Annotated in this window: 49 protein-coding genes (1 of these 49 running past the window's edge); 29 read left to right on the top strand and 20 right to left on the bottom strand. The window is 41.6% G+C overall.

Annotation, left to right across the window (positions count from 1 at the left end; translation table 11 throughout):
- The first annotated feature begins 378 nt into the window (after nucleotides 1-378).
- The 4 genes from BM161_RS07215 (at nucleotide 379) to BM161_RS07230 (ending at nucleotide 6,768) form a co-directional block, all read left to right on the top strand.
- Nucleotides 379-1,785 carry an ATP-dependent 6-phosphofructokinase gene (locus tag BM161_RS07215; RefSeq protein WP_074931336.1) on the top strand — a complete coding sequence of 469 codons (1,407 nt, stop codon included), beginning with the start codon at nucleotides 379-381 and terminating at the stop codon, nucleotides 1,783-1,785.
- Between the two features lie 312 nt (nucleotides 1,786-2,097).
- Complete coding sequence (locus BM161_RS07220; protein WP_074931337.1) at nucleotides 2,098-3,195, top strand: family 8 glycosyl hydrolase; 1,098 nt, start codon at nucleotides 2,098-2,100, stop codon at nucleotides 3,193-3,195.
- 88 nt (nucleotides 3,196-3,283) lie between these two features.
- Nucleotides 3,284-6,142, top strand: coding sequence for a glycosyl hydrolase 115 family protein (locus tag BM161_RS07225; RefSeq protein WP_074931338.1), 2,859 nt, complete (start codon nucleotides 3,284-3,286; stop codon nucleotides 6,140-6,142).
- 29 nt (nucleotides 6,143-6,171) lie between these two features.
- Nucleotides 6,172-6,768, top strand: a complete 597-nt coding sequence (locus BM161_RS07230; protein WP_074931339.1) for a J domain-containing protein — start codon at nucleotides 6,172-6,174, stop codon at nucleotides 6,766-6,768.
- An 85-nt stretch (nucleotides 6,769-6,853) separates the two neighbouring features.
- On the opposite strand, the gene tyrS is transcribed toward BM161_RS07230, so the two are convergent.
- Complete coding sequence (gene tyrS, locus BM161_RS07235) at nucleotides 6,854-8,086, bottom strand: tyrosine--tRNA ligase (RefSeq protein ID WP_074931340.1); 1,233 nt, start codon at nucleotides 8,084-8,086, stop codon at nucleotides 6,854-6,856.
- A gap of 259 nt (nucleotides 8,087-8,345) precedes the next feature.
- A complete protein-coding gene (gene infA / locus BM161_RS07240) occupies nucleotides 8,346-8,564 on the bottom strand; it encodes a translation initiation factor IF-1 (protein ID WP_074931341.1) in 219 nt (72 codons plus the stop codon).
- A 138-nt stretch (nucleotides 8,565-8,702) separates the two neighbouring features.
- Here infA and BM161_RS07245 point away from each other — a divergent pair, with 138 nt between their 5' ends.
- Nucleotides 8,703-9,059 (top strand): TraR/DksA family transcriptional regulator, encoded by a 357-nt coding sequence (locus tag BM161_RS07245; RefSeq protein WP_074931342.1) that lies wholly within the window; start codon nucleotides 8,703-8,705, stop codon nucleotides 9,057-9,059.
- A gap of 95 nt (nucleotides 9,060-9,154) precedes the next feature.
- Here the strand turns inward: BM161_RS07245 and BM161_RS07250 are convergent, their stop codons facing one another.
- On the bottom strand, nucleotides 9,155-10,036 hold the full coding sequence (locus BM161_RS07250) for a histidinol-phosphatase (protein ID WP_074931343.1): 882 nt from the start codon (nucleotides 10,034-10,036) through the stop codon (nucleotides 9,155-9,157).
- A 1-nt stretch (nucleotide 10,037) separates the two neighbouring features.
- Nucleotides 10,038-11,288 (bottom strand): response regulator, encoded by a 1,251-nt coding sequence (locus tag BM161_RS07255; protein ID WP_074931344.1) that lies wholly within the window; start codon nucleotides 11,286-11,288, stop codon nucleotides 10,038-10,040.
- A gap of 317 nt (nucleotides 11,289-11,605) precedes the next feature.
- On the opposite strand from BM161_RS07255, the gene groL reads away from it, so the two are divergent.
- Complete coding sequence (gene groL, locus BM161_RS07260; RefSeq protein WP_074931345.1) at nucleotides 11,606-13,231, top strand: chaperonin GroEL; 1,626 nt, start codon at nucleotides 11,606-11,608, stop codon at nucleotides 13,229-13,231.
- Nucleotides 13,232-13,261: 30 nt separating this feature from the next.
- On the opposite strand, the gene BM161_RS07265 is transcribed toward groL, so the two are convergent.
- The 7 genes from BM161_RS07265 to hisG form a co-directional block, all read right to left on the bottom strand.
- Nucleotides 13,262-13,960 carry a hypothetical protein gene (locus BM161_RS07265; RefSeq protein WP_074931346.1) on the bottom strand — a complete coding sequence of 233 codons (699 nt, stop codon included), beginning with the start codon at nucleotides 13,958-13,960 and terminating at the stop codon, nucleotides 13,262-13,264.
- Between the two features lie 8 nt (nucleotides 13,961-13,968).
- Complete coding sequence (locus tag BM161_RS07270; RefSeq protein WP_074931347.1) at nucleotides 13,969-15,156, bottom strand: DUF8086 family protein; 1,188 nt, start codon at nucleotides 15,154-15,156, stop codon at nucleotides 13,969-13,971.
- Nucleotides 15,153-16,016 carry a hypothetical protein gene (locus BM161_RS14250; protein ID WP_143090516.1) on the bottom strand — a complete coding sequence of 288 codons (864 nt, stop codon included), beginning with the start codon at nucleotides 16,014-16,016 and terminating at the stop codon, nucleotides 15,153-15,155. The genes BM161_RS07270 and BM161_RS14250 overlap by 4 nt, the downstream gene beginning before the upstream one ends.
- A 71-nt stretch (nucleotides 16,017-16,087) precedes the next feature.
- Nucleotides 16,088-16,537 carry a ribonuclease HI gene (gene rnhA / locus BM161_RS07280; RefSeq protein WP_074931349.1) on the bottom strand — a complete coding sequence of 150 codons (450 nt, stop codon included), beginning with the start codon at nucleotides 16,535-16,537 and terminating at the stop codon, nucleotides 16,088-16,090.
- Nucleotides 16,537-17,232, bottom strand: a complete 696-nt coding sequence (locus BM161_RS07285; protein WP_074931350.1) for an SGNH/GDSL hydrolase family protein — start codon at nucleotides 17,230-17,232, stop codon at nucleotides 16,537-16,539. The genes rnhA and BM161_RS07285 overlap by 1 nt, the downstream gene beginning before the upstream one ends.
- A 64-nt stretch (nucleotides 17,233-17,296) precedes the next feature.
- Entirely contained in the window at nucleotides 17,297-17,911 is a 615-nt protein-coding gene (hisB, locus tag BM161_RS07290) for an imidazoleglycerol-phosphate dehydratase HisB (RefSeq protein ID WP_074931351.1), read from the bottom strand.
- A gap of 42 nt (nucleotides 17,912-17,953) precedes the next feature.
- A complete protein-coding gene (gene hisG, locus BM161_RS07295) occupies nucleotides 17,954-18,826 on the bottom strand; it encodes an ATP phosphoribosyltransferase (RefSeq protein WP_074931352.1) in 873 nt (290 codons plus the stop codon).
- A gap of 152 nt (nucleotides 18,827-18,978) precedes the next feature.
- Here hisG and BM161_RS07300 point away from each other — a divergent pair, with 152 nt between their 5' ends.
- Both BM161_RS07300 and BM161_RS07305 read left to right on the top strand, forming a co-directional pair.
- Nucleotides 18,979-20,412 (top strand): HD domain-containing phosphohydrolase, encoded by a 1,434-nt coding sequence (locus BM161_RS07300; RefSeq protein ID WP_074931353.1) that lies wholly within the window; start codon nucleotides 18,979-18,981, stop codon nucleotides 20,410-20,412.
- Nucleotides 20,409-20,900: a DUF456 domain-containing protein gene (locus BM161_RS07305; protein WP_083425713.1), complete on the top strand. Its 492-nt coding sequence runs from the start codon at nucleotides 20,409-20,411 to the stop codon at nucleotides 20,898-20,900. Before BM161_RS07300 ends, BM161_RS07305 begins: the two co-directional genes overlap by 4 nt.
- Nucleotides 20,901-20,984: 84 nt before the next feature.
- Here the strand turns inward: BM161_RS07305 and BM161_RS07310 are convergent, their stop codons facing one another.
- A complete protein-coding gene (locus BM161_RS07310; protein WP_074642029.1) occupies nucleotides 20,985-21,143 on the bottom strand; it encodes a rubredoxin in 159 nt (52 codons plus the stop codon).
- A 200-nt stretch (nucleotides 21,144-21,343) separates the two neighbouring features.
- Between BM161_RS07310 and BM161_RS07315 the strand changes: the two genes are divergently transcribed.
- On the top strand, nucleotides 21,344-22,987 hold the full coding sequence (locus tag BM161_RS07315) for a class I adenylate-forming enzyme family protein (protein ID WP_074931354.1): 1,644 nt from the start codon (nucleotides 21,344-21,346) through the stop codon (nucleotides 22,985-22,987).
- Nucleotides 22,988-23,163: 176 nt separating this feature from the next.
- Entirely contained in the window at nucleotides 23,164-24,546 is a 1,383-nt protein-coding gene (locus BM161_RS07320; RefSeq protein ID WP_074931355.1) for a TrpB-like pyridoxal phosphate-dependent enzyme, read from the top strand.
- Here BM161_RS07320 and BM161_RS07325 read toward each other — a convergent pair.
- Both BM161_RS07325 and BM161_RS07330 read right to left on the bottom strand, forming a co-directional pair.
- On the bottom strand, nucleotides 24,543-24,986 hold the full coding sequence (locus BM161_RS07325; RefSeq protein ID WP_074931356.1) for a type II toxin-antitoxin system VapC family toxin: 444 nt from the start codon (nucleotides 24,984-24,986) through the stop codon (nucleotides 24,543-24,545). The genes BM161_RS07320 and BM161_RS07325 overlap by 4 nt on opposite strands.
- Nucleotides 24,983-25,291: a type II toxin-antitoxin system Phd/YefM family antitoxin gene (locus BM161_RS07330; protein ID WP_074931357.1), complete on the bottom strand. Its 309-nt coding sequence runs from the start codon at nucleotides 25,289-25,291 to the stop codon at nucleotides 24,983-24,985. The genes BM161_RS07325 and BM161_RS07330 overlap by 4 nt, the downstream gene beginning before the upstream one ends.
- A gap of 192 nt (nucleotides 25,292-25,483) precedes the next feature.
- On the opposite strand from BM161_RS07330, the gene iorA reads away from it, so the two are divergent.
- The 5 genes from iorA (at nucleotide 25,484) to BM161_RS07355 (ending at nucleotide 31,263) form a co-directional block, all read left to right on the top strand.
- A complete protein-coding gene (gene iorA / locus BM161_RS07335; RefSeq protein WP_074931358.1) occupies nucleotides 25,484-27,226 on the top strand; it encodes an indolepyruvate ferredoxin oxidoreductase subunit alpha in 1,743 nt (580 codons plus the stop codon).
- A gap of 1 nt (nucleotide 27,227) precedes the next feature.
- Nucleotides 27,228-27,797 (top strand): indolepyruvate oxidoreductase subunit beta, encoded by a 570-nt coding sequence (locus BM161_RS07340; RefSeq protein WP_074931359.1) that lies wholly within the window; start codon nucleotides 27,228-27,230, stop codon nucleotides 27,795-27,797.
- A gap of 103 nt (nucleotides 27,798-27,900) precedes the next feature.
- Entirely contained in the window at nucleotides 27,901-29,151 is a 1,251-nt protein-coding gene (locus tag BM161_RS07345; protein WP_074931360.1) for a SpoIIE family protein phosphatase, read from the top strand.
- A 320-nt stretch (nucleotides 29,152-29,471) separates the two neighbouring features.
- Complete coding sequence (locus tag BM161_RS07350) at nucleotides 29,472-30,782, top strand: phenylacetate--CoA ligase family protein (protein WP_074931361.1); 1,311 nt, start codon at nucleotides 29,472-29,474, stop codon at nucleotides 30,780-30,782.
- Between the two features lie 49 nt (nucleotides 30,783-30,831).
- Complete coding sequence (locus tag BM161_RS07355; RefSeq protein WP_074931362.1) at nucleotides 30,832-31,263, top strand: amino acid-binding protein; 432 nt, start codon at nucleotides 30,832-30,834, stop codon at nucleotides 31,261-31,263.
- 4 nt (nucleotides 31,264-31,267) lie between these two features.
- On the opposite strand, the gene BM161_RS07360 is transcribed toward BM161_RS07355, so the two are convergent.
- Nucleotides 31,268-32,380, bottom strand: coding sequence for a DUF362 domain-containing protein (locus BM161_RS07360; protein WP_074931363.1), 1,113 nt, complete (start codon nucleotides 32,378-32,380; stop codon nucleotides 31,268-31,270).
- A gap of 145 nt (nucleotides 32,381-32,525) precedes the next feature.
- Here BM161_RS07360 and fabF point away from each other — a divergent pair, with 145 nt between their 5' ends.
- The 4 genes from fabF to fabV all read left to right on the top strand — a co-directional run bounded on the left by fabF (nucleotide 32,526) and on the right by fabV (nucleotide 38,696).
- Nucleotides 32,526-33,782, top strand: coding sequence for a beta-ketoacyl-ACP synthase II (fabF, locus tag BM161_RS07365; RefSeq protein WP_074931364.1), 1,257 nt, complete (start codon nucleotides 32,526-32,528; stop codon nucleotides 33,780-33,782).
- Between the two features lie 127 nt (nucleotides 33,783-33,909).
- Nucleotides 33,910-34,656, top strand: coding sequence for a hypothetical protein (locus BM161_RS07370; RefSeq protein ID WP_074931365.1), 747 nt, complete (start codon nucleotides 33,910-33,912; stop codon nucleotides 34,654-34,656).
- Nucleotides 34,657-34,671: 15 nt separating this feature from the next.
- Nucleotides 34,672-37,329, top strand: a complete 2,658-nt coding sequence (locus tag BM161_RS07375) for a hypothetical protein (RefSeq protein ID WP_074931366.1) — start codon at nucleotides 34,672-34,674, stop codon at nucleotides 37,327-37,329.
- Nucleotides 37,330-37,442: 113 nt separating this feature from the next.
- Nucleotides 37,443-38,696, top strand: coding sequence for an enoyl-ACP reductase FabV (fabV, locus tag BM161_RS07380; protein ID WP_074931367.1), 1,254 nt, complete (start codon nucleotides 37,443-37,445; stop codon nucleotides 38,694-38,696).
- 117 nt (nucleotides 38,697-38,813) lie between these two features.
- Here fabV and BM161_RS07385 read toward each other — a convergent pair whose 3' ends face one another.
- Entirely contained in the window at nucleotides 38,814-40,664 is a 1,851-nt protein-coding gene (locus BM161_RS07385) for a family 16 glycosylhydrolase (protein ID WP_074931368.1), read from the bottom strand.
- A 176-nt stretch (nucleotides 40,665-40,840) separates the two neighbouring features.
- On the opposite strand from BM161_RS07385, the gene pyrB reads away from it, so the two are divergent.
- The 5 genes from pyrB to gdhA all read left to right on the top strand — a co-directional run bounded on the left by pyrB (nucleotide 40,841) and on the right by gdhA (nucleotide 46,119).
- The gene (gene pyrB / locus BM161_RS07390) at nucleotides 40,841-41,767 is read left to right on the top strand and encodes an aspartate carbamoyltransferase (protein ID WP_074931369.1); all 927 of its coding nucleotides are present in this window, start codon (nucleotides 40,841-40,843) and stop codon (nucleotides 41,765-41,767) included.
- A 9-nt stretch (nucleotides 41,768-41,776) separates the two neighbouring features.
- The gene (locus BM161_RS07395) at nucleotides 41,777-42,214 is read left to right on the top strand and encodes an aspartate carbamoyltransferase regulatory subunit (RefSeq protein ID WP_074931370.1); all 438 of its coding nucleotides are present in this window, start codon (nucleotides 41,777-41,779) and stop codon (nucleotides 42,212-42,214) included.
- An 11-nt stretch (nucleotides 42,215-42,225) separates the two neighbouring features.
- Nucleotides 42,226-43,749 carry a dihydroorotase gene (locus BM161_RS07400; protein WP_074931371.1) on the top strand — a complete coding sequence of 508 codons (1,524 nt, stop codon included), beginning with the start codon at nucleotides 42,226-42,228 and terminating at the stop codon, nucleotides 43,747-43,749.
- 1 nt (nucleotide 43,750) lies between these two features.
- Nucleotides 43,751-44,587: a sugar phosphate isomerase/epimerase family protein gene (locus tag BM161_RS07405; RefSeq protein WP_074931372.1), complete on the top strand. Its 837-nt coding sequence runs from the start codon at nucleotides 43,751-43,753 to the stop codon at nucleotides 44,585-44,587.
- Nucleotides 44,588-44,760: 173 nt separating this feature from the next.
- A complete protein-coding gene (gene gdhA / locus BM161_RS07410) occupies nucleotides 44,761-46,119 on the top strand; it encodes an NADP-specific glutamate dehydrogenase (protein ID WP_074931373.1) in 1,359 nt (452 codons plus the stop codon).
- 156 nt (nucleotides 46,120-46,275) lie between these two features.
- Here the strand turns inward: gdhA and BM161_RS07415 are convergent, their stop codons facing one another.
- Nucleotides 46,276-47,277 (bottom strand): glycosyltransferase family 2 protein, encoded by a 1,002-nt coding sequence (locus BM161_RS07415; protein WP_074931374.1) that lies wholly within the window; start codon nucleotides 47,275-47,277, stop codon nucleotides 46,276-46,278.
- Nucleotides 47,278-47,299: 22 nt separating this feature from the next.
- Here BM161_RS07415 and BM161_RS07420 point away from each other — a divergent pair, with 22 nt between their 5' ends.
- Both BM161_RS07420 and BM161_RS07425 read left to right on the top strand, forming a co-directional pair.
- Nucleotides 47,300-48,397, top strand: a complete 1,098-nt coding sequence (locus BM161_RS07420; RefSeq protein ID WP_074931375.1) for a glycosyltransferase family 4 protein — start codon at nucleotides 47,300-47,302, stop codon at nucleotides 48,395-48,397.
- Nucleotides 48,398-48,410: 13 nt separating this feature from the next.
- Nucleotides 48,411-49,544, top strand: coding sequence for a glycosyltransferase family 1 protein (locus tag BM161_RS07425; protein ID WP_074931376.1), 1,134 nt, complete (start codon nucleotides 48,411-48,413; stop codon nucleotides 49,542-49,544).
- Here the strand turns inward: BM161_RS07425 and BM161_RS07430 are convergent.
- Together BM161_RS07430 and BM161_RS07435 are read right to left on the bottom strand one after the other, a co-directional pair.
- Nucleotides 49,541-50,266 (bottom strand): septal ring lytic transglycosylase RlpA family protein, encoded by a 726-nt coding sequence (locus BM161_RS07430; RefSeq protein ID WP_074931377.1) that lies wholly within the window; start codon nucleotides 50,264-50,266, stop codon nucleotides 49,541-49,543. The genes BM161_RS07425 and BM161_RS07430 overlap by 4 nt on opposite strands.
- A gap of 32 nt (nucleotides 50,267-50,298) precedes the next feature.
- Nucleotides 50,299-51,000, bottom strand: a complete 702-nt coding sequence (locus BM161_RS07435) for a GTP pyrophosphokinase (RefSeq protein ID WP_083425716.1) — start codon at nucleotides 50,998-51,000, stop codon at nucleotides 50,299-50,301.
- 141 nt (nucleotides 51,001-51,141) lie between these two features.
- Here BM161_RS07435 and BM161_RS07440 point away from each other — a divergent pair, with 141 nt between their 5' ends.
- Complete coding sequence (locus tag BM161_RS07440; RefSeq protein ID WP_074931378.1) at nucleotides 51,142-52,554, top strand: MATE family efflux transporter; 1,413 nt, start codon at nucleotides 51,142-51,144, stop codon at nucleotides 52,552-52,554.
- Nucleotides 52,551-53,726 (top strand): SLC13 family permease, encoded by a 1,176-nt coding sequence (locus BM161_RS07445; protein WP_074931379.1) that lies wholly within the window; start codon nucleotides 52,551-52,553, stop codon nucleotides 53,724-53,726. Before BM161_RS07440 ends, BM161_RS07445 begins: the two co-directional genes overlap by 4 nt.
- On the opposite strand, the gene BM161_RS07450 is transcribed toward BM161_RS07445, so the two are convergent.
- Entirely contained in the window at nucleotides 53,719-57,294 is a 3,576-nt protein-coding gene (locus BM161_RS07450) for a glycoside hydrolase family 2 TIM barrel-domain containing protein (RefSeq protein WP_074931380.1), read from the bottom strand. The two genes, BM161_RS07445 and BM161_RS07450, sit on opposite strands and share 8 nt — an antisense overlap.
- A gap of 111 nt (nucleotides 57,295-57,405) precedes the next feature.
- Between BM161_RS07450 and BM161_RS07455 the strand changes: the two genes are divergently transcribed.
- A protein-coding gene (locus BM161_RS07455) for a pyridoxamine 5'-phosphate oxidase family protein (protein WP_074931381.1) crosses the window boundary here: on the top strand, nucleotides 57,406-57,671 show its 5' portion. The gene runs 133 nt beyond the window's last position; the window shows 266 of its 399 coding nt (coding positions 1-266); its start codon is at nucleotides 57,406-57,408; its stop codon lies off the right edge, out of view.

Genomic DNA, 57,671 nt, shown 5'->3' on the forward strand with positions numbered 1-57,671 from the left:
CAAAATTGAAAATAAATAAAAACTGCAGGCTGATTTACAAGAAGAATATAAATTATAAGTCATAATTTTATTTTCTGAGCCTGTAAAATTAAAAATATAAAAAAATTACAGGCTGAACTACAGAAAATCTATTAGTTATAAAACAAAATCCTATATATTAAGCCTGCAAAATCATTCAAATTGCAAATCTGCAGGCTATAAAAACTGATCATGTGCAGCGCGCCAAGCCGCTCTATAAATCGAGCGAGCAGTTATGCAGGACGAAACTAAACGACAGTCCCGATGGACTGTCGTTTTTAACGGAACTTTAATCAAGGGCCTATTGTAAATTTATGATATTCATTATATTCTATAATATCTATTCTTTTGAGGTGTGTTATGTCTGAAGAAAAATTCGATTTCACAATTGATAATCTGGGACCTTGTACTATTCCGTCTCCGATTAAGCTTTCTACTGTTCACGGTGACTACACTGCTAACTATGTAAGCGACGATTCTTATGTTATTTCTAACGTAAACGTTTTCGATAAAACTAAGCCGGTTGTGCTTGATTCATCTAATCTTATGGAGAAGGCTGGTCCTCGTGAGAAGATTTATTTTGATCCTACTCACGCTAAGGCTGGTATCTGTACTTGTGGTGGTCTCTGCCCTGGTTTGAATGACGTTATCCGTGCTATTGTTCGCTGTTTGAACACACGCTATGGCGTTAAGACTATTAAGGGATATCAGTACGGTTTCCGCGGATTCTTCCCTGAGAGCGGATATGAACCACTTGAGCTTGATAGATATCTGATTGATGAAATCCACAAGATTGGTGGTACATACCTCGGAACTAGCCGCGGTGGCGGTCAGCGTGTAAGCGAAATCGTAGATTGTATTGAACGCGACGGTATCAATATGCTTTTCATCCTTGGTGGTGATGGTACTCAGCGCGGTTCTTATGATATTGCATGCGAAGTTGAAAAACGTGGTCTTAAGTGCGCTGTTGTTGGTGTTCCTAAGACTGTTGATAATGACCTTATGTTTATTGACCGTTCATTCGGTTTTGAAACTGCTGTTCAGCGCGCTAAGGAAACTGTTGCTGCTGTTCATATGGAAGCAGCTTCTCAGATTAACGGTATTGGTCTTGTAAAGCTTATGGGACGCGAGGCTGGTTTTATTGCCGCTGCTGCAGCTCTCTCTAGCCACGAGACTAACTTCTGTCTTATTCCTGAAGTTCCTTTTGAAATGGAAGGTGAGCATGGCTTCCTCGCTTGTCTTGAGCGCCGTCTTGCTAAGCGTGGTCACGCAGTAATCGTAGTTTCTGAAGGTGCCGGTCAGGATCTTCTCCAGGCTACTGGTGCTACAGATGCTTCTGGAAACAAGAAGCTTTCTGACATTGGTGTATTTTTGAAGAGCGAAATTGAAAAATACTTCAAAGCTAAGAATATCGAAATCAACCTTAAGTATATCGATCCTTCATATCAGGTTCGTGCTTCTGTTACTACTGCAAGTGATTCTATTTACTGTGAGCGTCTTGGTAACAATGCTGTTCACGCTGCTATGGCTGGAAAAACAAAGTGTGTAATTGGTCTTGTTCATGATAAGTTCGTACACCTTCCAATTAAGGCTGTAACTGCTCATCGTAACGCTGTTGATCCAGAAGGATCTCTCTGGCGCGATACTCTGGATGCTACTGGTCAGCCAATTCTTATGGTTAATGATAAGGATAAGGCCCTCGAAAAGATGGCTGCTGCTGTTGCTGGAGCTAAGAGCAAACCTAGTGAGCAGAAGAAAGGTAAATAAAGCCTAAAATAGCAGAACCGTTAAAAAGCAGGCTGCGACAGCGGGCTGCTTTAGGTTCTACCAGAAAATGGCTCAGAGGCGAGACTATGCGAGCCGACTTTATAAAGACCTCGATATATTCGGGGTCTTTTTTTTGTGGCTAAGCGCCAAATACGTCAAGAGGCACTTTTCTTCTGTCTCCGCTCACGCATCTCAGATTTTTCAAATCACCGTTTTTTTACCTTTCTTCTGTTTACTGGGCTTGTTCTGCCTGGCCGATAATAAGAACTTTCCTTTATCGTTAAAATTCCAATACGGTGATATTCTTATTATATGAAAAGTATATTGGAAGAGTTCGGCTATTCTAAATTTGAAGTAGAAAATCGTGTAATCGAATGCTGGAATAATATTTTTGACCAGAAAAATCCGAATCATTTTTATTTCGAAGCAGAAGACGAAACCGGTTATATGGAAGATACCGGTAATGATGATGCCCGTACAGAGGGTATGTCTTATGGCATGATGATGGCTGTTCAGATGAACCGTAAGGATATTTTTGACCGTATCTGGAAGTGGTCTAAAAGATATATGTTTATGGAAGACGGTCCGAATGCCGGATATTTCTGCTGGTCTAATAAGCCTGACGGAACTAAAAATGCTGATGGTCCGGCCCCTGATGGAGAAGAGTATTTTGCTATGGCTCTTTTCTTTGCTGCACGTCGCTGGGGTAATGGAGAAGGTATTTTCAATTACACAGAACAGGGCCGTGAGATTCTTCGTATTGCAATTCACAGTGAGAACAAGATGTGGTTTGAAGAAAATCATCATATCCGCTTTGTTCCTAACTGTCCTTTTACTGACCCTTCTTATCATCTTCCACACTTTTATGAACTCTTTGCTGAATATGCAGATCCTGCTGATAAGGAATACTGGAAGGCCGCTGCTAAGGCCAGCCGTAAATATCTTGTAAAAGCGTGTCATCCGGAGACAGGACTTGCTGCTGAGTATGCTAATGATGAGGGAGAGCCTCTTCCTCCGAAATTTCATGGAACATTCTTCAGTGATTCTTACCGTGTTGCTGCCAATATTGGTCTTGATGCGCTTTGGTTTGGTGGAAATGCAGGGCTCTCTAAGATTGCGGCAAATATAATTAATTTCTTTGATGGTAAGGAAGCTGATGATCTTAAGGATTATCTGATTGATGGTACTGAATTAAAGAAAAATGCAAGACACCCTATCGGTTTGATTGCTACTGTGGCCGAGGCTGCGGCGGCGGTTAAGAGTGATGATAAAGAGGCTCGTGCTGCTGCAGAGCGCGCTGTGCGCCGATTCTGGGATACTCCAATGAGAACCGGCCGCCGCCGCTACTACGATAATTGTTTGTATTTCTTTGCGATTTTAGCGCTAAGTGGACACTATGTAGTATACTAGTGTGCAACGCTGTGATATAATAGTGTCAGTTTCTAGTAACTACGGTGGTTGAGCTTGTCGAAACCACCTTTTTTTATCGAGGTTTTCTATGTTCAAAATTGATGGAAAGAATGTTTTTGTTTTTGATGAGAGTGAATTTTCCGGCGTAAAAAAAATTGCTGATAAGGTTAGCCTTGATGTAGAGAGGGTGACGGGGAAGAAGCCTGCTGTTAGTACGGTGGTTTCGACAGGCTCAACCACCGTATATTTTGTGACTCTCGGCCGGGCGCCTCTCGCAGAAAAGCTTGCTTCAGAGAATGGACTGACAGCTGAAGTTTCTAAAATCACCGGCAAACGCGAATGTTACGTGTTCGCTGTCCGTTCAGACAAAGTCATCATAATCGGAAGCGACAAACGCGGTACAATTTACGGACTCTTCCATCTTTCTGAATTAATGGGAGTTTCTCCTCTTGTAGACTGGGCCGGAGTTCTTCCTGCTCACCGCGATGTAGTTGAGCTTGAAGAAGGCGTAACAGTTTCCAAAGAGCCTTCTGTAAAGTTCCGTGGTTTCTTTATCAATGACGAATGGCCTGCTTACGGCAATTTTACAAATCATAACTTTGGCGGCTTTAATGCCAAAATGTATGAGCATATTTTTGAGCTGCTTCTCCGTCTTAAAGGAAATTATCTCTGGCCTGCAATGTGGTCTGCTCAGTTCAGTTTAGACGGCCCAGGTCTTGCTAACGCTGAGCTTGCTGATGAGATGGGCGTTATTATGGGGGCCAGCCATCACGAGCCATGCTGTCGTAACGGTGAGGAATACCGCTATGTTCGCGGCCCTGGTTCTATTTACGGTGATGCCTGGAACTTCTGGAAAAACCGCGAAGGAATTACAAAGTTCTGGGAAGACGGCTTAAAGCGCAACGGTAAGTTTGAAAACGTAATTACTGTTGGTATGCGTGGAGAGGCTGATACAGCCATTATGCAGAATGCGACTCTTGCAGACAATATTAATCTTCTTCGTGATGTTATTAAAACACAAAACCGCCTTATTCGCGAAAATGTGAATGAAGATGTTATGAAGGTGCCTCGTATGCTTGCTCTTTATAAAGAGGTTGAGCCATATTTCTATGGTGATAAGCACACTAAGGGCCTTATGGATGATCCTGAGCTTGAGGGCGTAACTCTTATGCTTTGTGATGATAACCACGGAAACCTCCGCACTGTTCCTACAGAGCACATGAGAGCTCATAAGGGTGGCTATGGTATGTATTATCATTTTGATTACCATGGATCTCCTTACAGCTATGAATGGTTCAATACAAACTATCTTCCAAAGGTAAAAGAGCAGATGTCTGCTGCCTACGAGTTTGGAATCCGTGAGCTTTGGATTGTAAATATGGGTGATGTTCTTACAAATGAGTTCCCTCTTTCATATTTCTTAAATCTTGCTTACGACTACGATACTTACAGTAATCCTAATTTTACTACAGCTGAATATACAAAGCGCTGGGCTGCTGCACAGTTCAATTATTTTAATGATGACCAGAAAGCAGAGGTTGCAGATATTCTTATTAAGGCTACTAAGATTGCAAATATGCGTCGTACCGAATGCATTCAGCCGGATACTTATGCAGCCGAAAACTTTGGTGAAGGCGACAAAATGCTTGCTGCTGCCAACGATTTGATTGCACGTACAGAAGCTTTGCTTAAGGCTGTTCCAGCAGAACAGGAAGCTGGTTTTTATAGTCAGGTTTATCTTCCTGTTTGTGGTGATATGAATGTACTTCGTATGCAGCTTTACAGCGGCAAGAATCGTTTCTTTGCAGAACGTAATGCCCTTGTTGCAAATAATTATGCAGATAAAATGAAGGAATGCTATGCCTATGATAAGGCTATTGTTGATGCCTGTGATAAGGTAGGAGGCGGCCGCTTCTTTGGAATGGGCTGGTCTGAGCATTTCGGTTTCCGTAACTGGTGTGAAGCTAATAACCAGTATCCGGTTTATATGTATGTTGAACCTACACGAAAAAAGCGTGCTGTAGTATGGGTGGAAGGCAGTTCATTCTATACAACAGGTCAGGATTGGACTATACGAGACCTTCGTCTTACATCTTTCAGAAACCCTGATGTGAATGAAGCTTGTGTAAAGATTGCCTGCTGTAATGCTGAAGGCGTTGAACTTAATACTTCTACAGAATGTAACTGGCTGTCGTTTACAGTTGAACATGATGTTGAAAAACTGACAGCAGACGGTAAGAGTGGACTTAACACAATCAAAATTAAAATTGACCGCGAAAAACTTGCCGCTTCTGTTGATAAAAAAGCAGTAGTTAAAATAGAAGGAAATGATGGTCATGGAGCACGCATTCTTGTAAATATACATGTGGATGCAGAAACACCAGACACTAATTTCCCAGCCGGAACTTTTGTCCAGACAGATGATTACATCAGCATTGAAGCACCTCATTTTGTTCGTTCTGCTGGTTTTGATGTTCTTGATGGTTATGGAAAAACTCTGGGTGCTGTAAAGGCAAAAGATGTTACTACAAGCTTTGCACCAGGGGCTTCTGATGCACCGTTTGTTGAATATGCTTTTGCTTTGGATAAGGATTTTGTAGAAAAGACTGGCGGAGTTATGGCTTTCGATTTTTATCTGAATCCATCTAACCCGGCTTATAAAGATAATAAACTTCAGTTTGTTGCAGAGGTAAATGGTAAAAAGCTTTTGAAGGACCTTGTTGATTCTGAAAAGTTTGCGGTTGGTGACAATCAGGAGCCTTGGAGCACAGATGTAACAAATCATATCCGTATTGCAACTGTTTATGCAGATTGCCATGCAGGTTTGAACTCGCTTAAGGTGAGCCCGGTAACTCCAAATATTGTTCTTGAAAAGATTGTTATTCATGAAGCAAATAAGGAAATGCCTTACAGTTATCTTGGTGCACCGGAAACTTTTTGCTTGTAACCCTTTAAGATTTTTATTATTTTATTAGTATGAGTAACTATTACGAAATATTGGGCGTTTCTAAGACTGCTACTGCAGATGAAATTAAAAAGGCTTACAGAACTCTGGCCTTTAAATATCATCCGGACAGAAATCCTGGAGACGCCGCTGCTGAAGAAAAATTCAAGCAGATTAGTGCCGCTTATGATGTACTTAGTGATGAATCAAAACGCCGTAATTATGATTTAGGCGGCTATTCTGATAATTACTCATACAGTTCACAGTCTGCTAATTCACAGCAGCAGTATCAGAGACAGTACCAGTATACTTATCAGAATCCTTTTGGTGAGGATAATTTCTGGGAATGGTTTAATGGTGCACAGTGGCGCAGTAGAAATCAGCAGGCACAGAATTCAAACAATAATTATTCACAGTATCATTATACACAGGATGAAGAGCCACAGACACGAGGTTCATATTTCTCTACCTTCGTACTCAAGGTTCTTCAGACTCTTGTGGGCCTGATGTTCTTCAGATTCTCATGGTTTATTATTCCGTTCGGACCGATTATTTGTATTGGTGTGATTGCGAGTGGCGTAAGCGGAATAGTAAAATCTTTGAAGGGATTGTTTAAGCCATCTAGATAAAATGGATTGCTTCGCTGCGCTCGCAATGACGTTGCACGTGTCATTGCGAGGCTGAAAGCCGAAGCAATCTATTTTCTAAAAAGAACTAAATCATTCCGATAAAGTACTTCTTCTTTCCGCGGCGGAAAATCAGAATCTTTCCTTCAAGTGCCATATCTTTAGTGATAACCTTTGTTTCATCATTTACAGTTTCACCGTTGATAGAAATAGCATTGTTCTTAATGAACTCGCGGGCTTCTCGCTTTGAGCTTGCCATGCCGTTGTTTACGAGCACGTCTACGAGTGGAAGTTCTTCCTTGAACTCAAAGTTTGGAACTCCCTTAAGTCCCATCAGAATATCATTTACAGAAAGGCCTTTGAACTCGCCTTTGAAGAGTTTTTCAGAAACCATAACGGCATTGTCTGCTTCTTCTTTTCCGTGGAGGTCTTTAACAACTTCCCATGCAAGAGTTTTCTGAGCAATACGTGTTTCTGGAGCAGCCTGCTGCTGAGCGTAAACTTCTTCAATCTGTTCCTTTGAAAGGAATGTGAATACCTTGAGGTAGTCGAGAACCAGGTTATCATCTGCATTGATGAGGTACTGGTAGATTGCGTATGGAGAAGTTTTATCCTTGTTAAGCCAGAGAGCGTTTCCTTCAGACTTACCGAACTTCTTTCCAGTTGCGTCGAGGATAAGTGGCATTGTGAAAGCGTAAGCCTGTCCGTCGAGCATTTTGCGGATGAGGTCTACACCAGTTGTGATGTTTCCCCACTGGTCTGAACCTGCAACCTGCATGATACATTTTTTGTCCTGGAAGAGGTGAACAAAGTCAAAACCCTGGAGGAGCATGTATGAGAACTCTGCAAAGGTAATACCTGTTTCAAGACGACGGCGGATGATATCCTTGTCGAGCATGTAATTCAAGCTGATGTATTTACCAATGTCGCGGAGTGTGTCGAGGAATGAGCGGTCTTTCCACCAGTCGTAGTTGTCTACGAGTTCTGCTGTTGGAACCAGGCGTTTAATCTGCTCACGGATTCCACCGATATTTGCGTTTACAGCTTCTTCTGAAATAATTTCGCGTTCTGCTGTTGGGCGTGGGTCACCAATGCGGCCTGTTGCACCACCGCACAAAAGAACCGGGTGATGTCCTGCATTAGCGAGGCGCTTTGCCATACAAAGAGATGAGTAGTGGCCGAGGTGAAGGGAATCGGCAGTTGGGTCAGTTCCCCAGTAAAAAGCGAATGGAGCTCCGTCCAAAACTTTCTGCAAATCAGCTTCTTCGCCTGCAACGTCTTTGATAAGACCTCGCCATTTCAAGTCTTCGAAAAGTGTCATTTTCATTTCTCCTATAATTTTTTCTAAAAACAAAAAAGGCTTTCCTTTTACGGAAAGCCTTGTAATTACCTTAATCAGTAAAACACAATCACACTAGCGTGCGGTTTCCGTACAAGCAGAGAGAAAATCATAGCTATAATAAAGGTAAGCCAACGTAGAGGAATTGATTTTCTGTGCCCAACGGACAATGTGTTTCATAGTGTGTAAACCTTATCAGATATTATTTTATCTGTCAATAAAGGCCGGTAGGGCCTGCACATTAGCGCTCGCGGAATACGATGCGTCCCTTGTTCAAATCATACGGAGAAAGTTCAACTTTTACGCTGTCGCCTGGTACGATTCTGATGTAATGCTTTCTCATTTTTCCAGAAAGATGTGCGAGAATTACGTGTCCGCCTTCAAGTTCTACGCGGAATGTTGTGTTTGGAAGTGCTTCTTTTACTACACCCTGCACTTCAATAGCTTCTTCTTTTGCCATATTTTTCCTTATAAAAAATCATTTATTTTGCAAAAAGTGTTTGTCTTTTTACCGATTTGCATTTATATTAGTTATTATATACAAAACAGCATAACTTGACAACACAAGTAAAAAATGGTTTTGGGAGGATTTATAAATATGGACAAAGCTTTTCTTAAAAAAATGAAGGAATATTTACTTGAACAGAGAAAAACTCTTCTTGCTTCATTGGCAGATCAGAGTGAAGATATGCGTGGCCTTATTAAAACCGTTGAGTCTGGAGACGAAGCAGATGTTGCTGCTGATGTAATTGATAGAACTCTTTTGACTGCTCTTGGAACACAGGATGCAAATAGACTTCAGCAGATTGATAGTGCACTCGACAGAATTAATCAGGGAACATACGGACGCTGTGTAAAGTGTGGTAAAGAAATTCCTCAGGAAAGACTTGAAGTTCTTCCTTATGCGCTTATGTGCATCAGCTGTGCAAGTGCTCAGGAGAGAAAGAACAGATAAGCCTAAAATCGAAAATCCGTTAAAAAACGGGCTGCGACAGCGGGCCGTTTTAGGATTATCGAAAGAACGGCTCAGAGGCAAGCTGTGCTTGCCGACTACAGTTTTACTATGATATTTTCAGGATATACCAGCTCGGTATATCCTGTTTTTTTTGCTATTTCTGCGGCGCGGTCAAAGGCGCAATCCAGGCCGTCTGTAGTGTGAGCATCAGAATTAATACATACAGGAACTCCATAATTGTGAAGGAGCTCCAGAAACTGCTGAGAAGGGTAGGTATCGTCCATTGCACCACGGGCAATAGCACCTGTGTTTATTTCTGTAATAACTCCGGCATTAGCAATTACCTTTGCAGTAGCCCTCAATTCATCTTTATACCAGCTTTCATTTTCATCAAAAATCTTTAGTTCGCCGTTTCGTTTACGCAATAAATCCGGGTGAGCAAGAATATCAAAATTGCCTTTAAGAAGCATTGTGCGCTCCGCTTCAAAATAATCACAGACTGCCTTTTTGCCATCTATTTCACCGTTTGGTTTTGAATACAGTTTAATCAGATTTTCTTTAATGACTTCGGCATGGTGATCTACTGTGTAAAAGCCTTTATCTGTTGTTACAAAGTGAACGGCACCAATCAGATAATCTGGAGAAAACTCTGCATAAGAAGTTTTGTCTGGGATGGCAGTTCCATACTCCGGAGAATCAAAATAATCAGCTTCAAAGCCAAGATATATCTGCAGCTGGCCGGCATATTTTTCTTTAAGGCGGCGGATTTCTTCTGTGTAGCTTTTTATATCAGAAGAAGGAATGTGCCATACGTTATCGAAGGGCTTGTAGAACTCTGGATTCATAGGGTGAATACAGTGACCCGAAAAGCCGAGAACGGTAAAGCCTTTGTCGATTGCTGCAAGAACCATTTCTTCTGCAGTATTTTTTCCGTCACAGAATTTTGAGTGAGTATGAAAGTTTGCTTTTGTTGACATTTTATTCCCTTGTTTTAAGAACAGAAAGACATTTCTGTACAAGGAAGTTTGGTTTCTGAGGTTTTACAAGATAACTTGCAGCGCCTGCACTCAATACCTTTACAACAATATCTTTCTGAAGACTTGGTGAATAGATTACGATTGGTGGTGTATGAGGCATGCTGTGGAGTCTCTGAAGGAGTGAGAGACCTGTCTGATCACTCAATAATACATCGAGGATGATTAAATCAAATTTACCATCTTCGTAATCCTGCAAAAACTGCTGGCCTTTTGTATAAGTAGAACAAGAGGCACCGCTCTGTTCAAAATAATTCTTTGTAAGTTCAAGGCTCGCTTCATCACTGTCTATAATTGCAATTGTAAGAACTGTACCGGTGTTCTTTGGAACAGGAGAGTCTTCAAGAGTATCTGATGAAAAGCGGGTTGCAATAGAAGCCGAATCCTCTTCTTCGTAAGAAGGTGTAAGAAAGCGGTTTGTAATAAGATCTGAAATATCAGATGTAATAGAAGTATCTACAAGATCATTAAGAACGCGGGAAAGATTTGAAGTCATTTCAATTCCTGAGTAATTTGAGTGACCGTTAAGCATTTCACGTACAAAGTTACTGAGAGAAAGAATCTTTACGTTCTTTGCATGAATCTTCTGGCAGGCAAGTACGTTATCAATAAGGAATTCAAGATTGTAGCCGTCTACAAAGGTAAGCTCAAGGTTTGTGAGCATGATTACTACCTTTGGATTTTCAATCTTTTCGCGTGCAATCATTTCTGAAAGCTTAAACTGAAGAAGTGCAATTTTTTCGCGATTAAGGCCGAGTGCAAGTTCAATAAAGATGATGTTGTTGTTGCGGTGAAGGTCAAGAATACACGGTGTTGTATCCATTGAAAGAGGAACACGAACAACGAGTCCGATAGACTTAAAGAACATATCGAACTGAACTGGCTTTTCAAAGTATTTTATTACGCCATATTTTGCGTAGGCTGCAATAGTTGAGCGGTCCTGCTTTGGACCAGTAATGATTACAGGAATATCGGCGCAGTTTGTGTCGCGCATCTTTTTCTCAAGGAATTCCATTTCCATGGTGTTATCATATTCCATATCAAGAATGATAAGATTTGGAAGTGAAGTAATTACCTTAGTGTAGATATCGCGGTTTTCCTGTGTTGTTATTACTTCAATCTGGTCTTCTGAAAGCTTCTGCTTCAGAAAATCTCTAAACAACGGATGACTGTCTGCAATCAATACCTTTTTCATTCTTATATAATATCATATAAATTTACAATCGAAAAGATAAAAAATCGAGTTCGTTAAGTTGAAGGGCTCCCGCTGAAAAATCCCATAGGCTGCTGGCGAGCTAGTTTTTTGTGTAAACAATCCTGCGGTTTTTTCTTCGAAAAAATCCTCGGATTGTTTGCTATGGCTAAACGCCAAAACTCCTCGATGCAGCCTATGGTCTTTTTCTGCTCCGCCATTCAACTTAAAAAATACGAATTTTCTTGCCGATTGGCTGAAATTTCTATATTTTATTATATAAGATTAAATTTTAAACTATAAAAAGAGGTATATAGAAAATGGCAAAACAGTTATTGTTTAGTGAAGATGCTAGAAAAAAGCTTTTGAGTGGCGTTGAGCAGATTTCGAAGGCTGTAAAGACAACTCTCGGACCTTGTGGACGTATGGTTATGATGGACAAGAAATATGGTTCACCAGTAATCACAAAGGACGGTGTTTCTGTAGCAAAGGAAATTGAACTCCAGGATCCATATGAGAACATGGGAGCTCAGTTCGTACGCGAAGTAGCAAGCAAAACTAACGATGATGCCGGTGATGGTACAACTACTGCAACTGTACTTTCTTACGCACTTGTACGCGAAGGAATTAAATCTGTAGCCGCTGGTATGAGACCAATCGAAATTAAGCGCGGTATGGATAAGGCTGTTAAACTTGCAGTTGAAGAAATCAAAAAGAATGCAAAGCCTGTAAAGGGCGCTGATGATATTACAAACATCGCAACAATTTCTGCTAACAACGATCCAGAAATTGGTAAGATGCTTGCTGACGCTATCGAAAAGGTAGGAAAAGACGGTGTTATCACTGTAGAAGAATCAAAGAACATGGAAATGACTGTTGATACTGTAGAAGGTATGCAGTTTGACCGCGGATACATTTCTTCTTACTTTGTAACAGACCGCGAGCGCATGGAAGCTGATTTTGATGACGCTTACGTTTTGATTTACGACAAGAAGATTTCTGCAATGAAGGATCTTCTTCCAATTCTTGAAAAGGTAGCAAATGCTGGTAAGGCTCTCGTAATCATCTGTGAAGATGTTGAAGGTGAAGCTCTTACAACTCTCGTTTTGAACACAATCCGTGGAACAATCAAAGTTTGTGCTGTTAAGGCTCCTGGCTTTGGTGACCGCAGAAAGGATATGCTCCAGGATATCGCTATTTTGACAGGCGGTACTGTAGTTTCTGAAGAAGTTGGACTTAAGCTTGAGACTTGTGGAACAGAAGTTCTTGGTAAGGCTAAGTCTATTAAGATTGACAAGGACAACACAACAATCGTTGGTGGTGCCGGAGCTTCTAAGGCTATCAAAGACCGCGTTGCAGAAATCAAGACTGCCATTGAAAAGTCTACATCATCTTATGACAAGGAACAGCTCCAGAAGAGACTTGCTAAGCTCGCTGGTGGTGTTGCTGTAATCAACGTTGGTGCTAACACAGAAACTGAAATGAAAGAAATGAAGTTCCGTGTTGAAGATACAATCGCTGCTACACGTGCCGCTCTTGAAGAAGGTATTGTATCTGGTGGTGGACTTGCACTCATCGAAGCTTCTAAGGCTTTGAACGAAATCCCAGCTGACCTTACAGAAGATGAAAAGGTTGGATTTAAGATTGTACGCCGCGCTCTCGAAGAGCCAATGCGCCAGATTGCAGAAAATGCAGGTCTTGACGGAAGCGTAATTGCTGAACGCGCTAAATCAGAAAAGAAGGGTGTTGGATATAACGCTCGTACTGGTGAATGGGTAAATATGCTTGAGGCCGGAATTATCGACCCAGCTAAGGTTACTTGTTCAGCTTTGAAGAACGCAGCATCTGTAGCAGGAACTCTCCTCACAACAGAATGTGCAATTACAGACATCCCAGAGCCAAAGGCACCAGCTGCCCCAGCTCCAGACATGGGCGGAATGTACTAGTAGCTCAGAGGCAGGCTGTGCTTGCCGACTCTATCTGCAGATTTTAATACCTGCCGAAATAATCATGCCCTGGGCGTTCTTGTCGCTGATGAGGCCGCCCACAGGTGCATAAACATTAATTGTTGGCCCCGCTCTAAGCTGCGGGGTCAAATTATATAACCAGCTTCCACCTGCGGTTGCATAAAGCCATCGCATTTTTCCCCAGAAATATTCATTGATTTTAGAAACATCTTCCCCGGCAGAGCCAGTCCATCCTGAATCATTTTCTTTTACACCAGGTGAAAGAAGTCCAAAACGCATATAAACACCAAGACCGGCAGAAAGCTGGAAACGGCTTTTTTCACGATAGATTGAGAACACGGCTGGAATATTAAGCATGAAGTTTAAGGTTGTTGTTGTTCGGTTTTCAATTTCTGCAGGAAGAGCTTTATCTTCATAATAAAGATGATTCATCATAAAAAAGCTTACAACCGGTTGAATTGCAATTTTAGAATCATCTGGCCAGAGAAAACCAAGTGAAATAGGGTATACAATTGGAGAAGGAGCACTGACGAGGTAACTTTCAGTGTTGAGATAAAGTCCCGGCTCAAACTGCATTACAAAGTCGGCAGTCTGTTTTTTGGGACTTTGAACAGCTTCTTCGGTTACTTGTTCAGTGGAATCAAGTTCCTGGGCAAAAAGTGTAGTGAGACAGAAAAGTGATGTGAAAATCAAAAGAAGTTTTTTCACTGCTTCTCCTAAATCAGTCTGCTGTAGAGAGTTCTTTCAAGGTTTACCTGAAGGAAGCCTGCACGGCCTGTTTTGTAGAATGAAGATTCTTCCCATGCGGCATAGAGAGTTGTGCCGGAAATAACAAAATCAGAATAAACAAAACCTACAGGAAGCTTTGGAAGTCTTATTGCAACAGTTTTACCGCTTCTAAGAATGTGTTTTCCAGGAAGTGCACCCTCAAGGAAAAGAGTTCCATCTTCAAATAAAGCGGCACTCCAGCTTGCAGAAAGAATAGCTTTTGCATTCAGTTCTTTTTCGGTGCTGTTAGGAACACTGTTTTCAAATACGCGTGGAGAGCTTCCGCCGGCATTTTTTACTTCAATACTGAAAGGAAGTTTATCATCAAAACCTGCGAGCAGTTTTTTAATGCGATCCGGAGCATTTGTATAATTGTAATGCAAACGACAACTGCGGAAATATTCTGCATCGCATTCCTGAATATCAATTTTTCCTTCTGCTGTAGAAGGCGAAAGGGCGAGTAAAGGAATGAGCGGCTTAAAGGTAATGTATGAAAACTCATTTTTGGTTTCAGAGATAGTCTTTATGCTGCAGCACCATTCAAGGCCGTTCCAGTAAAAATCAGTTACTTCGGAATTAGTTTTGTCTGTAATATTATTGCAGTTTAAAATAGGGTAAGAGATTTTTGCAGTTGGATCGAACTGAAGCAGGAAAAGATGTGCAGCGCCGTCATTTTTATAATCAGATGCAAGAATTGTATCGTTGAAGAAGGCGCTTTTATAAACAGAGTAAACCGGAATGTTATTAAGGAAAACAAGGTTACCGGCAGTGCGGTCAGTAAAAAGAGATGTGTCTAGTGAAAGATAAATCATATCATCATTAAAAGAAAGGATTCCTAGTCTGTTTACAACAGCGTAAGCCTTTGAATCTGAGAACTGTGTACAAGGTTCATTGTTAGCAGAAGAAATTCTAACAGTTTCTGTCCAAGGCTTTGGAACCTGGAGAGGAGAATTCTGCGGTTTATCTATCTGATGATAATTTGTGTTCGAAAAATAATACCAGTTATGGTTTGATTTAGTGATTTCTACAGAAATTGCATTTGGAACTGGAAGCTGAGCCTGTTCTTTCTTACAACTGAATAATACAAGAGGTGCGAAAAAGAGTAATGATGTAAATGCCAGTTTAAAATATTTCATATGTCTCCAATGTATATCGGTAGATAAATATACTCAAGTGATATATTTTTTGAACTTTTGTAAGTTACAAAAAGTCCCACTTTTTTAGCATCTGATATAAGAATAGGACTGTTTTTTAGAACTGTAAACTGTTTTTTTTGTAGGAAACGCTTGTTTTCTGGAACAAAAGAAGAAAAAAATACAGAATTCTCCTGTGAAAGGCCGGTTGTGGTTTGAATATATTCAGCTTCAAGCGCGGCAGCCCCTGTCAGATTCAGCAGGGAAGATTTGAAATTGTGAGAAGAGATTTCATCCAGAATTGAGGATTGGGAGAGAAGCCAGGGATTATAAAACAGTTTTGTGTCGGATATGAGTTTTTCTTCTATTGATTTCTGGGCTTTTTTCCAGTTGAAGGTGCTGATCAGATATTCTATGTCTACAGGCGGAAGGCATTGTTCTTTACCTTCGTTGAACAGTTTTTGCATTGTGTCTGCAAGAAAGCCCTGTTCCCAGGTTATTTTTTGATTTTCTGCGGTTGGGTAAAGGTAGCCGGCAGGCAAGAAATAGCTGCATTCATTCTGGTCTTCCAGGAGGGTGATGGGATAGGCGGAAACGCAGAGGGGGCGATTCGTTTTTATGGGGACGGCGACAGTTGTCGCGGTGGTATAAAAATAATACAGGGCTTCGGCACTGGTAACTTTTACAAGCCATCGGGAAAGGGGCGGATAGGCAGCGGAGCGTGAGTCCTCTGGCGGCCAAGTGGGGAGTTCAAGGGCTAAGTTTTCTTCTGGCGGGCAGGTAGTATTGGAACTGCAGGCTGTGAAGGGAAGAACGATAAGGCTTGAAATCAATATAAATGATGATAAAAATAAAAATCTCATACTATATAAATAGTATGAGATTTAATATTTCAGGAAGTTTTTACAGAATTTTTTTTTGATTTTTTTTATGATTATTCGAATTTTGCGATTTCTGCCTGGCAAAGCTGGTCGCAGATTTCGTTGTATTCAATTCCTGCATGGCCTTTTACCCAGTTCCAGGTAACGTTGAGACCTGCGTTGAGGCTGTCTAACTGTACCCAGAGATCCTGATTTTTTACAGGCTTTTTATCTGCAGTTTTCCAGCCCTTTGATTTCCAGCTTTTAATCCAGGTGGTAATGCCGTTTTTTACGTACTGACTGTCGATGTTTACAGTAACGTGGCATTCTCCAAAGGAAGGAGTGTTGTGAACAACTGTGAGGGCTGTAATAGCGGCCATAAGTTCCATGCGGTTATTGGTTGTAAGTTTTTCGCCGCCGGAGAGCTGTTTTGCAACTCCGTCTGCAATTACAACAATTCCCCAGCCGCCTGGACCAGGGTTTCCGTGGCAGCCGCCATCTGTATAAATAGTTATTTCTTTCATTAAAATTCTCTTTTGATATTTGATAAGAACTCAACCCAGGCCTTGGAAAGCTGTTCGTAGCCTTTTTCGTTCGGATGGATTCCGTCGTAGCACATAAGCTCTTTATGGTCTTCGAAAATTGTCCATGGATCAAGGAACTGAACATTGTTCTTTTTTACAAAGTCTGCTTGTGCGTTTTTATAAACCAACTGATTTTTGCCGAGAGTTTCTGAGGTTCCGCCAAGGAAGTTAGAAATAGCAGCTTCATCCTGACCTTTGATGATGGTTTTGTACCAGTCATCGCAAACGTATGGAATGAGGCCCATCATAAGAGGTGTTGTTTTATTGGCGCGGCAGAGTTCTACCATCTGGGTGAGGTTTGCAAGATACTGATCAAGCGGAACCTTGGGCTGAATCTCTGCAGCAGGCGGCAACTGTGCGTCTGGCTTAAAAATATTCCAGTCGTAATCGCAGTCGTTCGATCCGAATTCAATTACACAGAAGTCGGCCGCCCCGTCCTTTTCAAAAAACTTCTGAAGTTTGATCAGGCCTTTGCTGGTGATGTTTCCGTAGATTGCACGGTTGTCCAGTTCAAAGCCAAGCTTTTTCTGGGCAAGTGTGAGGGAATCGTTCTCGGTTACATCAAAAAGCTTGTTGGAACCGGGAATGGTGATTACGCCTTTGAGAATTGAATCGCCGAAGACGACTAATTTCATGTGGACCTCCTGAAGGTGGTTTCGATACACGCCGCTTTGCGGCGTACTCAACCACCGTGAAGTGTTAAACAATAACGCCTTTTGTGCTTGGGACGGTGCCGCCACGGCGAGCGTCAATTTCTGTGGCGCTGCGAATGGCGCGGCTTACGGCCTTAAAGCAGGCTTCGATTTTGTGGTGATCGCTGCGTCCGCGGATAACATCTATGTGTAAGTTGCAGAGTGCGGCATTTGCAAAGCCCTGCCAGAAGTCTTCAAAGCAGTCTGTCTGGAAAGAGCCTTCTTTGCCGGCCTGTACGCTTACAAGTGGCATTCCTGTGAGCTGTGAGTTACATACGAGATAAGGACGTCCGCCAAAGTCTACTGCGGCCTGAGCGAGAGTTTCGTCCATTGGGTAAATAAAGAAACCGCTGCGGAAAATACCGGCACAGTCGCCGAGTGCCTTTTTGAAGCATTCGCCGAGTACGATTCCAGTATCTTCGATTGTGTGGTGCTGGTCTACGTTGAGGTCGCCCTTGATTGTTCCGCTCAGGTCAAAAAGTCCGTGCTTACAGAAGCTGCGGAGCATATGATCGAAAAATCCGATTGGGTTTTCAACATCATACTTACCTGTACCGTCGAGGTTGAGGGTGAGTTCAATTTGTGTTTCACCAGTTACACGTTTTACTGTTGCGGTTCTCATTTACATCTCCTGAAAGGTGGTTTCGACAGGCTCAACCGCCGGTTACAGCATTACCTTTCTAAGTTCATATTCTACGATATCTGTTGCGCCGAGACTCTGGAGCTTTGGCAGAAGAGTTGGTACTTCAGACTTTTTAACTGCAATTTTGATTGCGTAACCGTTGCCGCCGAAAAGTGGGGAAACGGTTGGGCTCTTCATGCTTGGGATTCCCTTGATGAGAGTGTCGAACTTGTCTTCTGCGCAGTTCATTTCGAGCATTACGCGGTTACGTGCGTTCAAAACTGTTTCGAAGAGCATTTTGAGCTCCATGATTTTCTGCTTCTTTGCAGGATCTTCCATAGCAGCCTTGCTTGCATACATTCTTGTAGAAGATTCCATAAGAGTGTCTACAATCTTGAGGCGGTTTGCTTTGAGTGAAGAACCTGTTGAAGTGTTGTCGATAAGAATCTGTGCGATTGAATCATCTGTGTCCTGAACGAAACCTTCTGAAGTTCCCCATGTGCGGAAGATTGTTCCGTTGATTTTTTTGTTCTCAACCCATTTGCGGCTCAAAACCTGATATTCTGTTGCGATTGTAACTTGACCAGAAAGAAGCTTGTCGAAATCGCGTGCTTCTGGAATTGCGGCAACAATGCGTACAGGGTCAAAGCCCAGATCCATAATTTCTACAACGTCGTTTTCTACCTGATTTTCATAAACCCAGTCTTTTCCAGAAAATCCAACATCTGCCTTGTTTTTTGCAAGAAGAAGGCTTGTAATCTGTGGTTTTACTACCTGGAATGCGAGGTCTTCCTGATTTGTTGTCGGGAAGTATGTGCGGTCAGGAAGATGGATTGAAATACCTACGTCGCTTAAAAGTTCATAAACTGACTCGTAGATGCGGCCTTTAGCCAATAAGATTTTTAGTTTGTCCATTTTCCATTCTCCTGTGTATGATACGTTAATAATTTTAGCATCACCACTTTTTTTTAGTATTGTTTAAGTATATAGAAGTATTTGTGTTAATTCAAGAATCCGAAAGGGGGCGCAAATTTGCTAAATCAATACCCTCATGCTATACTTTTTGTATGCCAAATACTAGCGAAGACTCTTTTTTTACAGAAAACATTGTTAATATCAATAAAAAAATCTACACAATTCTTTTTTGCGCCGTTATAGTTCCAATTTCATTTATTGCTCTTACACGTGCAGGAGTATGGTATGTACCAACCCCTTATGCGCTGATGATTTTGATTTACACTATAGCAATGGCCTTCCTTTGCTTTATTCTAAATAGAAGTTGGAACCGAACACTCCAGTATGTTTCTATGTATCTGGGGCTTATTGCTATTTCGGGCTTTGTGTTCCTGCTCGGAATGAAGGGCGTAATTGTTCTTACTATTTCCTGGGCTTTTGCACCTTTTATCAGCTGTCTGTATTACAACCGCCGTCTCACAAGAATTACTACTATTATCAATTTTATTCTTACTATTATTGCATACTGGCTTCGTTCTTTTGCAGTGACTCTTGTTCTCAGTGGTGTAAAAAGTCAGATGCGCTGGTTTATAGAAAATGTTCCAGGTGTAATTGTTGAATTCATCTTTGTATTTCTTGTTACAGACTTTCTTTCAAAGAGAACTTATGAAACCTTCCGCCGTCTTGTGTCTCTCAATTCAGATAAGGATGGTGCGTATAAACGCTTAAATGAAAAAACTCTTGAACAGTTTAATACAAATAAAGAGCTTCAGGAAAAGAACGAATACATTGAAAGACTGAACAAGGAACTTAATACCCGTAATGAAAGTCTCAGCGAAAATCAGCATAAGATTATTGAATTCGTTGTTGGTAGTTTTAGTGCTTTTGATATATTCGGAGTTACTCATAACTATCATACCGGAAAATACATGCAGGTAATCTGTAAGCAGCTTCGTGAAGATGGATATTATGTTGAAGAACTTTCAGACAAGAAAATTGAAGCTTTTATGCTTGCAGCCCTTCTGCACGACGTAGGAAAAATCCGTATTCCTCAACGCATTGTAAACAAGGTTGGAAAATATACAAAAGAAGAATTTGAAATTATGAAAACCCATCCTATGGAAGGCAGAAAACTTCTTGAAGGAATGCCTCTTATTGATGATGGCACCTTTAATGTTACTGCAAAGGAAATGGCTCTTTATCATCATGAAAGATGGGATGGAAGCGGTTACCCTTATGGAGTTTCCGGAGAAGGAATTCCTCTGTGTGCCCGCATTCTTGGGGCAGCCGATGTTCTTGATGCTTTGACAAGCCCTCGTCTTTATAAAGAACCTTTATCTGTTGAAGAAGCAGTTAAGGTTTTTGAAGAAGAAAAAGGAAAATCTTTTGAGCCTTGTATTGCAGAAGCTGTTGTAGAACTTAAAGATGAGATTATCAAAATTGACCGTGACTTTAAGACTCATGAAGGTGCAAAATTTGATGATGAACTTGCACGCTGGAAAAAATATTATCCAGAGCTGAAGAACTTTGGAAAGGCTGGAAAATGAGTACAGGAATTAGTTTGATTTTATGTGTTGTGGCAGCTGTTCTGCTGGTGGTTGGTTTTATAGGAACTTTTGTACCGGTATTGCCGGGCGCTCCGCTTGCCTGGGCCGGTCTGCTTGCAGCTTATTTTTCTGAATATAATTCAATTTCAATTTTATGCCTGGTGATTACCGGTGTTGTGGCAGTTGTAGTTTCTATTGTAGATAATTTCTTTCCTGTTACAATGACCAAGAAATTTGGCGGTAGTAAGTATGCTACAACAGGTGCAACAATCGGTTTGATTATAGGATTTTTCACAGGCCCTTGGGGAATCATTCTTGGACCTTTCTTTGGTGCTCTTGTTGGTGAATGGATTAATAAGGAAGGTAAGGGTGAAGGTGTGTTTAAGGCAGCCTTTGGAGCTTTTATGGGCTTTCTCTTAGGAACGGGCCTTAAGATGATTACCGTTCTCTCCTTTATCTGGATTTTTGTAATCAGCTTCTTCCGCTAGTATTTACCGCGCGGAGACAAAAAAAGAGCGTTTCTTTCGAAACGCTCTTCCCCCTAATTTTATATAAATCCGTAAGATTTATTTCTATTCAATAATGAACTTGTCTTTTCCTGCTCCGCATTCAGGACACTTGTAATCAGCTGGTACATCTGCCCATGCTGTTCCTGGTGCTACATTGTTTTTTGGATCTCCTTCGTCTTTATCGTAAACGTGTCCGCAGTTATCGCATTGCATTCTTTCCATAAACGTCACCTCATTTAACAAGTTTTGTATTCTTAAATTATAACACTGAATTTCTAAAAGTAAAGGGAAAAAATTGCGAAAGAATGTAATAAATCTTTCTTCTTTAAAAAATAACTCTCAGGCAATAATATTTTGTACTTTAATTTTTCAACTTTATCCTTTATAATTTTCTTTACTATTTATTAAGAGGTAAAAAAGCTATGCCAATCACTAAATATCTTGAAAGCAACGCAGAAAAATATGCAAATGACTGCGCGCTTGTTGAATTAAACCCGGAAGTAAAAGACACCCGCCGCATGACCTGGAAGGAATTTGACCTTACCCAGCCGGAGCCTAATCTTCCTTACCGCCGCGAAATCAGTTGGCGCATTTTTAACGAAAAGGCTAACCGTTGTGCTCACTATCTTTTGGAGCGTGGTGTTCGCAAAGGGGACAAAGTAGGTATTCTTCTTATGAACTGCCTTGAATGGCTTCCTATCTACTTTGGTATTTTGAAGACCGGCGCCCTTGCTGTTCCACTCAACTTCCGCTACGCATCTGATGAAATTGATTATTGTTTGAACCTGGCTGATATTTCGGTTCTTTTCTTTGGCCCTGAGTTTATCGGTCGTCTCGAAACAATTTCAGAAAAAATTATGAACCGCCGTCTTCTAATTTACGTTGGCGAAGGTCTTACTCCAACTTTCTCTGAAAACTATATTTCTTCTGTAATGAACTATTCTTCTGAAAATCTGGACATTGAACTTACAGATGATGATGAAGCTGCAATCTATTTCAGTTCGGGAACAACAGGTTTCCCTAAGGCTATTCTTCATAAGCATCGTGCTCTTATGCACTCTGCCGCAGTTGAGCAGCAGCATCACGGTCAGAAAAAGGATGATGTATTCCTTTGTATTCCACCTCTTTACCACACAGGTGCAAAGATGCACTGGTTTGGTTCTTTGATTTCTGGAAGCAAGGCAGTACTTCTTCGTGGAACAAAGCCGGATGTAATTCTCAAGGCTGTTTCTGATGAACTTTGTACTATTGTATGGCTTCTTGTTCCTTGGGCTCAGGATATTCTCGACAGCCTTGACCGAGGTGACCTTAAGATTTCTGACTTCCATCTTGATCAGTGGCGCCTTATGCACATTGGTGCTCAGCCTGTTCCAAAGAAGCTTATTGAAGACTGGAAAAAATATTTCCCACATCATGATTATGATACAAACTACGGACTTTCAGAAAGTATCGGACCTGGTTGTGTTCACCTCGGTGTTGGTAACGACAACAAAATTGGTGCAATCGGAATTCCTGGTTATGGCTGGAAGGTTAAGATTGTTGATGAAAACCGCAAGGAAGTTAAGCAGGGTGATGTAGGTGAACTTGCCGTGTACGGACCTGGCGTTATGGTTTGCTACTACAAGAATCCTGAGGCTACTGCTGAAGTTATGGATGACGAAGGCTGGCTTTACACTGGGGACATGGCAATGATGGATCCTGACGGATTTATCTACCTCGTAGATCGCAAAAAGGACGTTATCATTACTGGTGGTGAAAACCTTTATCCTGTTCAGATTGAAGACTTCCTCCACAAGATGGAAGCAGTCAAAGATGTTGCGGTTATTGGTCTTGCTGATAAGCGCCTTGGTGAAATTGCTGCTGCAATCATTGAGATTAAGCAGGGCTACACTTGTACTGAAGAAGACGTAAACAACTTCTGTATGGAGCTTCCAAAGTACAAGAGACCTCGCAAGATTATTTTTGCACCGGTTCCACGTAACCCAACAGGAAAAATCGAAAAGCCAAAGCTGCGCGAAATGTACCGCACAGAAGACCCATTCAAGGTTATGCAGGCTGATTCTTAGTAAGAAAACTTATAAAAACAGGGCGGCTTTGTGCCGCCTTTTGTATTTTAAACTGGTGATATTCAAAAAATATTGACAGAAAAAACTTCCTGTTATATATTACAAATTGTTATTTGTTTCTCTAAAAAGAAACATTTTCATTTTTCTCAACAATTTGTGCCAATGGAGGTTATATTATGGCAAAGGAAATTCCTTACAAAATTTATCTTGAAGAATCGGAGATGCCTAAAGCCTGGTATAACGTCCGTGCTGATATGAAAAAGAAGCCGGCTCCGCTTTTGAATCCGCAGACTCACAAGCCTTGTACTGCAGAAGAACTTGAACAGGTTTTCTGTAAGGAGCTGGTGGCCCAGGAACTCAACGAAACTGACGCTTATATCGAAATCCCGGAAGAAATCAGAAACTTCTATAAAATGTACCGTCCTGCACCGCTTGTTCGTGCTTACTGTCTGGAAAAGAAGCTTGGAACTCCGGCTCACATTTACTACAAGTTTGAAGGCAATAATACTTCGGGCAGCCATAAACTGAACTCTGCCATTGCCCAGGCTTATTACGCAAAAAAACAGGGCCTCAAGGGTGTGACAACCGAGACCGGTGCCGGCCAGTGGGGAACAGCCCTTTCTATGGCAAGCTCTTACTTTGGCCTGGACTGCGTTGTTTATATGGTAAAGTGCTCGTATGAGCAGAAGCCTTTCCGCCGCGAAGTAATCCGCACTTATGGGGCAAACGTAACTCCATCTCCTTCTATGAATACTGAGGTTGGTCGCCGCATAAATGCCGAGTTCCCGGGAACTAACGGTTCACTCGGTTGTGCAATTTCCGAGGCTGTTGAACATGCAATGACCCACGAAGGTTACCGCTATGTGCTTGGTTCTGTTTTGAACCAGGTTCTCCTGCACCAGAGTGTGATTGGTCTTGAAACAAAAACAGCCCTCGATAAATACGGAGTAAAGGCTGATATCATTATTGGTTGTGCGGGCGGTGGAAGTAACCTTGGCGGTTTGATTTCTCCATTCGCAGGAGAGATGCTCCGTGGTGAGGCTGACTACAAAATTATCGCCGTTGAGCCTGCTTCGTGTCCTAGTCTGACCCGCGGTGTTTACGCTTATGACTATTGTGATACCGGAAAGGTTTGCCCTCTTCAGAAAATGTATACTTTAGGAAGCGGCTTTATGCCTTCTGCAAGTCACGCCGGCGGTCTTCGCTACCACGGAATGAGCAGTATTGTAAGTGAACTTTATGACCAGGGTCTTATGGAAGCCCGCTCTGTAGAACAAACTTCGGTTTTCCAGGCCGCAGAAGATTTTGCCCGCATTGAAGGTATTTTGCCGGCTCCGGAAAGCAGCCATGCAATCCGCGTTGCAATTGACGAAGCAATGAAGTGTAAGGAGACCGGTGAGGCAAAGAACATTGTCTTTGGTCTTACAGGCACCGGCTACTTTGATATGTATGCTTACAAGGCCTTCAACGACGGCGAAATGGGAGACTACATTCCAAGTGATGCAGAAATCAAAAAAGCCACAGATATGATTCCTCGTTTCCCTGGAAATGAATTCTAAGCTTCAAACCAGTTTTCAATCAGCAGGTCGCTGACCTGCTGAATTGCTGAGAAGTGCTTAGTGTTGCGGGTTACCAGAACCATGTGGTTTGCAAGTGCGATGGCGGCAATCATGCTGTCTTCTTTTTGAGTTGGGGCGCCTGTTTTTTCGAGTTTTGCCCTCAAGTCAGCCTGAATTGCAGCGGCCTTTTCCGTAAAATTCTTAATCTTGAAATTTTCATGAACATCATCATTAATGAATTTATCAAGATATTTTTTATTCATTCCTTCTGGCAGCCTGTATAAACCGTAAAGAATTTCCTGCCAGACAGGGGCGCAGATTGCGCAATCAGAATTATGCTCTGCAATTTTAGAAATCACATTAAAATCTGGCTCCGGTTTTATAATTTCCGAAACTATATTTGAGTCTAAAAGATAATGAGCTTCTTCTTCATAATTCATTCGTCGTCAAACACTCCGTCAAAAACATGACTCTCATAGGAGTCGGGCGTATGATCCCTCACATCAAAAATCTTATCGATATCCTCGTTGGTAAACATGCCGGCGGTTTTTCTGCGGAATTCCTCTGCAGCTTCAAGAATCGTGCGTTTTGGTTTACTGGCAAGCAGTTTGTTGTAATCATCAAAAGAAAGAATAACGCCAACGGTTTTGTTTCTGCGAGAGATAAAAACCGGGCCAGATTCTTCTGCCTGGTGCATAAAAAGCGGCAGTTTATTTTTTGCTTCGTACATAGGAACTGTGTTCATAGGAGCCTCCTTTGTTAAAGCAATTATATTATCAGATAGCTATTAAATCAAGTTTATATAGCTATATTTTGATAGATCCCGAATCAAGTTCGGGATGACGGGATAGGTAAGTGGATGGATGACTATTTACCATTCTTTAAAATCGCTGTAAAATTATAGTCTCACTAAAATATTTATTTTGTAGGAATAAAAATGAAACAACTGATGTTAGGAAATGCCGCAGCTGCGCGTGGTTTGTTTGAAGCGGGCTGTGAGTTTATTTCGAGTTATCCGGGAACTCCTAGTACGGAGATTACTGAGGAAGCTGCAAAGTTTAAGGAAATTTATTGTGAATGGGCGCCTAATGAAAAGGTTGCCATGGAGTCGGCTTTTGGTGCCTGCCTTGCAGGACGCCGTTCTTTCTGTGGTATGAAGCACGTTGGTTTGAACGTTGCTGCCGACCCACTTTATACAATGAGTTATACAGGTGTAAATGCCGGTATGGTAATTGGTGTAGCTGATGATCCTGGAATGCATTCAAGTCAGAACGAGCAGGACAGCCGCCACCATGCAATTGCTGCTAAGGTTCCTATGCTTGAGCCTAGTGATGCTGATGAGGCCCGCGAGTTTGCGAAGATTGCTTATGAAATCAGTGAAAAATTTGATACTCCTGTTTTGTACAAGATGTGTACCCGCGTTGCTCACAGCCAGAGCATAACTGAAACTGCTGAACGCCAGGTGCCGGCTCACAAGGCTTATGAAAAGACAGTCAGCAAGTACGTAATGGCTCCTGCAAATGCTATTCGCCGCCATCCTTTTGTTGAACAGAGAATGGCTGATCTTGCTAAGTGGAGTGAGACTTCTGGAATTAACCGTATGGAGGTGGGGTCGACAGGCTCAACCACCGGAATCATCACTTCTTCTACAAGCTATCAGTATGTGAAAGAAGTTCTTGGCGACAGCGTGAATATTTTGAAGCTTGGAATGGTAAATCCTCTTCCTGGAGACATGATCCGCAAGTTTGCTGATGGTCTTGAAAAGCTGATTGTTGTTGAAGAACTTGATCCTATTATCGAAACTTTTGTACGTGGTCTTGGACTTTCAGTTGAGATTCACGGAAAAGATATGTTCCCGATTTGCGGCGAGTTCAGTCAGAATCTTGTGGCTGCTGCATTTGGAAAAGAAGTTCCACAGGGCACAAAACTTGATACAGCAATTCCTGTTCGCCCTCCTATTATGTGTGCAGGTTGTCCACACCGCGGTATGTTCTACGCTTTGAACAAACTTAAGGTAACTGTATTTGGTGATATCGGATGTTATACACTTGGTAGCGTTGCTCCTCTTTCTGCTATGGACGTAACTCTTTGTATGGGCGCATCTTTCAGCGGACTTCATGGCTGGAACAAGGCCGGTGGAGCAGAGAATGAAAAGAAGTCTGTTGCTGTAATTGGTGACTCAACATTCATGCATTCAGGTATGACAGGTCTTGCAACAATTGCTTACAATCAGTCTAATTCAACTGTAATTGTTCTTGATAACTCAATCACAGGTATGACAGGACATCAGCAGAATCCTACAACAGGAAAGAACCTTTATGGTGACCCTGCCGGTCGTGTAGACCTCGAAGCATTGGCTAAGGCTATGGGAATTAATAGAGTTCGCGTAGTAGATCCATATAACATTTCAGAATGTGAAGCAGCTGTAAAAGAAGAACTTGAAGCTAATGAGCCAAGCCTTATCATCAGCCGCCGTCCATGTGCATTGCTCAAAGAAGTTAAACATAATCCACCGCTCAAGGTTGATGAAACAAAATGTAAGAGCTGCAAAATGTGTATGAAGATTGGATGTCCTGCCATCGCAATGAAGAACGGCAAGGCAAAGATTGATACAACATTGTGTGTTGGCTGTGGCGTTTGTTCACAGATGTGTAAGTTCGATGCATTGAAGGCGGAATAGTATGGTAAAAAATATAATGATTGTTGGTGTAGGCGGACAGGGCGCTTTGCTTGCATCTAAGACTTTGGGACAGGTTCTGCTTGATGCGGGATATGATGTAAAGGTTAGCGAGGTTCACGGAATGAGCCAGCGCGGCGGTTCGGTTGTTACTTATGTTCGTTACGGCGACAAGGTTTATTCGCCTATCGTTGATAAGGGTGAGGCTGATTTTATTGTTTCTTTTGAACTGCTTGAGGCTGCGCGCTACACTGAATATCTTCGCAAGGGCGGACAGATTGTTGTAAATACTCAGAAGATTGACCCGATGCCAGTTATTACCGGAGCGGCTGAATATCCTGAGGATCTGGTTGGTACTATGAAGGCTGCGGGACTTAATGTTGATGCTCTGGACTGTCTTACTCTTGCTGAGCAGGCTGGTACTGCTAAGTCTGTAAACATTGTTCTGATGGGACTGCTTTCTAAATATATGGACTTCCCTGAGGATGCATGGCTTGCGGCTATTGAAAAGCTTGTTAAGCCTCAGTTCCTTGAGATGAACAAAAAGGCGTTTAAGCTGGGACGCGGCGAGTAAGAAGATTCCGGCCCTTCGACTCCGCTCAGGGACCGCCGCATAAAATAAAATCATTGCGAAAAAAAAGAACTGTGCTATAATTTTATCATAGGGGAAATCTCTGATGGAAGAAGAAATTATAGACAGTTCTTTTTTTTCTGAGGATTTAGAAGAAAAAAGTTCAGTAGACGTAAAAAAAACAGGTTTTGAAAACAGTTTCAATGAAAGACAGGTTGGTTCAATTACAATGGCGATTGAGCCTGTAAGCAGCAGAGCGAGTCTTGATACGGTGCTTGAGATGTTCGAGGAGCAGCCGGATCTCACTGCGGTGCCAATTGAAAGAAATGATTGGGTTATTGGCGTTGTAGAGCGTGATGTAATTGAAAAAAACAAGGCAGCTGGATTTAAGCTTTTTGCCTCGAAAACCTGCGGCGATTATGTAAAGGAATGTCCATTCACTCTTAACTGCAGCGACTTTATTGAAACGGTTGCTGCTAAAGTAAATGATACTGCGATTAAGGTAGAAATCAAACATCTTATTGTTCTTCTCAATAACAGAAGTTTTTACGGAATTGTTTCAATTGCTAAGATGAACGCAAAGCTGGAAGAACTCCGTGCTAAGGATATGGAGAAGGCTGCTGCAATTCAGCAGAACATGCTTAAAAAGAATTCAAATACAAAGAAATTTCCATTTGATGTATGTATATGGAATAAAATGGCGAATGCTGTTGGTGGTGACTATTATGTTGCTCAGGAGCTTTGTGAGGGCCGCTATCTGATTGGAAGCTTTGATGTTTCGGGTAAGAATGTTTCTGCGGCCTTGCTTACTGTTACTCTTGGTTCTATCTTTTCTATGCTTGCAATGCAGGACTGTTCAAAACTCAATGCGAGTCAGCTTGTAATTATGCTTGATAACTTCCTTAAGGAAATTGTTCCTGTTGGAAACTTTATTACGGGTGCTGTCTGCTGTGTTGATTATAAAGCTAAGACTGTAAGTGTATTCAACTGTGGTCATACAAATGTTTTTGCTTATTTAAAAGATGAAGCCGGCAAAGGTCGTGTTGCTACTCTTGCACCAACTCTTCCTCCTTTTGGAATGGGCGCGGTTGCAGAAACAATTACCGGTGAAAAGAAGGGCGCTTACAAAATGCCTTTGAAGAACGGGCTTCAGATTGATTTGTATTCTGATGGTTTTACAGATATGCAGAGTGATGACGGCGAACGTTTTGATGAAGCTCGAACTAAGGCTTTCTTTGGCGAGCTCTTTAAGACCGACGTTTACTCCGCAGAAAAAACAATCGAAAAGACAGTAACCGACTGGATCCAGCATGCGCTCCTTCCAGATGATATTACGGTTATGAACATTAGATTCTAATAAATTTTCATTATAATCTTTACAAGCGGCTCTAAGAGTGGTAATATTCAGTATATGTTAAGAATTACAGGCCTGCTTAAGAGCCGCTTCTTTTCCTTTAATTTCTTTTTCGCCTAAGGGCGAACTTCTCTACTTTTTTGTGCAATGCGCACCATGTGCCGTGCACGGTAATTAATCAATTGCAGAATGAATATAAATATCGATTGCTTCGGGCTTCGCCCTCGCAATGACGAGAGTGAGGCTTTGCTCTTGCAATGACCGTCATTGCGAGGAGTGTAGCGACGAAGCAATCCATATAAATAATGTAGACGAGGAACAATATGAATTTAAAATATTATCAGAAAGAATCAGAATGTATGCCGCTTGAGGAGCTTCGTAAGCTTCAGGGCGAGAGACTGGCTAAGAATTTCCGCCATGTTTATGAGAATGTTGAATATTACAGAAAACGCTGCGAAGAAGCTGGTGTTACTCCAGATGATATTAAGGGACTTGATGACCTTGATAAGATTCCTTTCACCTGTAAGGATGACCTTCGCCAGACATACCCATACGGACTTTTTGCTGTTCCTATGAGCAAGGTTGTTCGTATCCATGCATCTTCTGGAACTACAGGTAAGCAGATTGTTGTAGGTTATACAAAAGAAGATTTGGATATCTGGGATGACTGTACAGCTCGTCAGCTTGTGGCTATCGGCTGTGATGAGAATGACATTGCACAGAATGCTTACGGCTATGGACTTTTCACTGGTGGATTTGGTGTTCACGGTGGAGCAACAAAACTTGGTATTCAGGTTATTCCAATTTCATCTGGTAACACACAGCGCCAGATTACCTTCATGCAGGATTTGAAGTCTACAATTTTGTTCTGTACACCTTCTTACGCTGCTTACCTTGGTGAAACTCTTAAGGATATGGGGCTTACTCCGGCTGATATTCATCTTAAAGCTGGAATTTTTGGTGCAGAGCCTTGGACTGAAGAAATGCGCCGCGACATTGAAAAATCACTTGGCATTAAGGCTTATGATATTTATGGTCTTACAGAAGTTATGGGACCTGGCGTTGCTTATGAATGTGCTGAGCAGGCTGGTATGCACGTAAACGAAGACCACTTCATCATTGAAACAATTGATCCAAAAACTGGAAAGCGTCTCCCGGATGGAGAGAAGGGTGAACTTGTATTCACTGCAATCACAAAGCAGGCATTCCCACTGATGCGCTTCCGCACAAAGGATATCGGTGTTCTCAACCGCACTCCTTGTGCATGCGGTCGTACTTTTGTGCGCATGAGTAAGCCAATGGGACGTACAGATGATATGCTTATTATCCGTGGTGTTAACGTATTCCCAAGCCAGATTGAGGGTGTTCTTATGCAGAACGGTTACCCTGCAAACTACGAGATTCACGTTGGCCGCGAGAACAACACAGATACATTCGAGATTCTGGTTGAGATGGTACCTGAGAAGTTCAGTGATGTGGTTTCTGAAGTAAGCAAGCAGGAGAAGCAGCTTGAGAGTGCACTGTTGAGTGTTCTTCAGATTAAGGCTAAGGTTACTTTGGTGGCACCTAAGAGCATTGCACGTTCAGAAGGAAAAGCTAAGCGTGTAATTGATACAAGAAAGTTGCACGACTAAGCGGTAGTTTCGACAAGCTCAACCACCGTATTTAAGGAGAAAAAAAATTATGACAATTAATCAGATTTCAATTTTTATCGAGAACAGAAAAAATGCTTTGGCAGAATTTACTAACGTTCTGGCAACTCATAATATTAATATGCGTGCGATGAGCCTTGCTGATACAAGCGACTTTGGTATTGCAAGAATTATCGTTGATGATGCAGCTTCGGTGCAGGGGGCTCTTGAACGCTCTCACTACATCGTAAAGGTAACACCTGTAATTGCGATTGAGATTCCGGATGAGGCTGGAAGCTTGAATAAGATTCTTAAGATTCTTGCTGATAACGGACGCAATGTTGAGTATATGTATGGCTTTACTGGTCGTAAGTCGGGCTCGGCTTATATGATTATCCGCTGTACTGATGTTGCTGAAACTGAAAAGGTTTGTGAGAAAAACGGCATTCGTATGGTTGCACAGGATGAGCTGGTAAACTTGTAGAGTTCTAGAACCTGCGTAAAACAATTGCAGAGGCCGGGCAGATTTCGTGGCAGCAGAAGCAATGCAGACATTTTTGTTTGTCGTTCAGCTGGGCGGTTCCGTCCGGCCCGTTCATTTTAACAATGTGTGCCGGGCAGATCTGTTCGCAGCGGCGGCACTTCTGACACTTTCTGGCAACAAATTGCGGCGTTTTAGTGAGCAGCTTTTTAGCCAGAAAGTTTATAATTCCCGGCATCTTTTTCTGCAGTGACTGAGAGTCCCGCACAATTCTAAAGGTGGTACAACGGCACGAATCTTCCGCCGCGCCGCTCGTTGTAAACTCCGCCGGATCCTTCCCCCAGATGCCGCGCTCTAACGCGTCCTGTAAATTCAATATATTGTGCGGATTATATCCCACGAGTTCCGAACACTTCCAGTCGAGGGCCAGAATATTGTCCGAGGCGGCCAGAAACCCTAACTTAATCGGGTCCCCGCTGCCCGGGCCGCCGGGGCCGTCCATTCCCACAATAGCGTCCATAATTGCGTACTGAGGTTTTGCGGCAACTACAAGGTCTGTGAGGAAGGCTGCAAAATCTTCCTTCTTTGCGAAGCGGTAATGACAGCCGGCTTTTTCAAGACCAATCATCAGTCCAAAAAGATTTTTCATTGCACCGGTGTAGGTCATAAGCTGGTGGCTTTTTAGTTTTGCAATGGAAACTACAATATCAGCTTCAAGAAACTGCTTTGCAAAATCTATTGTTTTTACGATTTTTCCTTCGGGGCAGGCAACAGTAGTCGGCTCCTTAAAATCTGCCCACTCGCCGCCGTTGTTTATAACCTGGTCATACATTCCGGTTGCTTTAGCGGCTAAAGTTGAGTTTGCAATGGCAGGTGACTCTCCGGCAATTACGCGTGCTGCACCGAGTTCCTTAAAAGCCTTAACCGCAGCTCCCACTACAACCGGGTGTGTACATACTGCGAGGTCGGGAGATTTTGGATAGAGAATATTCGGCTTGAGAAGAACGTTTTTGTCGCGGACATCTGGTGGCGGAACAAGATCAAACATTACATGAATGCATTCGAGAACCTTTTCAAAATCATATTCCGCACATCTCTGCAGTGCAACTGTCGTGGTCATGTATTTAATTATAAAACCGTAAATGTAATAATGCAATGTCAACGTGAACGTATAACATTTTGTTAGTCCGCATTTTGTGCCTGCAATGACATAAAGGGGAAAATTATGGTATAATCATTTATCTTTTTTATTATTGAGGTTGAAAATGGCACAACGCAGAGTTGTTGTAACAGGATTGGGTTGCGTTTCTTCAGTTGGAAACGATGTTAAAACTGCCTGGGAAAACGTTAAAAACGGTAAAAGTGGAATCACAAAAATCACACTTTTCGACGCTTCTCAACACCAGGTTCAGATTGCAGGCGAAGTTAAAGATTTTGATATAAACAATTACGGTGTAGACCGCAAGCTGGCTCGCAAAATGAGCCGTATGAGCAAGTTCCTTCTTGGAGCAAGTATCGAAGCAGCAAACGACGCAGGTCTTACTCCAGAAAATCTTAAAGATGAAAAAGCAGGAATTGTAACAGGCGTTGGAATTGGTCTTTCTGATGACCTTGAAACTGCTTATAAAAAATATCTTGATCCTGCAAGTGGTGTAAACCGCATTCCACCGCTCACAGCTCCTTTTGTTTTGAATAACGAAGCTTCTGCTGGCGTTGCAATGCACTTCCAGATTTTCGGACCTTCATGGACTCTTTCTACTGCATGTGCTTCAGGAACCGATTCTCTTGGTCTTTCTCTTGATATGATTCGCAGCGGCCGCCTCGACGTTTGTTTTGCCGGCGGTGTTGATGCAAATATTACTGGTTTTAATATCGGATGTTATCAGGCACTTTCGGCTTTGACTAACAAGTTTAACGACACTCCGGAAAAGGCAAGCCGTCCGTTCGATAAGAACCGCAGCGGCTTTGTAATGGCTGAAGGTTCAGCAGTTTTAATTCTTGAAGAGTATGAGCATGCTAAGGCTCGCGGTGCAAAGATTTATGCTGAAGTTGCTGGCTACGGTGCTTCTTCTGATGCTTACCATATTACCGCTCCTCGCGAGGATGGAAGCGGTGGTGCTCTTGCAATGAAGCGTGCTTTTGAAGATGCCGGCATGAAGCCATCTGATATTCAGTACTACAACGCACACGGAACTTCAACAAGTGCAAATGATACTGCTGAAACTGCTATGATTAAGAGCGTGTTCGGCGAAGATGCTAAGAAGCTTCACATCTCTTCTACTAAGAGTGAAATTGGTCACATGGTTGGTTCTGCAGGTTCTATTGAAGCAATTATGTGTATCAAGGCAATGGAAGATAATTTTGTTCCGCCTACAATCAACCTGGATGAGCCAGACTTAGAGCATGGTTGCGACCTGGACTACACTCCTAACAAAGGTGTGTCTTGCCAGATTAATGCAGCTGCCAGTTGTTCTCTCGGATTTGGCGGACATAACGGCTGTATTATTCTGAAAAAAATATAAAAAAAGCCCGGGTCACTCCCGAACATGACTGTAAAAGTCGTGCTCGGGAGTGACAAAAAATTATTTGACTTCTATCCAAAATATAAGACAATTATTAATACAAATATATTTTCGGATGGAGGTCAAAATGAAAGTATTTTCCAAGTTAAATCTACTTTTTATTTTCATTCTTTTTTCTTTCTTATTAATTTCTTGTAATGCAAATTCCAGATATAGTGTCGGCGATATTGTTCTGGATGACGGCACTGTTTTAGCTCCTTCGGATTTTGATGCTTATAAAGGTAATTCAAAACCGATGGCCGTAATTTTTTCTACAAGCGGCGGACATGAGGAAAAATCTTTCAGAGTATTAGGAGTTGGATTAAATCCTTCTGAGCCGCTTAAATTTACTCCTAAAACTTCAAAAGGATATATCACAAATATTCTTGCGAATCAAACTATTGTTGTTGCCCAGGAATATAGTATAGCTGAAGGCCAGTATAATAACGGCGGCTTTTTTGGTTTGATAGATGGTCGAAAATCCTGGAAGAATATTGGTCTTTATGATGATAATGCAAAAAAATCCTTTGCTGATTATCCGGCTTATGACTATGCAGTAAATTACGGAATAAATAATAATCTTAAAAAATACAAAAATGGCTGGTATCTTCCAACCGCTTGTGAAGCTTATGAACTTGCAGAAACTCTTGAGACTGTTCAGCCTTCAGTAAAAAAATGTGGAGCGGCAGAGTTGAAGTCAATTATCTGGACTTCTTCACAAAACTATGGCGCACAGGAAAATGAGTTTGTAGTTGATTTGCATGATGCAAGCGTGGACGTCGGGTTCAAAGAAATGGAATACCCTGTCTATAGTATTTATTGCTTTGCGGATTAAGGGAGGAGGAAGCTTATGAGAAAGCACTGTTTGTTTCTTTTCTTTGTGTCAGTTTTATTTTTTAGTTGTGATTTATGGGTTGGATTACCTGATCGTGATGATGATGTCTCTGCTCTTGCCTCTGTTAAAAGTATCCGTTCAATAATGAACCGTTCTGATGTAGAGAGAATGATGTTTATGGGCGGCTCAATGTTGTATAGCTCTAAAGATTCTAATGCAAATCAACTTGCAAAGGGTGTTATAGTTTCCGTTCGCATTGGTGAGGTTGAAAAGTATGATCTTGGAAATGGGGAATATGGATATAGAAATTCAAAACTCAACTACGAACTTGGTTTTATAGAGATAGATTCAATCTCCATATCAGGAATTACATTCAGCTATTACAAGTTTCCTGCTAATGGATCTGGTCATTATGTTTCTGCTGGTGTATTTACCCTTGAAGCTGGTGATACAGCAGATTTGAATGGAGATGGTTTTGCCGATATTAAATATTCAAAACCAGATGCGGGTCGTAATGGATATAAGGAAAATATGTGGCTTACTTTTTTAAGTGATGTTGAAAGAGCAAACTCTTCTACAATGTTCTCTGTTATCCCAATTCAGTATTCCAGAGGTGTATATCCAAATGGACTTCTTGGTATAAATCCAGATGGTCAGTTTATTATTAATAAGTATGACGTAGGTACTAACAACCGTTCGTTAGTATCAGATATTTCGTATGGAGATTATGTCCTTGATACAGAGGAGAATACTATAGCTAGATTTATTGGAGGAAATAGAAGTTCTCGTTCTGCAGCCCGAAGTATTATAGATGGTGAGTTGGAAGAAGTGGAACAGATTTCTTCTAATTCTACACCAGAGGAATTCGAATTTAAGGCAAATGAATTTACTGATGAGTTTAATATTAATACTCTGCTTTCTGTTATGCCTTCAAGTATTGTAAAGGAAAACTATTCTGGACGCAGTATTGCTGAAAATGTTGATTATTTGAATCGCTTGATTCGTGAATCATCTTTCCTTGAAAGGCTTGTAGCTGATAATTCTGGCCAGGCTGTAGATGAAATTCGTAATGAATTACTAGGAGCACCAATTGCGGGTGAGGTTGAAAGAGTTCTTTTTTGTCGGCATGCCTTGGCTCTTGTTTACCCAGACAGCTGTCCTGATGTGAATCTTTTTTCTCAGACTTTGAGTAATATAATTCCATGGCTTTACATTGATTTTGGAGATGTAATTCAGCAGGCTACTCAAGAAGATGAAGAAGCTGAAAGAACTGCCGCAAGATCTGTAGTAAGAAGCGTTTCGCCAGCCCCAGCGCCTGTTCCGGCACCAGTTCCAACTTCCGGCAGGCCAACAAATGGTGGCCTTAGTGATGGAAGAGAACAAGATTATGAAATAGGTGATTTGAACCTTCCATCCTGGTCAGATAATTTGGAAATCAGAAGCTATCAGAGAGAAGCTGCGCTAAAACATGCAAAAGAAAGAGAAACAAAAGTAGATTCTTACGTAGACTATGAGATAAAGCGAGATGCAATTGAGAAGTATTTCTCTCAGCTTTACAGTTATAATTTTGCACCATTGCTTGCAACCCTTACAGGACAGCAGTGGATTAAGGATATCGTTAAAAGCACAAAGACAGACTTAAGCATTGGAATTGGTGGTGGAATTAGTTTTGCAAATTCCAATCCTAGTGTAAATATTAAGATGGGAGTTTTGATTAAGTTTGAGCTTGAGAATAAAATTACTTTCAATGTTTCTTCAACATCCTTTTTTGCCGATAGTGCTCCGGAAAAGAAAAGCGTAAGAGAACTTCAGGAAAAGTTTAATAAGAAATTCCCAGACGGACATTACAGCACAGAAGAGGTAAAAGACTATCTTGATACAATGAGCAAGATGGACCTTAAGGATGAGCTTGGACTTGACAGCTGGGTATTTGATGCTTCTGATAAACTTCAAAAATCATCTTATAAAAATGGTATCAGGCCTTCAAAAGATGCTAAGGCTACTCACCAGCGTATACAGCCGGTTCCTGCATTGCCGCTTGTGCTTACCATTGATGCCCGTTTTGATATTTTGTTTAAGACTGCTGCCGTGGTTGAACTTGATAACCTTTCAGTATGTGGAATCTACATGACTGTGTTTGATTGTAAGGCTGGCATTAACTGGGGCTTTAGAAAGAAGTATTCAGGTATTCCAGATCCGACAACTTTCTATTGTAATACTTATGCATCAGCAGAAACTATCAGCGAGAATGCGGGCTTTGCGGGAATTACAAGTCGAGACCCTAAGCAGTTCAAGATTGGTGGAGGCGTAAAGTTTACAATTGTACCAACAGCTGAGTTCCGTTTGGGAGGCGGAATCGGTTATGACGTTCTTGGTGCAGGGGCTGATGTTACTTTAGGTGGAAAAGTTGATTTCTTTGCTCCTCTTAGTGCTTATTTAGGATTGGCTTATACATTACTTCTGGATCCGGTAATCATTCTTGATATGGATATGGATGCAGGCTTCAGTTACAGTGGGGACGTTCAGTTCTGTCTGGATCCGCCGCTGCTTTCAAAGAAGTACTGGAATTATGATATTCCAGGATTAAAAGACCAGAAGGTATGGCAGATTTTCCGATTAAGGCTTGAGAATGGTGAAATTGTAAAGAGTGAAGGACCGAAACTGAAGGGGTGACAGGGCATCCTTGTTTTAAATGACATTTTTTGATAAAATGTAATAATAAACTTGGAAAAAGGTCGACCGCCTGCTACACATTGTCGCCTGCGGCCGGCACAGGAGATATTTTTATGATTATAAAACCAATGGTTCGTTCAAACATGTGTCTTAACGCTCATCCTCTTGGATGCGCTAAGGAAGTTGAAAATCAGATTGCTTATGTAAAAGCACAGAAAGCAAAGCGCGGAACAAAGAACTTGAAAGAGGGCGGAAAGGGGCCGAAATTTGTTCTTGTTCTCGGCTGTTCTACAGGTTACGGACTTGCTTCACGCATTTCTGCAGCTTTTGAATATGGTGCAGACACAATCGGTGTTTCTTTTGAAAAGGCCGGAACAGAAACTAAGGGTGGTACTCCAGGCTGGTATAACAACCTCGCATTTGACCGCGCTGCTAAGGCAGAAGGCTTGTTCACAGAAACTTTCTCTGCAGATGCTTTCAGTCACGAAACACGCAAAATGATTATTGATGAAGCAAAGAAGGCTGGAAAGAAGTTCGACCTTATCGTTTACTCACTTGCTTCTCCTGTTCGCTCTGACCCGGATAAGATTGACCCTAACAGCGAAACTGGTGCTCACGTACTTTATAAATCAGTTATTAAGCCTATTGGTAAAACATACGCAGGTCTTGGAATTGATATTCTTACAGACACTCTCAAGGAGTCTGCTGCAGAACCTGCAAATGAAGAAGAAATTGCAAACACTGTAAAGGTAATGGGTGGTGAAGACTGGCAGCTTTGGATTGACCAGCTTTCTGCTGCAGGCGTTCTTGCTGAAGGTTGCCGTACAGTTGCTTATTCGTACATCGGACCAGAGTTGAGCCATGCTATTTACCGCGACGGTACTATTGGACAGGCTAAAAAGCACCTTGAAGCTACAGCACATGCACTTAACGAAAAACTCGCTAAGGAACTCGGTGGTGCTGCTTACGTTTCAGTAAACAAGGGACTTGTAACACGTTCTTCTGCTGTTATCCCTATCATTTCACTTTATCTTTCTATCCTCTTCAAGGTTATGAAGGAAAAGGGAACTCACGAAGGCTGTATCGAACAGATGGAACGCCTTTTCGCTGAGCGCCTTTACACTGGTGATAACAATGCTGCAGGCAAGGTTCCTGTTGATGAAGAAAACCGCATCCGCGTTGATGACTGGGAAATGCAGGCAGATGTTCAGGCTGAAGTTGATAAGCTTATGGCTAAGGTAAACAACGACAACATCAAGGAAATCTGCGACCTCGCAGGTTACAAGCACGACTTCTACGCAACAAACGGTTTCGATGTAGAAGGAATTGACTACACAGCTGATGTTGCAAGAATGGACCAGATTTAATAGATGCTGAAACAAGTTCAGCATGACGTTGCCTTATTAGGATGACGTAAAAAAGCCGCATTTCGCAAAAAACGAATGCGGCTTTTATTTTTCAGTTAATAATTTCTTATATTACTATTATTTTTGATAAACTCGTACATAATCAATTGTCATTGTAGATTCTGTCCAGTTACCAATTGTACCACCAAGATTTCCGCCAACTGCAAGGTTTATAATAATGTAGAATGATTCATCGTATGGCCAGGCAGACTTACTATTATTAGAAGGTGTATAAGTTGCATCACTATCATAAGCGTTCTTTCCTAAAGTCCAATACGCAGGTTCGCCGTCATAATACCAGGTTATAGAATTTTCATCCCATTTAACTGCGTATGTATGCCATTCTCCAGCAATATCATCTAAAACAGTACCAGCTGTATAAATTGGATTTCCACCACTACCGGCTTCACAATGTAAAGTTCCATAAACTTTATCAACACCCCAAATAGAAGTAGAACTTTCCATAATGTCTATTTCACCACTCAAAGGCCAGCCTTGACCGTTATAAATATCATTATCAAGCATCCAGAAAGCAGGCCATACTCCACGTTCTACAGGAATTTTTGCACGCATTTCTATATAACCATGTTCCCACTGTCTTCCAGGAACATTTCTTGTTACAATACGGCCACTAGTATGTGTTGCATTATTGTCTGGACCAGTTTCTTTAATAGCTCTGATCTTTAATGTACCATTAGAAACCCAGGTATTATCTTTGTCATTATCACTATACCACTGAGTTTCACCGTTACCCCAGGCCCAGTTATTAGGATTTGTACCATCAGAATTATTTGACTGACCTCTACCTATATCGTAGCCCCAGTTAGAGCTTAATGGTGTACCATCTGAATCACGCTCAGCATCTGTAAAATCATCCGCCCAAACAAGTGTATAATCTTCTAAGCCTGTAATATTAAGTGGAGTTCCAATTGCTTTTTTTGGTTCAGCACCAGCAGAGGCAGTTTCGTCATTCCAGGCTTCAGGTTCTTCCCCTGCAGGTATAATATAGATGTGATCTATATAGAAAATCTGATTTGACTCTGAAGAAAAGGCTATGCTGCTCATAGAAGTTTCACCTGTCATAATTTTGAAAACTGAATACCAGTCCCATGAACCTGGCCACTTAACTGTCTGAGAAATATCTCCACCTTCTCCTGGATGATATGCAAACTTAAAATTATTATTTGCGTATACACTTAAATAAATAATTGAAGAACGTGGAAAATCAAATGTTTGTGTTAAATTGCCCACAAATGCTCTAGCGTCACCAGTGCCTAATTCATATTTTTTAACAGTTTTTCCATCAACAGTTACATTTGTTAATGTTGCATTTCCCCATGTGGATCTATTATCAATCTTATCTATTCCTTTCTCAGAATCAAAAATTATTAATGCATTATCTGGAATAGTAACTGTTTTACGAGTTGCTGGAACAGCTGGATTACTGGTTGGATTTGTACTACTAGAAGCTACAGGAGATGCTGAATCATCAGTTATAACCCCTTCCTCAGAACTACTAGCAGCTGTAACTGTAATGGTCTTACTCTTACTCTTTTTGCCAGCTTTAGCTGTAATTGTTACGTTACCGGTTTTTACACCAGTTACAATACCTTCATTACTTACTGTAGCAATCTTTGTGTTATTAGAAGACCAGGTAACTATTGCAGTAGAAGGAGTTACATTAGCTGTTAAAGTAATTGTACCGCCTACTGTTATTTCAGAAGCACCAGAAATAGATAAACTTGTTACCACAACTTCTGTGTCAGAAGGTTCTGTTTTAGGATCATCATTATTGCCATTGTTAGGGTTATCATTGTTTTCTGAATTTATTTCATCTGTAGTAGTCCATGAGATATCACAAGAAATGTTTGTGAAAGAAATCAAAAGAGATGCAAAAATTAAAGTGAATAGTAATTTAAATTTTTTCAAAGTTTTATCCTCCAGTTTCATGACTGTAGTATAAACAGGGTGTTATAGATAGAAAAGTTTGATAATTTTCTAAATGGTGCAGAAATTTCGGTTATGGCGCATTATCTTTAGAATAAGTGTTATTGTCACATTTCTCGTTTTTTGATAATATCAATAAAAATTAATGGGAGTATCCAATGCTTACTGGTCGTCATTTAATTCAGCCGGATGATCTTACGGTTGCTGAAATCGAGGAAATTTGTTCTTTGGCTGAACAGATTATTGTTGATCCTAAATCATTTCAAGATGTGTGTCGCGGGAAAATTCTTGCGACACTTTTTTTTGAGCCGAGTACTAGAACTCGACTTTCTTTCGAAGCTGCGATGCTCCGTTTGGGTGGATCTGTAGAAGGATTTTCTGATGCAGATAACACTTCTTCTGTAAAGGGCGAAACACTCGCCGATACAATCCGTGTAGTTTCAAGCTACGCCGATGTAATTGCAATGCGAACTCCAAAAGAGGGTGCCGCACTGCTTGCAAGCAAATATTCTGCCTGCCCGATTATCAATGCTGGGGACGGTGGTCACTATCACCCAACCCAGACTCTTACCGATTTGGTAACTATCCGCCAGCTTTTGGGTGGTCTTGAAAATCATACTGTTGGATTCTGCGGCGACCTTAAGTTTGGTCGTACAGTTCACTCACTTGCCGAAGCACTTCGCCACTTTAAGGGCAACCGCTTTATCTTTATCAGTCCTAAAGAGCTTTCTGTTCCAGATTATCTGATTACAAATGTGCTTGAGCCTGCCGGAATTAAATATGATATCGTAGAAAGTCTTGATGCTGTAATTGATCAGCTCGACATTCTTTATATGACTCGTGTTCAGAAGGAACGCTTCTTCAACGAGCAGGATTATATCCGCCTTAAGGACAGCTACATTCTCGATACAGAAAAGATGAAGCTTGCCCGCAAGAATATGATTGTTCTGCACCCGCTTCCTCGTGTAAACGAAATTACTCCTGAGGTTGATAATGACCCTAGAGCCGCTTACTTTAAGCAGGTTAAGTATGGTATGTATGCACGTATGGCTTTGATTGCAAAAATCACCGGTGCAATTGACTAGGAGGGGAAAATGTTAAACGTAAATACAATTAAAAACGGACTTGTAATAGATCATATTCGTGCCGGCTCTGGCTGGGAAATCTACCAGTGGCTTGGTCTGGACAAAGCACCTTTTACTTCCTGCCTGATTCAGAATGTTTCTTCTGAAAAGTCTGGAAAAAAGGATATCATCAAAATCGATAATATCATCAATATTGATTATTCGGTGCTTGGTTTTATTGATCCTTCAATCTGCGTAAATGTAATTGAAAACGAGAAGATTGTCCGCAAAATCAACATGGAACTTCCTAGCCGCGTACAGGGAGTTTTCAAATGCAAGAACCCTCGCTGCATTACTCAGACTGAACATTACGTAAAACCAACCTTCCTTCTTACAGATAAATCAAAGGGCGTTTACCGCTGCGAATACTGCGACACACTTTACCTTGCAGGAAGCGAGAATAAATAGGGATTTGAATTATGAGCAGAGTTGTTTTGATTTTTAATGCGCGTCTTTTGGACGAAAGTATGGATACTCCGGGGGCAGTTCTGGTTGCTGACGGAAAGATTCGCTCGGTGTTTCAGGGGTATTATACTAATTCTGAGACGCTTGAAAAAATGGCTCGCTCGGTTCTGGCGGAGGATGGACTTGAAGAAAAGACTCCGATTGAACTGCACAACGCGCACGGACTTACTCTGACTCCTGCTTTTATTGATATGCATGTGCATCTGCGATATCCGGGACAAACTCAAAAAGAAGATTTGAGTTCCGGACTTCACGCAGCGGCAGCCGGTGGTTACGGCACAATTGTTGCAATGCCTAATACAAATCCTGTTGTTTCTTCTATTGAAATGGCAATGAAAATTGAGCGCGAGGCTGCAGCTATCGGGCTTACTCATCTGTTCCAGACAGTGAGTCTCACAAAAGATTTTGAAGGTACAGATACTTCTCATCTTGATTTCGTAGAAAAAAAATATGTTCCGGTTGTCAGTGAAGATGGCCGCGATGTTCCTACCTCTGGCATTATGCTTGAAGCAATGACCAAGGCTGGCGAAAAGGGGCTGATTGTAAGCTGCCACAGTGAGGATATGACGCTCGGCCCGTTGGCGAAGCCTTTCCGCGGAGAAGCCCTTGAGATTATGAAAAACATTGGCCTTTCTGCATGGGGCACAGGTGATGATGATTTTGATGCTGATGATGAAGAGAACGCTGAGGCACTGGATCGCATTGACCTTGCTTTGACTAAGGCGAACGAGATATTGGCTCTTGCCGAGGATGTGGCTACGGTGCGTAACATCATGCTTGCGAAAGAAGCTGATTGCCATGTTCACATTGCTCACGTTAGTACTGCGGTTTCGATTAATGCTGTACGCGATGCGAAGAATGAACTTTATGATGAGGAAATGGATTATAACGCGGACGAAGCCGATGCTGCTTATCAGGCTTTTGAAGACGGCGAAAAGTTTGCTCCAACCGAAAGAGCTGAAAAAGGCTTTTCTGTTTCCTGTGAAGTAACACCTCATCATCTGGCTCTTTGTGGAACTGACGAGCCTTATATCAGAGCATTGGTTAATCCGCCGCTGCGCAGTGAAGATGACCGTGTGGCTCTTCTTGAAGCCCTCCGTGATGGAACTGTTGATGTAATTTCTACAGACCACGCTCCTCATACTCTGGATGATAAGGCAGCAGGTGCTCCCGGTTTTACTGGTCTTGAAACAGCCTATGCAGTTTGTAATTCCGTTCTTGTAAAAGATAATCAGTTTAATCCTCGTCGCTTGAGTCAGCTGATGTCGGCTGCTCCGGCACGTCTGCTTGGACTTCATAAAGGTCTTTTGAAAGCCGGTTATGATGCAGATCTTACAATGCTTGACCCGGACGAAGAATGGGTAGTAGACAGCTCAAAGTTCTACAGCAAAGGTAAGGCAACTCCGTTTGAAGGCCGCACAGTTACTGGTCGTGTAAAGTTCCTGTTTATTGACGGCCGCCTGGTATTTGAAAGCTAGAATGAAAAAACTTCAGTTTGGAATGCCAACTCTTATAGAAAATCATTCTCTGGAAGAAAACATTGCTTTGTGCCAGCGGCTGGGGCTGAATTTTATTGAACTGAATATGAACTTTCCCGAATATCAGTTGGATAAACTTGAAGAAGCTGATGGAGAAGTTTTTATAAAGGCTGCAGAACAGGCCGGAATTTATTATACAATTCACCTGGACGAAAATCTTAATATTGCTGATTTTAACCCGCTTGTGACAAATGCATATCTGGAAACAGTTTGCCGTACGATAGAGGTTGCAAAAAAGCTATTGCCTCTGCGCGACTGTTTTGGAGATGCATCACAGCCACTTACGCTGAACATGCACATGAATCACGGAATTTTTATTACACTCCCGGATAGAAAAGTTCAGATGTATGAGCGTGATTTTGATACGTACATCAAATCCTTTGCAGAGTTTAAGACACTTTGCGAAAAATGGATTGGCAACAGCGATATCAAAATTGTAGTTGAAAATACAGACGGCTTCCGTGATTACGAAAAACGTGCGATAGAACTTTTGCTGCAAAGTCCTGTTTTTGCACTCACCTGGGATATTGGCCATTCAAAGGCAACCGGCGAAAAGGATGTGCCGTTTATTCTTGAACATCAGAATCAGCTGATTCATTTTCATATTCATGATGGAAAAGAAAATCCGCCGAAAAACCATCTCGCTCTTGGCGATGGTGAAATTGATTTACGCGACCGTCTTAAACTTGCCGAAATCCGCAACGCCCGCTGTGTCCTCGAAACAAAAACTGTTGCGGCGCTGGAAAAGTCTGTTAGTAGACTTGAAATGTATTTGTAAATCTTCATTTTTACTTCAAAACTTTAATAAAAATTAACGAGAATTCGGGGGAATTCGGCGTTTACTACTTTTCATAGAAACGCGGTTTGTGGTATATTTATACCTTGGAAATGCATAATTATGCAGAATGATGTCTAAATGCAGATTTTGTGTTTGCCGAGGAGTAAATAGAAATGAAAAATGCTTACGTAAACCGTGTATGGGAAGAAGTAAAAGCAAAGAACGCTAACGAACCTGAATTCCTTCAGGCAGTTGAGGAAGTTTTGACAACTCTCGATCCAGTAGTTGCAAAAATGCCAGAGCTTGAGCCAAACGCAATTCTCGAAAGACTTGTAGAGCCAGAGCGCGTTATTCAGTTCAGAGTACCTTGGATGGACGACAAAGGTAAGTATCACGTAAACCGTGGTTTCCGCGTACAGTACAACAGTGCAATTGGACCTTACAAAGGAGGTCTCCGCTTCTCTAAGGAAGTAAACCTTTCTGTACTTAAGTTCCTTGGATTTGAACAGGTCCTTAAGAACTCTCTTACAACTCTCCCAATGGGTGGTGGAAAGGGTGGTTCTGACTTCGATCCACATGGAAAATCAGATAAAGAAGTTATGCGTTTCTGTCAGTCATTCATGACTGAGCTTTATCGCCACATTGGTGCTGATACAGACGTTCCAGCTGGTGATAAGAACGTTGGTGGTCGCGAAATTGGTTACCTCTTTGGTCAGTACAAGAGAATCCGCGACGAGTACACTGGAGTTCTCACAGGTAAGGGACTTACATTCGGTGGTTCTTTGATTCGTACAGAAGCTACTGGTTATGGTCTTATCTACTTCGCTCAGGAAATGCTCAAGAAAGTTGGAGACAACTTCGAAGGTAAGGTATGTTCAGTTTCTGGTTCAGGAAACGTTGCTACTTATGCTGCTCAGAAGCTTATTCAGCTTGGTGCTAAGGTTGTTACACTTTCTGACTCTGACGGATATATCTACGATGAAGAAGGTATTACACAGAAGAAGCTCGACTGGGTTAAGAAGCTCAAGGGTGAAAAACGCGGTCGTATTTCTGAATATGTTAAGAAGTTCCCTAACGCAAAATACTTTGCTGGAAAGAAGGTTTGGGAAGTTAAAGTTGACTGTGCATTCCCATGTGCTACACAGAACGAATTGCTCGGTGAAGATGCAGAAAAGCTCTTGAAGAACGGTGTAAAGCTTGTTGCTGAAGGTGCTAACATGCCATCTAACATCGACGCTGTAAATAAATTCCTCGCTGCAAAGATTCTCTATGCTCCAGGAAAGGCTTCAAATGCCGGTGGTGTTGCGACATCTGGTCTTGAAATGTCTCAGAACTCAGAACGCCTTTCATGGTCTGCAGAAGAAGTTGATGAAAAGCTTCACCAGATTATGATCAACATCCATAACAACGCTTATGATACAGCTGTTAAGTTTGGTGCTAAAGACGGCAACTGGGTTAACTACGTCGCTGGCGCTAACATTGCAGGTTTCGTTAAGGTTGCTAATGCAATGGTTGCTCAGGGATTGGTATAAGCCTAAAATCGAAAATCCGTTAAAAAACGAGCCGCCAGGGTCGTTTTAGGATTATCGAAAGAATGGCTCAGAGGCAAGCTGTGCTTGCCGACCATCTTATGAATAATAAAAGGCTGTCTTCGGACAGCCTTTTGTATTTTACTTGAAATGTTCGTTTTACAAAATCTTAAACGCCATGTACAAACAGTAATTCAGATGCAGCTTATACGGGAAATAGAAAAGATAATTTTTTGACAGTTTGATGTCGCTGAGTTTTATGTTATCGATGTAGCCGCAGGCTCTGATTTTTTTAATTGCATTTCTGGCCTGCTTGTAGCCGGCTGATTTTGCGCAGCGGCGGAAGGCAATACGAAGGTTTTCAAATGCCAGAAGTTCAAACTGTTTTGGATTATGTTGAGAAAGATTTTCGTTTGTCAGCTTTTTCAGGATTTCAAGTGAGTAAAGGTAGCGTTCAAAAAGTTCTTTTGAATAGCCTTTTGTAATAGATTTTTCCTGAAGAATATAATTGTAGAAACTGATGTTTTCGATATAGAAAGATTCTGCGTTAAGAATTGCAAGAGTTGTAAAAACATTGTCTTCTATCTGATAGCAGTTTTCGTCGAGCTTATCTACAAAACGATCTATAAGTTCCTTTTTGTAGATTTTGTTCCAGCGGTAAACAAGAACTTTATAATATGCGGCTGGATCAAAAATATTAAACAGACAATGTGGAAGTATTTCTTCGCGGATTCTCTGCTTATCATAAAAACCAGTTTCTGCAGAGTTTAAAACCAGTTCATTATTTGTCTGAGAACAGATTGTGCAGCCATAAGAAATAAAGTCGCAGTTATATTTTTCTATGATTTCAATTCCGTGTGAAAGATAATCCTGTTTGTATGTATCATCTGCATCGCAGAAAGCAATGTAATCTCCCTGCGCATTTTTGATTCCCATCTTATAAGCAGAAACTACACCGCCATTTTCTTTATCAAAAACTCTTACGCGGCCTGGATTGTTCTGTTCAATTATTCTGCAGACTTCCAGAGAGTTATCCGGACTTCCATCATTTACAAGAATAATCTCTAAATCTTTGTAGGACTGAGAAAGAATTGAACTAACCGTATTTTCAAGTGTTTCTGCTGCTCTGTATACTGGAATGATAATAGAGACTTTCTTCATATAAAACATTATAATAAAAGTTATGGGAAAGTACAATTTTATTTTTATTAACGGAAAATTTCTTGAACAGAAACTCACTGGTGTTCAGCGTTTTGCATATGAAACAGTAAAAAATATTGATACATTAATTGATGATGGAGCAGCATTTTCAGAATTAAAAGATAAAGTTTTTTTGTGTGTTCCATCTGATGTTGATGAATCAAAACTTGATTTCCTTAAGAATATAAAAATCAGAAAAGCAAAAAAAGGAACCGGTATTTTCTGGGAGCAGACATATTTTGCAAATGATATCAGAAAGAATAAGGCACTTGGACTGCATCTTTGTAACACAGTTCCGTTCCTTCAGAAGAAGGGTATTGTATGCCTTCATGACATCACTTATACAATCCATCCGGAATTTGTAACAACTGGAAAGCATCAGCTGATGAGACTCTGGCACATTGTTCAGGATAAGGTATGTGCTAAAAAAACTCTTGCGATTCTTACTGTAAGTGAAAACAGCCGTAATGAGATTTGTGATTGTTTTAAAATTCCGCAAAGTCGTGTAGATGTTGTTTACAATGGATGGCAGCATTTTTCAACTGAAATTGCAGAAGGTACAACTCTTTCAAAATGGCCGGAACTTGTGGAAGGTAAATTCTTTTACAGTATGTCGAGCCTTGCAAAAAATAAAAACTTTAACTGGATTATCGAAACAGCAAAACGCTATCCTGAATATACTTTTGCAGTTGCCGGTAAAATGGATTTGAAAAAATATGGCGACACACTTTCTGCTGGCAGTGAACTGAAAAATCTTCATTACCTTGGTTATGTTTCTGATGATGAAGCAAAACTCTTGATGAAGAATTGTCGAGCATTTATTTTCCCTTCTGTTTTTGAAGGCTTTGGTATTCCACCGCTTGAGGCACTTGCAATGGGTACTAAGGTTATCTGTGCGAAGGCAAGCTGTCTGCCAGAGATTTTTGGAGATTCTGTTTATTATATTGATCCATATAATTATGATGTTGATTTTGAAACCTTGCTTTCTGGTAAAGTCAGTCCTGCTTCTGAGGTACTTGAAAAATACAGCTGGGAAAAGACTGCTTCGAAGACACTTGAAGTAGTAAAAAGATTTTTTTAATAAGGATTTTAAGATGGCAGATGATATTATTAAAGTTGCCTGCATCATGGGAAAATGGCATGGTGGTGGAGTAGAGTCTGTTGTAATGAATTATTATCGCAACATCGACAGAACTAAAATCCAGTTCGATTTTTTTTGCGATGCCGATTCTACCAGAATCCCGTATGATGAAATCGAAAAACTTAATGGACGCGTAATTGTAATTCCGCCTTATCAGAAAATGCCGAAATATTATAAAACTCTGGTACAGGAATTTAAGCAGGGTGGATATAAAATTGTTCATTCTCATATAAATGCAATGTCATTCTTTTCTCTTGCTGCAGCAAAAAAAGCAGGAGTTCCTGTAAGAATTGCACATTCACATTCAACAAGTAGTCCTCATGAGTGGAAGAAAAATATTATCAAAAATCTTTTAAGGCCTCTTTCCAAAATTAATGCAACACATTATTTTGCCTGTTCAGAAGTTGCTGCAAAATGGCTTTTTGGAGAACGAACCTTCCGCAGTAATAAAATTACTTTGCTTCATAATGCAATTGATTTGAGCAGATTTTCATTTAATGAAAAAAATCGTGAAGAGATTCGTAACGAGTTTAAGATTGAAAAGGACACTGTGGTATTAGGCCATATCGGAAGATTTATGCCGCAGAAAAATCATGAGTTTCTGATTGATATTTTTAATGAATATCATAAGTTGAATAAAAACTCTGTTTTGTTTCTGGCGGGAGCCGGGCCGCTTGAAGAAGCAGTTCGTGAAAAAGTCTCAGCTCTTGGTTTGTCTGAATCGGTGATTTTTGCCGGACAGAGAAAAGATGCAGATAAACTGTATATGGCTTTTGATGTTTTTCTGCTGCCGAGCCTTTACGAAGGACTTGCCGTTGTTGCAGTAGAAGCTCAGGCTTCTGGTGTACCTGTATTTGCTTCGGATCAGGTTTCACCGGAAACAGATCTTACAGAAACTTTGAAAATGCTTCCTTTGGAAAAGCCTGAACATTGGGCAGAACAGATTAATAATTGTCTGACTAATGAAAAACTTTCCAGAACTTCTGCAAGTGAGTCGAATGCCGCCAAGCTTAGAAGCCGAGGCTATGACATAGCTCTCGAAGGTTCTAAACTTGCAGAAATGTATAAAGCGTTTTATAACCTTTAATCTTTACGCTGTCGTAGACTTTGCTCGGTGAAGCCTGCGGCGGTCAGTTTATTTTGAGTGTCGGTCACTTTGCTGGCTGGCACTTTTTTTATAGCTACGCGGGTAATGCCCTGGCTGGCGGAAGTCTGAAGCACGATGTCTTTGAAACCTGCCTTGGAAAGTTTTCGGGCAAAGGCTTTTGCATTTTCTTTGGAACTGAAAGCGCCGAGTTGGATGTCCCAGTAAGTGCCGGGGGCGAGGTTGGCGGGCTTTTTGGAGGTGGTTGAGGTCTTTGAGTTGTTCGAGGTCGCTGAGTTACCGCCATTAAGTTTTGCCATTATCTTACTTGCCGAGGCGGCGGTCTGCTGACTCAGTTTTGTGTTCGGGCCCTTTTTTACAATTTCCAGTTTTACCTTTGTTGTACCGGTTCCAATCATTCCAAGTTTTATGGCGGCTGCCTTTGACAGATCTATTTCGCGGCTGGCTACAAACGGGCCGCGGTCGTTTACGCGCACTTCGCAGGTTTTTCCGTTTGCAAGATTTGTTACTTTGAGAATTGTATTAAAGGGAAGTGATTTGTGAGCACAGGTGTAGTCGTTCATGTTAAAGCGCTCGCCGTTAGAGGTTCGTTTGCCGTGGAAGTCCTCAGCGTAATATGAAGCGGTTACGCCGGTCTTATAGACTTCGGAAAATACTGGGGCGAGAAGGAGTATTGCGATAATCAAAAAGAAAGTACGTTTCATATTTTGATTATCGGTAATTTGTGAGATTTGCGTTAATCCAGTGCCTGCAGCTCTATCGCGATTTCTTCCATCTCGCGGTCGGTCATGGCGATGGTTTCGGCAACACGGAAAAGCTCGCGGCGGATGCTGTCTGGAACTTCGGCGTCGTTTTTGTAATGAAGCTGATGCTCAAGGCTTGCCCAGAAATCCATCGCAATTGTACGCAGCTGAATTTCAACGCGTACGTGGTGCTCTGTCTTTGAAAGGTAAACCGGAATCTCCATCACAAGGTGAAGGCTTCTGTAGCCGGACTCTTTCGGATTTTCAATATAATCATTCTGAACAATCAGTTTAAGGTCAGGCTGTTTAAGAAGCATATCACGAACAGTGTAGATGTCGGAAATGTAAGGACAGATAACGCGAACACCAGCAATGTCGTTGAGGTTTTTCATCATTGACTCAAAACTCACTTCATAGCCTTTTTTTTCGAGTTTTTTTGCAATGCTCTCCGGACTCTTCAGTCGGCTCTTTACCGTGCTTATAGGGTTTCGTGTTCTGTTTACACTGCTTTCTTTATTCAGAATATCAAGCTTAGTTTCTATCTGTTTAATTGCGCTTTCATAAATCATCATAATCTGCTGAAACTGAAAGGCCATCTTATAAAAATCGCCAGAAACAGCCATGTTATTCATTAGGGAAGGAGGCAGCGTAGAGGCTTCTTCAATAATACTGTCTTCTAAAATTTCATCGCTCATAATTTTGTCAAAATCTCATTACCGGATATGCCGGCTAATTTAGTATCTATATATATAATATACTAAAAGTCAAAAGGTTTCGGCAAATTAAAAATCTCTTATAATATAGAAACAAGTGTAATCCTGAGGTATAATCTCACAATGCTTCAAAAAAAATACGCTATAGGACGGAACTTTGGGCCGGCTTCTTTTTACGCACAGGCTCTCAAAATTGCCATTCCTGTTATGGCCCAGATGCTTATTCAGAATCTGGTTTCGCTGATTGATAATTTTATGGTGGCCGGACTTGGCGATGTGAAAATGTCCGGTGTAAATATCTGCGGGCAGATTATTTTTGTCTTCATGGTTTTTATGAATACAATCTGCATGGCCGGCGGAATCTTCATGACTCAGTTTTCCGGCGCAAAAGATAAAGAGGGAATGAAGCAGTCCTTCTGCTTCAAGCTCTGGATGGGGCTTTTTGTTGTTGCTGTATTTTCTGTGTCCTGTTTTCTGCTGCCCCGTCAGATTTTAAGCTTCATGGTTCGAGGCAATTCTCAGGCAGTTTTGATTCTAGACCAGGGCGTTCAGTACATGAGAATCATGGGCTTTATGGGAATTCCCTGGATGCTCTCTGCAATGATTTCTTCTTCTTTGCGCGAGATTGGTAAGGTAAAGGTTCCGCTTGTAATTTCGATTATTGCAACCTGTGTAAATACTGTCTGTAACTGGATTTTGATTTACGGAAATCTTGGAGTGCCAAGACTCGAGGTGCGCGGTGCTGCCATTGCAACGGTAATTGCCCGTACTGTTGAAGCTCTGATTTTTATCGGCTACATGATTAAGCAGAAGCCTGATTTTGCGATTAAGTTTTTTGATGTTTTTCGCATAAACTTTGCTCTCTTTTGCGAGATTCTTAAAAAGGCCTGGATGATTATGCTTTCTGAAATGGTCTGGGCTATGGCAGAAACAATTACGACTGCTCTTTACAATGGCCGCGGTGGTGCCGACGTAGTTTCGGGAATGTCTTCCAGCTTTGCTATTTCCAATCTCTTCTTTGTTGCCTTCAATGGAATTATAACGGCGACGGGTGTAATCATAGGAAAGGATTTGGGAAGGGGAGAACTGGATCAGGCCCGACAGGAAAAGGTCTGGCTTTTGAATGGGTCTAAAATCTTTGGCCTCTTTTTTACCGGTATCGGCTTTTTGTGTCTGCTCCTGGTTCCTGTGGTTTTCAGAAATCTCAGTGCCAGCTCTCAGCATATCTGTCGTCAGATGGTTTTAGTGATGGCTATTTACATGCCGATCTGGGTTTACATAAACTGTCAGTTTGCTGTAAGCCGGGCCGGTGGCGATACCGTGATGGGAATGGTGGTTGATGGAATCGGAAATTTTGGCATTGTAATTCCGGGGATTTTCCTGCTTGCAAATTTTACGGGGATTGGGCCGGTTGCCATGTATGCCATCATCAAGTTTGTTGAAGTTCCAAAAATCATGATTGCTCACTTCTGGCTTAAAAAAGAAAAGTGGCTTGTAAATCTTGCTCAGAAAGAAAATGAAGGTGAAGAAAAATGAAAAAGCTTTTTGAAGGGATGAAAAATTTTATTAAGAGAGAGCCTGTGCTTTTTGCGGCTCTGCTGCTGGCTGTGCTTGCGGTGTGCCTGATCCGGCCTGGTGTAGAGCTTTGCCTTCAGGCAATTGATTTTCGAACACTGGCAATTCTTTTTTCTCTGATGATTGTTATCAAGGCTTTTCAGAGTCAGAACTTTCTCGATTTTATTGCGGCAAGATTGCTGAGACTTTGCAAGACGAGAAGGGCGCTTTATTTTTTGCTTACTTATCTTGTATTTTTCTCTTCCATGTTTGTAACAAATGATGTTGCTCTTTTGACTTTTGTGCCGATTACACTCTTGATTTTCAGACGGATTGAACTTCCGGCTCTTCACATTGTTGTGCTGGAAACTCTGGCGGCAAATCTTGGTTCCTGCATCACGCCGATGGGAAATCCGCAGAATCTTTATCTTTTTTCTTACTATGGTTTTAGCGCGCTTGAGTTCTTTGCGCTCACTGCAAAGATTGCACTGCCGTCGCTTTTTATTCTTGCAGTGATAATTATTTTCCTGACCCGCAGAAAGCTTGCAGAACACGGCGGAATGAAAGAGCCACATGAGCTAAGTGGAAATGTTTTACAGACTCAGGTTGTCCGCCTCAAGGCTGATTTTCGTACAGCCCTTTATTTTGCTGATTTTGTAATCTGCCTGCTTACAGTTTTTCATGTAGTGAATTATCTGATTATGTTAGCGGTAACAGTTGTGATAATGGCAATCTGCAACTGGCGTCTTTTCAAAAAGGTTGATTACAGTCTGCTCCTTACTTTTGTGGGCTTTTTTATTTTTACAAAAAGTCTTTCAAAGGTTCCAGCCTTTACTGATTTTGTAAATTCACTTTTATCGTCATCGCTTAAAACTTACCTGACCGGAATTGCTGCCAGCCAGATAATAAGCAACGTTCCAGCCGCCCTGCTTCTCAGTGGCTTTACAGAAAACGGCGCAATGCTGCTGCTGGCAGTAAATGTGGGCGGCCTGGGCACTCTCATCGCCAGCATGGCAAGTGTGATTTCCTTTAAGTTGTATAAGTCCTCGCTGGTTGAGCCTGTCGAAACCAGTCACGATAATTACTTTGCAGTGTTTACAGCTTATAATGTCGTACTTCTGCTGATTCTTGGTTTTGTGGTTTATCTTATTTAAACCTGAACCACTTAAAATCAAAGTTACTTCCCGGCAAAAATACGAAGCTGATTTTCTGCAGGCCTTTCACTGGTGTCAGCTGGAAGGTCTTTTCTTCGTAGTTGTCTGTGTGTGGGAATTCGATTACCTGAGTTGTAGAACTTCCATCAGCGGCAAAGAACTTAATGTTGATTGTATTGTTCTCTGTGTTTGACTTTCCGCAGATTGTGAGTTTTGTTGTAGTGGTGTCGCCAAAATCCATATTCGTAAAATCAAGGTTAACATTGTTACCGATTTTCTCTACAGCAGTGTCTGTCTTTGTGAAAGAGTCGCCGGCGATTAAGTCTGCATCGAGGGCTGCGAGTTTTGCAAAAGCTTTAGGCGACTTTTCAAAATAGAAACCGTGCAGGTAGAGGTCATGCGTAAATGCAATTGTGATTGTATGAACTCCAAAGAGACGGCGGTCTAATGTAAACACATTTTCAGAATAAGTGTTGTAAATTGATTCGTGCTTGTAAGTGAAGCGGCCGAGGAGTTTTGAGTTGCCGGGGTTTGTGCCGGTGCCGTCCCAGATTTCGATAGGGAACTCGGTTGAGAAACTGAAGATTGGAAGATGGATTGTGTCTGCTCCGTCGGCTCCAAAATCAACCTTATCAAAGCTTACCCAGGTTGCGCCGCACTTGCGGTTTGAGATTCCGCTTTCAAGCGACATCTCTGGTTTTTGTTTGTCGTTTGTGGCATCGTAGCTGTCGAAGCGGCAGGCTTCTATGAGTGTGTACGGATTTCGCTTTTGAGTTCCGATGCCGCTTACGGTGAACGGCAGGTCGCTGATTACTTCGTCATACTTAGTGTTGTTGCGGGCAGTGCAGCGGAGAATACATTCGCCGTCGGAGTTGGCGGAGATTGTCGACTCTGCGGTGGTTTCGATACATTCGCTTCGCGAACACTCAACCACCGGCGTTACGGTAATGTTGTCTGCAGAGACGCATTCCTTCAAAACCGGGTTCCAGCTGATTTCTTTGATGCTAGCATTTTCCGGAAGAACTCTTGCAGTTACGTGAACTTCGCGGTGAGTCGCATCGAGCTTTGTTGAACCGTCTGCAATCAGTTCAATTTTTCGGGTCGGGATAAAATCCTTTTCCGGGCGGATTGCAAAATATGGTGCAGCTTCCTTCCATTCTTTTCCGTCAAACTTGAGGGAAACATTCTGAAGACCAGCACTAGCGGCAGTGATTACAAAGCTGGAGTTGTTGTTTTTTGAACGTACAATTGCAATCAGTCTGTTTGTAAAAAGTCTTCTGGTATGGCTGCGGCCGGTTGCACTTACGTATTCCTCATAATCTGTTGAGTCGCCGTTATCCATGCCAACAAGTTCTGCATCTCCTGCGACGTTGAACGTAATGTAGTTACGTGCGTTTTCTACGAGTGTTCCATCCTTATCAGCAAGCATAATCTGAATAAAATGGAGAGAACCAGATTTTCCGCTTTCATCTTCTGTTTCAGAATTCAAAATGATTTTAGCGGGATCTCCAAAAGATTTTTTTACATCTTCTGCAATTGCGTTTCCATCTTTATCATAAGCAACAGCTTTGATTTCGCCTTTGTGATATTCTACAATCCAGTGACCAAACGGTTCTGCACCGTCTTTGTGATTTATTTCCTGACGGCCAAGTGAAGTTCCGTTAAAGAAAAGTTCAACGCCTTCGCCATTGGTATAGGCTTTTACATCAATCAACTGGCCTTCGTTCCAGTCCCAGTACGGAAGCAGGTGAACGAAAGGTTCTGTGTTGTTTCTAGCCCATTCTGATTTGAAAAGATAGAAGGTGTCCTTAGGGAAACCTGCTGTATCAATCTGTCCGAAGAAAGAAGATTTTGTGTGATACGGAGTAGGTTCACCAATGTAGTCCCAGCCGGTCCAGATATACTGGCCTGCGCTGAACGGACAGTCGCGGTCATTTGCAATTACAGTCTGTGTGTTTGCGCAGCCCCATGGAGTTGTACAGTTTCCAAGAGTTGAACACTGGCCGTCGCTGAAGGTAACGAGTTTAAGCGAATCCGGGAAGTGGTATATTCCGCGACTCTGAACAGTTGAGCCGGTTTCACTTCCGTAAATTTTCCAGTCAGGATTTTTCTGATGATGTTCGTTGTAGAGGCGCTCAAGATAGTTGTAGCCGACAGTGTCGATTTCACCAGCACATTTCTGTGCACCTTCTGTCATCATATAATTTGAAGCAATGGTAATCTGCGCATTTTTGTTTGGGTCACTTTTCTGAACACAGGTATAGAGACGCTTTGTGATTTCAAATCCGTTTCCCATGTGAGTATCATAAATCTCATTTCCAACTGACCACATAATGAGGCTTGGATGATTGCGATCACGACGTACCCAGTTTGTTACATCGCGCTCACACCAATCGTTGAAATAGTTTCCGTAGTCAAATGTGGTCTTAGGTTTTTCCCACATATCAAAAATCTCGTCGTCAACAAGAAGTCCCATTTCATCACAGAGATCCATCCAGGCAGATGGCGGCGGGTTATGAGAACAGCGAACAGAGTTTACTCCCATTTCCTTGAGTTTTCTGAACTGGCGTCGGAGTGCATCAATATGGAAAGCAGCTCCAAGTGCACCCTGGTCGTGATGCTGACACGCCCCGTATATTTTCTGATGGCGGCCATTTAAGAAAAAGCCTTTGTCTGCTGTGAAAACTGCATGCTTAAAGCCACAATGCTGCTGAACTTCATCAATTACAGCATCATTTTTGTCCATCAGCTTTGTAGTTAATATATAGAAGAATGGCGCATTAAGTTCCCAGAGAATAGGCTGTTCAACAGCCAGTTCTTCTTGAGCTCGGGAAATTGAAGTGGTTGCAAGAGAAGGAACATTCTGATGCAGCCAGTCAGATTCTTCTTCACGAACAGGCACCGGTGACAAAGGGAATTCAGTTTTTGCAAAAACAGTTCCATCAGGGGCAGTAATTATATTTTCAATTTTGTGTCCGCTGATTGCGCCGGAAACTTCAACAGAGATTTTGATATTCCATTCACCGGCAAGATTTGCGGAATCGGCTGGAGTTGCAGTGAAATAAACTCCGTCTGTCGGAAGGTACACGCGGTCTGTATTTATAAAATAAACATCGCGGATAATTCCAGCACCGGAATACCAGCGGGTGTTACAGTTCTGATAAACTGCAATCACGAGCACTTCATTATCGCCCTCGTGAACTAATGAAGAAATATCAAGTTCAAAAGTAGAGTAGCCGTATTTCCATTCACCGGCCTTCTTGCCGTTTATCCATACAGCACTGTTCATATAAACAGCTTCAAAACGAATTGCACAATGACGGCTGTTAACTTCTTCTGCGCTTAGTGAAAAACTCTTTTTATAGAAGCCCACGCTGTTTTTATACAGTTCATTTACATGATGAATCTGCCAGTCATGAGGTATCCGTACGGGTGCATATTTTTGTGTCACCGCACAATCATAAAACTGCTCCGGAGTAAAGAGAACCGGTTTTTCATCCTTATACATAGAAGCTTCGTCTAAAGCAAGCTCGGCAAACTGCCAGCCATCATTGAATAATTTCTTCATGCGTAAAATTATAATAGTGAAATTAAAATCTGTGAATAAGAGAAAAATATGGTATAATAAAATCACCGATAAATACAAGAATGGCTTTTTTTAAGGAGGTTAAAGCCCATTATGAACGAAATCTACGAATTCATCAAAAAATGCGGAACTTATTATCTTGCAACTGTTGAGGACGGACAGCCTAGAAACAGACCGTTCGGAACTATAAATATTTTTGACAACAAACTTTACATTCAGACTGGAAAGAGTAAGGATGTTTCAAAGCAGATTCAGAAAAATCCTAAAGTAGAAATCTGCTGCTTTGACGGCTCAACTGGTCAGTGGTTGCGTCTTGCCGGTGAGCTCGTTCGTGACGACCGCCGCGAGGCTAAGGTTGA

Origin of the sequence: Treponema bryantii (genome assembly GCF_900113965.1) — a bacterium.
Classification (GTDB): domain Bacteria; phylum Spirochaetota; class Spirochaetia; order Treponematales; family Treponemataceae; genus Treponema_D; species Treponema_D bryantii_A.

Coding starts and splice junctions, on each gene's coding strand:
- BM161_RS07445 (WP_074931379.1), top strand. CDS start 52,551: ATGAAAAAGCTTTTTGAAGGGATGAAAAATTTTATTAAGAGAGAGCCT.
- BM161_RS07425 (WP_074931376.1), top strand. CDS start 48,411: ATGGCAGATGATATTATTAAAGTTGCCTGCATCATGGGAAAATGGCAT.
- gdhA (WP_074931373.1), top strand. CDS start 44,761: ATGAAAAATGCTTACGTAAACCGTGTATGGGAAGAAGTAAAAGCAAAG.
- BM161_RS07250 (WP_074931343.1), bottom strand. CDS start 10,036: ATGTCAACAAAAGCAAACTTTCATACTCACTCAAAATTCTGTGACGGA.
- BM161_RS07405 (WP_074931372.1), top strand. CDS start 43,751: ATGAAAAAACTTCAGTTTGGAATGCCAACTCTTATAGAAAATCATTCT.
- infA (WP_074931341.1), bottom strand. CDS start 8,564: ATGGCAAAAGAAGAAGCTATTGAAGTGCAGGGTGTAGTAAAAGAAGCA.
- tyrS (WP_074931340.1), bottom strand. CDS start 8,086: ATGACACTTTTCGAAGACTTGAAATGGCGAGGTCTTATCAAAGACGTT.
- BM161_RS07285 (WP_074931350.1), bottom strand. CDS start 17,232: ATGAAATTAGTCGTCTTCGGCGATTCAATTCTCAAAGGCGTAATCACC.
- BM161_RS07345 (WP_074931360.1), top strand. CDS start 27,901: ATGGAAGAAGAAATTATAGACAGTTCTTTTTTTTCTGAGGATTTAGAA.
- BM161_RS07450 (WP_074931380.1), bottom strand. CDS start 57,294: ATGAAGAAATTATTCAATGATGGCTGGCAGTTTGCCGAGCTTGCTTTA.
- iorA (WP_074931358.1), top strand. CDS start 25,484: ATGAAACAACTGATGTTAGGAAATGCCGCAGCTGCGCGTGGTTTGTTT.
- BM161_RS07325 (WP_074931356.1), bottom strand. CDS start 24,986: ATGAATTATGAAGAAGAAGCTCATTATCTTTTAGACTCAAATATAGTT.
- rnhA (WP_074931349.1), bottom strand. CDS start 16,537: ATGAAAGAAATAACTATTTATACAGATGGCGGCTGCCACGGAAACCCT.
- BM161_RS07300 (WP_074931353.1), top strand. CDS start 18,979: ATGCCAAATACTAGCGAAGACTCTTTTTTTACAGAAAACATTGTTAAT.
- BM161_RS07415 (WP_074931374.1), bottom strand. CDS start 47,277: ATGAAGAAAGTCTCTATTATCATTCCAGTATACAGAGCAGCAGAAACA.
- BM161_RS07400 (WP_074931371.1), top strand. CDS start 42,226: ATGAGCAGAGTTGTTTTGATTTTTAATGCGCGTCTTTTGGACGAAAGT.
- BM161_RS07230 (WP_074931339.1), top strand. CDS start 6,172: ATGAGTAACTATTACGAAATATTGGGCGTTTCTAAGACTGCTACTGCA.
- BM161_RS07430 (WP_074931377.1), bottom strand. CDS start 50,266: ATGAAACGTACTTTCTTTTTGATTATCGCAATACTCCTTCTCGCCCCA.
- BM161_RS07330 (WP_074931357.1), bottom strand. CDS start 25,291: ATGAACACAGTTCCTATGTACGAAGCAAAAAATAAACTGCCGCTTTTT.
- hisG (WP_074931352.1), bottom strand. CDS start 18,826: ATGGACAAACTAAAAATCTTATTGGCTAAAGGCCGCATCTACGAGTCA.
- BM161_RS07355 (WP_074931362.1), top strand. CDS start 30,832: ATGACAATTAATCAGATTTCAATTTTTATCGAGAACAGAAAAAATGCT.
- BM161_RS14250 (WP_143090516.1), bottom strand. CDS start 16,016: ATGAGATTTTTATTTTTATCATCATTTATATTGATTTCAAGCCTTATC.
- BM161_RS07270 (WP_074931347.1), bottom strand. CDS start 15,156: ATGAAATATTTTAAACTGGCATTTACATCATTACTCTTTTTCGCACCT.
- BM161_RS07220 (WP_074931337.1), top strand. CDS start 2,098: ATGAAAAGTATATTGGAAGAGTTCGGCTATTCTAAATTTGAAGTAGAA.
- BM161_RS07225 (WP_074931338.1), top strand. CDS start 3,284: ATGTTCAAAATTGATGGAAAGAATGTTTTTGTTTTTGATGAGAGTGAA.
- BM161_RS07310 (WP_074642029.1), bottom strand. CDS start 21,143: ATGGAAAGAATGCAATGCGATAACTGCGGACACGTTTACGATAAAGAC.
- BM161_RS07440 (WP_074931378.1), top strand. CDS start 51,142: ATGCTTCAAAAAAAATACGCTATAGGACGGAACTTTGGGCCGGCTTCT.
- BM161_RS07370 (WP_074931365.1), top strand. CDS start 33,910: ATGAAAGTATTTTCCAAGTTAAATCTACTTTTTATTTTCATTCTTTTT.
- BM161_RS07305 (WP_083425713.1), top strand. CDS start 20,409: ATGAGTACAGGAATTAGTTTGATTTTATGTGTTGTGGCAGCTGTTCTG.
- BM161_RS07435 (WP_083425716.1), bottom strand. CDS start 51,000: ATGAGCGATGAAATTTTAGAAGACAGTATTATTGAAGAAGCCTCTACG.
- BM161_RS07375 (WP_074931366.1), top strand. CDS start 34,672: ATGAGAAAGCACTGTTTGTTTCTTTTCTTTGTGTCAGTTTTATTTTTT.
- fabV (WP_074931367.1), top strand. CDS start 37,443: ATGATTATAAAACCAATGGTTCGTTCAAACATGTGTCTTAACGCTCAT.
- fabF (WP_074931364.1), top strand. CDS start 32,526: ATGGCACAACGCAGAGTTGTTGTAACAGGATTGGGTTGCGTTTCTTCA.
- BM161_RS07215 (WP_074931336.1), top strand. CDS start 379: ATGTCTGAAGAAAAATTCGATTTCACAATTGATAATCTGGGACCTTGT.
- BM161_RS07340 (WP_074931359.1), top strand. CDS start 27,228: ATGGTAAAAAATATAATGATTGTTGGTGTAGGCGGACAGGGCGCTTTG.
- BM161_RS07255 (WP_074931344.1), bottom strand. CDS start 11,288: ATGAAAAAGGTATTGATTGCAGACAGTCATCCGTTGTTTAGAGATTTT.
- BM161_RS07395 (WP_074931370.1), top strand. CDS start 41,777: ATGTTAAACGTAAATACAATTAAAAACGGACTTGTAATAGATCATATT.
- hisB (WP_074931351.1), bottom strand. CDS start 17,911: ATGAGAACCGCAACAGTAAAACGTGTAACTGGTGAAACACAAATTGAA.
- BM161_RS07315 (WP_074931354.1), top strand. CDS start 21,344: ATGCCAATCACTAAATATCTTGAAAGCAACGCAGAAAAATATGCAAAT.
- BM161_RS07320 (WP_074931355.1), top strand. CDS start 23,164: ATGGCAAAGGAAATTCCTTACAAAATTTATCTTGAAGAATCGGAGATG.
- BM161_RS07420 (WP_074931375.1), top strand. CDS start 47,300: ATGGGAAAGTACAATTTTATTTTTATTAACGGAAAATTTCTTGAACAG.
- BM161_RS07350 (WP_074931361.1), top strand. CDS start 29,472: ATGAATTTAAAATATTATCAGAAAGAATCAGAATGTATGCCGCTTGAG.
- pyrB (WP_074931369.1), top strand. CDS start 40,841: ATGCTTACTGGTCGTCATTTAATTCAGCCGGATGATCTTACGGTTGCT.
- BM161_RS07360 (WP_074931363.1), bottom strand. CDS start 32,380: ATGACCACGACAGTTGCACTGCAGAGATGTGCGGAATATGATTTTGAA.
- groL (WP_074931345.1), top strand. CDS start 11,606: ATGGCAAAACAGTTATTGTTTAGTGAAGATGCTAGAAAAAAGCTTTTG.
- BM161_RS07245 (WP_074931342.1), top strand. CDS start 8,703: ATGGACAAAGCTTTTCTTAAAAAAATGAAGGAATATTTACTTGAACAG.